This window comes from Phycisphaeraceae bacterium (assembly GCA_019454185.1).
In the GTDB taxonomy this organism is placed as follows: Bacteria; Planctomycetota; Phycisphaerae; order Phycisphaerales; family UBA1924; genus JAHBWV01.
The window spans coordinates 2,071,736-2,129,048 of record CP075368.1 but is presented as its reverse complement, the minus strand read 5'-3'; the positions used below and the strand labels follow the sequence as shown (position 1 = coordinate 2,129,048).

Sequence of the window (57,313 nt, the reverse complement as noted above, 5' to 3'; positions counted from 1 at the left end):
GAGTCCCCGATGCTCGACATCGCCTTCGGCCTCTTCTGCGCGAACCTCGATCGTGCGGCCGAAGGAATCAGGCGTCTCGAGGCTGTCATCGACCGTCCCGATGTCGGCGACAGGCCGCGAGCCAGCGCGCTCTTCCGGCTGGCCGCGCTCTACGACAAGGCCAAGCGATACGACGATGCATGGGCCGCGTACACACGCGCCAACGCCTCGTCCCCCAAACGCTTCAACGCGCCCATGACCAAGGCCGCCACCGAGCGGACGCTCGAGACCTGGACGCCCGACGCCGTCGCCCGTGCGCCGCGCGCGAAACGATCCGGCTCTCGCCTCGCCTTCATCGTCGGCATGTCACGCTCCGGAACCTCGCTCACCGAGCAGATCATCGCCAGCCACCCCAAGGCATTCGGCGCGGGCGAGCTGCTCGACATGATCATGATCGCCCACGATATGCGCCTCTCGGACTTCCCCCTCTCCGGACAGGTCCACTCCCCCGAACGCCTGAGCCAGCTCGCCGTCGATGAAGCCGCACGCCGCTACCACGACATGGCGAACGCTCGCGCGCCCGGCGCAGAGAAGTTCACCGACAAAAACCCCTTCAACTACCAGCACGTCGGCCTCATCCAGCTCCTCTTCCCGGGCTCGCGCGTTGTCTGGTGCCGGCGCAACCCGATCGATGTCTGCGTCTCGAACTACTTCCAGGACTTCGAGGACACCATCCCGTGGGCCTCGGACCTCTCCAGCATCGCCCTCATGTACCGCCTACACGAGGACCTCATGCGCCACTGGCAACGACTCTTCCCCGGCGCGATCATGGAACTGCACTACGACGATCTCGTCGATCGCCAGGAAGAGAAAACGCGCGAGCTGCTCTCGTTCGTCGGACTCCCCTGGGACGAGCGCTGTCTCAAGTTCTATGAGTCCGACCGGATCACGATGACCGCATCAAACGACCAGGTCAGGAAGCCCCTGTACAAGTCCACGGGCCGGTACAAGCCCTACGAGAAGCACCTCGTCCAGCTGCGCAAGGATCTCGGCCTCCCTCCCGCGCAGTAGCATCTCCGACTTCTTCACTTCTTGACGAACGTGTGACGCTGGCGGTCCTTGGCCACGCCTGGGAACCCGAGCGCACGCCCGTGCGCCACGCAGTACACGCCCGGCTCCAGCACGCCGACCGCAAAGATCGACTCCGTCAGGTTCTGCAGCGCATCCGAGCGCGTCATCTCGAATGGACGCATCGCGCCCGTCAGCACGATCGGCACGCGCGGACGCACGATCCGCTCGTGCAGCCACTGCCCCGTGACCTCAAGCGTGTCTGTCCCGTGGAGAATCACGATCCCATCGGTCTCGAGGGTCGATCCCGCCTCGCCCCCGAACGTGCGCACCGCGTCCACGATCCGCGCCCTGTCCTCGTCGGTCAGTTCGAGTGAGTCCTTGCTCATCAACTCCACGATGTTGATCGAGGTCTCTTCGAGGCGCAGCCGCCGGAGCATCCTTCGCACCAGCGAACGCCGGTTGGCCAGTCCGCCCGTCTGCTCGTCATAGGTCTTCTCGATGGTGCCGCCCGTGGTGATGAGCGTGACGTGTCGCATGTGGCGCTCGCGGTGTGGGCTCGGCCCCGGGGTGTCATACAGCGAAACGCGATGGATGACGCAGGGGTGGGGGAAGAAGCAGAGGAATGATGCAAAAAGCTCTGCAGGGACGGAAGACCCGGCCCGCACTACCTGATCCTACCCGCCGATCCGAACTCGGATCCCGGCCCGCTGCTGTCGGACATCGCTGCCCCCACGGCGATCGAACTCGGCGACTTCTCGCTCGCCGCGCGTGCCGACATCATGATCCCGCGCTCTCCGAGGTAGCGTCTGGTCTGGGCGTCGAGCGTCGCATCACGGAGCCCCTTGGCCGCGCCGAACTGCCCGGGGTGGATATCCTGGTCGGTCAACTCCGCCAGTTGTCGGATCGACAACTGCAGCGAATCAACCGCGTAACGTGAATCGACAAGCCGCTTGATCTCCCGCAACTGCGCCAGCCCCGAGAGCGACGTCATCGCGGCCTTCAGCTTCCTGTGCCTGCGCAGGAGACGCGACTGCAACCGGATGTTGTCCGACGCCCGGACACCCAGGTTCGCGAGCAACTCCTGCGTCGAGTCCGCGATCGGCTCGTGCTCCTGCACCATGTCGAGCAGCGCGTACATCTCATCAAGATGGAACTCGCGCCGGCCACCCTGCCACACCCACACCGCGTGGTCGATGTCGTGCAGCATCGCCCACGCCATCCGCTGCGCCTCGTCCGCCATCTTCGCACGCTCGATCAGCCAGTCCACCAGCGCGACGGTCAGCGCAAGCCCCACGATCTCGGCCGCGAGGTTCGGCAGCAGCTCAACCAGAGCACTCCGCCCCTGGATGAGCACCGAAACAACCGTCGTGATCAGCGCGATCACCCCGAGTATGCCCGCCAGTATCCACCGATTCATCGATGCACTCCAGAACGCCGCACGCTCATGCGCACACCGAAACAAGCACGCCACAAGAGCCGTGCCCGCACGCGCACCGGGCACCATCGTACCGTCTTCTGTCGCACAAGCGACAAAAGAGTCTGCTTCAAGTCGCCGAACTTCCGCTTGTACTCACCCCCCGCGATCCCATAACGTGGTCCCATGTCGCGCCAACTCCCCGATGTCCACCCCGATATCACCCTCGCCCAGACCCTCCCCGGCTGGATCTATGGAGACCCAGAGCTCCACGCCCGCATCCTCTCCACCGTCTTCAGTCGCTCCTGGCAGCCGATCTCCGACCTCGACGCCCTCCGCGTCCCCGGCACGGCCCTCCCCGTCACGCTCCTCGAGGGCTCGCTCGACGAGCCGCTCCTCATCACGCGCGACCACGACGACCGGCTCCACGTCCTCTCGAACGCCTGCACGCACCGTGGCAATCTCGTCGCCGAGCACGGCGCAGTCTGCTCAACCCTCCGCTGCCGCTACCACGGACGACGATTCGATCTCGACGGACGGTTCAAGCACATGCCCGAGTTCGAAGGGTGCAAAGACTTCCCCTCCGAGCGCGACAACCTCCCCAGGGTCCCCTTCGCGGACTTCGCCAAGCTCATCTGGTGCTCCCTCGACCCCATCTGCACCTTCGACGAGGCCATCGCGCCCATCCGGCAACGCCTCTCGTTCATCGACACCGCGTCACTCACGCTCGAACCGACCCGCTGCCGCGACTATCTCGTCAACGCCAACTGGGCCCTCTACTGCGACAACTACCTCGAAGGGCTCCACATTCCCTTCGTGCACGACTCACTGAACGATGCCCTCGACTACGGCGCATACGAAACCGATCTCCACCGCTGGTGCAATCTCCAGATCGGCACCGCCGCAAAGAACAGCGCGGACCCCTGCTTTGAAACCCCCGCTGAACATCCCGACCACGGCAAGCGAATCGCGGCATACTACTACTGGCTCTTCCCCAACATCATGCTCAACTTCTACCCCTGGGGACTCTCAGTCAACATCGTCCGCCCCCTATCTCCGACACTCACCAAGGTCTCGTTCCTGACATACATCGGCGATCGATCCAAGATGGACCGCGGCGCGGGCAGCGGGCTCGACCGCGTCGAACGCGAGGACGAGGCCGTCGTCGAAGCCACGCAGAAGGGCGTCCGCTCCACTCTCTACACACAGGGCCGCTACTCGCCGTCGCGCGAGCAGTGCGTCCACCATTTCCACCGCCTCCTGCTGGAGTCTCTCAGCGCGTGAGCATCTCGTCACCGGCCGACGCCTCCATGAGCCGCCCATCGTTGGCACACGCCCGGCACGCCTGTTATGCTGCGCGCCGGGAGTGTCGCATGCGGACTCTCTTCTGTGCGAAAGCTCTCCACGTCCCACCACTCGCGGAGCCGACACATGAGCGACCTGCAGACAAACACCCTCCTGATGGTCATCATCGCGATTCTCCTCCCACCTCTGGCGGTCTTCCTAAAGAAGGGCCTCGGCATGCCCCTCATATCAGCATCATCCTGACACTCCTCTTTTCCGTTCCAGGTCTGATCCACGCCCTGTACGTCATCCTGAAGACCTGACCAGAGCGAATACCCACAGGCCTAAAGCATGACCGGCCCACCCAACGCGCCCCGCCGCATCATCCCGTGCGGCGTGCTCGGACCGCCCGAATCCCCCGCGCCACCGCAGGGCCGATTCCGCACCCGCACCATCCCGCTCAGAGGACCGTTCGGGCACGACACACCGGGCTCAGACGGATACCCGATCCCCCCCGTCGAACTCTGGCGCGGCTACGGGCTGACTCCCGCCGAGTACCTCCGGCTCGCTCAGCGTCACGTCGATTCCATGCTCGGTACGATCGAGCCGCATGCTCAAGGGCTCGGCGCGACACCTCGCGTGCTCGACTTCGGCTGCGCCGCCGGCCCCATGCTCCGCACCCTCCGTGCCTCGCGCCCGGGGTGGGACCTCTGGGGGTGCGATATCGATCCGATCGCCGTGGACTGGTGCCGCCGCAACCTGTGCGACACACTCAAGGTCTTCACCAACACCACTTCGCCCCACCTCCCGCTCCCCGACGCGACGCTCGATCTGGTCTACGCAGGTTCCGTCTTCACGCACATCGAGCATCTCGCCGACGCATGGCTGCTCGAACTCGCCCGCGTGCTCCGCCCTGGCGCACTGCTCTACGTGACAATCCACGATCGCGCGTTCATCCGCAGCACGATCGCCCACGCGCCACACTGGCGGCTTACAACCAACATCATCGCCCACTTCTCCGAACAAGCCGCCGAAGGCGACTGGTCCTGCCGCACGCTCGGCACCGGCCCCAACGCCAACATCTTCTACGATCGTGATTTCTTCCTTCGCATGGCCTCGCCCGCATTCGATCTGATCGCTGCGATCGAACGCGCATACGGCGACCAGACCGCCCTCCTGCTGAGGCGACGTATCTGAACCACGGCGCTTCCCCCGGCCCGATACGGTGCGACAATCTGGCATGCAACAGAGTGCCGCAAAGCCAAGCGTCTACGCCCTCGTCACCGGCACGCTCGACGCCGTCGCCACCGGGCCGCACGCCGAAGCACGCGACCTCGCCCGTTCGCTCGCCTCGCTCTGCGAATCGCACGGCGCGCCCGGCACAAAGGGCGATCCGCTCGCCGAGGCGGGACGCCTCATCTCCGGCCACTCGACCGAAGAGATCCTCGCCGTCATCCGCTACCTCACCGTCCGCTTCCATCTCCTCAACAACGCCGAGAAAGCCACCATCGTTCGAGTCAATCGCCAGCGTGAGTGCGCAGAAACCTTCGAGCATCCCCGATCCGAGTCCATCGCAGAGGGCATCCACGCTGTCGCCCGCGCCGGGCTCTCCGCGAGCCAGACCGCCGACCTCCTCCGCCGCCTCGACATCCAGCCGACCCTCACCGCACACCCCACGGAATCGCGCCGCCGAAGTCTCCAGCTCATGCTCCGAGAGGTCTCGGAACTGATCGACCGACGCGACCGCAGCGACGCCACACCCTCGCGCATCCGCCGGGCCGACTCTCGCCTCCGCCAACTCTCCACCATGCTCCTCCTCACCGACGAGGTCCGGGCCAGACGCCTCAGCGTCCTCGACGAGGTCAGGAACGGTCTCCACTTTCTCACCGGAACCATCTGGGACTCTCTCCCCCGACTCGCACGCGACATCGCCGACGCGATCGAGGGCGTCCACGGCTCACACTCTCCCGTCTCCATCGCGGACATCCCCCCCGTGCTCCGATACCGCACATGGATCGGCGGCGACCGTGACGGCAACCCCCGAGTGACCAGCCAGACAACCCGAACCACCATCGCCATGCTCGGGCAGGCCGCTCGCGCCAAGGTCGCCGAGGCCCTCGAACGCCTCCGCCAGGAACTCAGCGTCTCCGATCGCCTCGCGCCCTGCCCTAGCGACCTTCTCGCCGCCATCGAGAGAGACCGCGCCTTCGACACCCAGGACCACGACGCGCTCGCCCACGCCCAGCACGAGCCCTTCCGCCTCCGCATCATGCAGCTCAGGGCCCGCCTCGCCCACGACCAGGGCTACACCTCGTCGCTCCTGCTCACCGATCTCGAAGAGATCGCCCGAGCCCTCCGCGCGGTCGGTCTCGGCGACTGCGCCGATGCCGGCCCGCTCGCCGACCTGATCTTCCGCGTCCGCACCTTCGGCCTTCACATGGCCACGCTCGACATCCGCCAGCACTCGCGTGTGCACGAGTCCGCTGTCGCCGAACTCCTCCGACTCAGCGCGGTCCACGCCGACTACGCCTCCCTCCCCGAGCCCGAGCGGATGAGCATCCTCCGCCGCGAACTCGCCAACCCTCGTCCGCTCCTCCCACCCGGCGCACCCCTCTCCCCCGAGACGCGCGAAACCATCGACGTCCTCCGCGTCGTCGCCGAGGCCCACGCCCACGAGCCGCAGAGCGTCCAGGCGTACATCGTCTCCATGACCCACGCCCCCAGCGATCTGCTCGCGGTCCTCCTGCTCATGAAAGAAGTCGGGCTGTACCGCGCCCAAGACGGGCGAGTGACAAGCTCGCTCGACGTCGTCCCCCTCCTCGAAACCATCGACGATCTCCGACACGGACCCGAACTCCTCGACACACTCTTCAACGAGCCCGCGTTCCTCGCCCACCTCCACGCCCGAGGCGCGACCGAATCCCACGACCAAGCCCCCTTCATCGAGGTCATGCTCGGCTACTCAGACTCCAACAAAGACGGCGGCTTCCTCATGGCCAACGTCGCCCTCAGAGAAGCACAAGAGCGAATCGGATCCCTCTGCGCCGCACGCGGCATCCAACTCCGGCTCTTCCACGGCCGGGGCGGCACCGTCGGCCGAGGCGGCGGCCGAGCCAATCGCGCCATCCTCTCCATGCCCCAGCCCGCCCACAACGGCCGCATCCGCTTCACCGAACAAGGCGAGGTCATCTCCTTCCGTTACGGCGTCCCCGCCATCGCACGCCGCCACCTCGAACAGATCATCAGCGCGATGATCGTCTCCGCGCACCAGGGAGGCGTGATCAACACCCCCGCCGCACGCGCAACGCCCCCCGACGCGTCGAGCATGCTCCAGCGCATGGCCGATCGCTCTATGCTCGCGTACCGCCGCCTGATCGAAGATCCTCGATTCTGGCCCTGGTTCACCGCCGTCAGCCCCGTCGGCCACATCGGCGGCCTCCCCATCGCGTCGCGCCCCGTCGCGCGAACCGGCGGCGATCTCACGTTCGACGCCCTCCGCGCCATCCCCTGGGTCTTCTCATGGATCCAGATGCGCTATCTCGCCCCCTCCTGGTACGGGCTCGGCGCGGCCCTCTCCGAACTCTCACCCCAGGAGCTCGACTGGTCCCGCAACGCCTACACCAACTGGACCTTCTTCCAGACCGTGATCGACAACGCCAAGCGCGAGATGGCCCGCGCCCGCCTCTGCACCGCCCGCTTCTACGCCGACGAACACGAGCACGGCCAGGCCATCCACGGGATGATCGAGCGCGACTTCAACGCCGCCCGGGACGCGATCCTCAGCATCACAGGCGACCCCGACCTGCTCCACAACGAGCCCGTCATCGCCCGCGCGATCGAAGCCCGAAACCCCTGGACCGACGTGCTCAATCTCGCGCAGGTCGAACTCCTCCGCCGCGCGCGCACCGAATCCGATCCCGATCGGCTCGAGCGACTCCGACAAGCGATCTACGCCAGCATCAACGCCATCGCCGCCGCCATGCAATCCACCGGCTGAGCCGCACAGGCACACCCCCCGCATGGCGCGACGCGCCCATCACCGGGCGCGGTACACTCCGCGCCATGCCCATCCAACTCATCCTCGCCGCTCTCGCGCTCACACCCCCGCCCGCTCCCGTCGGCGCCTTTCCGACCGAGGCGCAGATCCGCTGGCACGAGCGCGAGTTCTACGGGTTTATCCACTTCACCACCAACACCTTCACCGACAAAGAGTGGGGATACGGCGACGAATCCCCCGACATCTTCAATCCCTCCGCACTCGACACAAACCAGTGGGCACGCGTCGCACGTGACGCCGGTATGACCGGCCTCATCCTCACCGCCAAGCACCACGACGGCTTCTGCCTCTGGCCCACCGCTCACACCTCACACTCCGTCGAGTCCTCCGCCTGGCGAGGCGGCACAGGCGATGTCGTCGGCGATCTCGCAAAGTCCTGCCGCGCTCTCGGGCTCGGATTCGGCGTCTATCTCTCCCCCTGGGACCGCAACCACCCGACCTACGCCACGCCCGCATACGTCGATGTCTATCGCGCGCAACTCGCCGAACTCATCGAGACCTACGGACCCGTCTTCGAGGTCTGGCACGACGGCGCAAACGGCGGCGATGGCTACTACGGCGGCGCCCGCGAAACCCGCACCATCGACAAAGCAACCTACTACGACTGGCCCGACACATGGGCCATGATCCAGCGCCTCGCGCCCGGTGCCATCGTCTTCAGCGATGTCGGCCCCGGTTGCCGCTGGGTCGGCAACGAGCACGGTTTCAGCGCGGAGACCTCGTGGCAGACGATCTCCCCCGGCAACCTCATGCCCGGCATGGATATCAACGGCCTCGATACCGGCGACCCCGATGGAACCCACTGGATCGGCGTCGAGGCCGACGTCTCCATCCGCCCCGGCTGGTTCTATCACGCCTCAGAAGACGACAAGGTCAAGACCCCGGAGCAGCTCCTCGAGATCTGGTACGGCTCCATCGGGCGAGGCGCGAACCTCCTGCTCAACATCCCGCCCGATCGCCGAGGCCTCATCCACGAGAACGACATCGCCTCCCTCACCGAGTTCCGCCGCATCCTCGACGCGACCTTCGACGAGGATCTCCTCCGTGGCTCCTTCATCGGCTCCCAATCCGTCCGCTCTGCCGACGATGCACGCTTCGCGCCCGCCAACCTCCTCGACAACGACCCCGAGACCTACTGGGCAACACCCGACGGCATCACCGCCGCCGCCGTCGAAGTCACGCTCCCCGAACGCCGCACGATCGACGTCATCAAACTCCGCGAGCACATCCGTCTCGGCCAGCGCATCGAGTCCTTCGCCGTCGATTACTGGGCGGGCGGCCAGTGGATCGAGTTCGCGCAGGGCACAACCATCGGCCCGCGCCGCATCCTCCGCACCGAACGCATCACCACCGATCGACTCCGCATCCGCATCACGGGCTGCCGTGGCGATGCCATCGTCCTCGCAGACTTCAGCGCCTATCGCCGCCCCTGAAACACGCGAAGGCCGCCGCCGCGTTCACCAGCCCCCGCTCATCCCATCTTCCGGGCCAGCATCGCGCCCATACTGAATCCGCCCCGCATCTTTCCCGACGGCTCAACGATCAGCCAATCCTCAACGTCCGCAAACGCGATCGAGGCCGGGTCCCCCTCCTTGATGTTCTTCACCACCGACGGCACGTTCCCCACCGCGCCCCTCACTCCCTGCTCGTTCGCGTCCTCAACCGTCAACCACATGTGCTCGGTATTCCGCCCGTCATGAAAGGGGCCCTTCACGGAGAAGTGCTCGTCGGGCTCGCGATTGTGCCACGCGATCAGAAACTCCTGCCAGCGATCCTGCGCCTCCCGCTTGGCCGCCTCTATCGCCGCGTCATCCACGTCGATCGCAACCTCCGTGCCTTCCGCGCCGAAGACCATCATCGGTGCCGGACCGCGCAGCATGTCGCGCGTCATCTCATTGATCTTCGCAATCCGCTGATGCCTCACGTCATAAAGAAGCATCGCCTCTTCGTCGATCAGCTCCGCCGCCACCCGCCCGATGATCGCGTCGATCTCCGCAGCTTCCGCGCCGCCGCGCATGTGATCCACCGAGATCCACGCCTTATGCTCCGTCAACCCCCGCACCACGATCTCATCCTCCACCGAGGCACGAACCTCATCGTGCATCGATGGATCAACATACGGCCGTGGCACACAGATCACCCCGAACGCAAGATCCCCGCGCATGAACGCGAACAGACTCGCGACATCGTCCCGGGGCGGCACCGGCAGCATCACGATCTCCGGCACATCGCCGAGCGCACGCTCCACCAACGCCCTCAGACGCTCCTCCGTCAACACCGGAGCCGATCGCCGGAGAATCGCGATCGAACGGAACGCCTGCCCCCGCGCCCGTCGCCGCTTCCATGCAACGAACGCGAGCACCCCCAGACCGATCGCCGTTATCGCAGACATCATCAGCAGCGGATTCATCCGCGCAGCATACTCAGACAAGACCGCTCGCCGCAAGATCCGCGAACGGCTCGTCGAACGAGCACGATCCGTACGACAACGCGAACGTCTCCCGCACCTTCGCCAGCGACGCCGTGTCGATCGACAAGTCACGCCACGACGCCCGGTCCTCCGTGAACACGAACGCCCGCGCATCCTCCTCCGTCAGCACCCGCAGCAGCACGCCCCGATCCAGGCGATGCGCCCGCGCCAACGCCGCCCCGAGAAACACGTTCACGAATCCATGCATCACCGCACGCGGCGCCGACGCCTCATACGTCAGACTCTGAACCGCTCGCCACGGATGATGCAGGCCCGCCGTCGCCTTGAAGGGAACATCCGCCGCCACCAGAGCGCACAGCGCATCCCCCACATGCTCCGGCGCAGGAATCAACTCCGGCTTCACGCCCCCGCACCGCAACTTCGCCCCCGCACCCCCCGACTCCGCGTTCCCCGCAAGCGCCGCGACAAACCCGCGGCAATCCTGCGAAAGATCAAACTCAAAGAACGGGAACAGATCGTCGGGCAACTCATCCAGCGCCTCGTCGATCGCGCTCGGACGCGTCACCTTCAACTCGATCGTGTCGATCCGCGCCAACCCGTTCGCCTCCTCAGCATGGTGCGCGTTGAACGCATCGATCGCATCAAGCGATTGCTCGAACGCATCCGGCAGCGGCCAGTCAAGAATCGCCGAGACCGCCCACGCCCGCGTGCTCTCCGCGTACTCCCGGTACCCGCTGGTTGCGAAAGTCCCCGGCATCAGCACCGCCGCCGCGCGTGAGAACTCCTCCAGCCGCGACACCGGGCAGATGAACCGCCCGAGCGCAAACTCGTGCTCGCCACGCAGATGACGCGCAAACGCCTCCGCGGCAGGCCCCATCTCCAGCTTCGCCGGAGGAAAGAGCCCCGCATAGTCGATCAGCCCCGCGAGCAACGTCCGAAGCGATTGAATCATGTCAGAGAATAGCCGCCCGCGAAGCCCTCACGGAGCCCGCTCGCCCCGCCCCAGAATCGGCTCCCACCGCAGCATCGACTCCATCGGCTCCGCCGCCGGGTCCAGGAAGTCCGTCACACACCGGTCGAACAGCGCGTGGCGCCTCGCGTTGCGGATCCCACCGTCAAAGTGCCCGTAAGGCGTCACGAACCTCCACTTGCACCCCGGCGCGGAATACATCGCGTTGAAGACCGCCGCCGCCGCCGGCGCGGGCACAACCTCATCGCGGACCGCCAGCTTGCACAACACCGGGCACCTCACCCTCTGGGCGTGGATCGCCGTGTCGCACACGCGCAGCCGCTCGCTCAGATCCTCCGCCCGCGACGCCTCACGCGTCAGCAACTCAACGATCTCGCGCTGCGTCCCGCCCCCGCGCCTCGCCCGGTCGCTCGTCAGACGCCACCGCCAGTCACCCATCGTCGGCAGCCCGATCTGCAATCGATCAATCCCATACCCAAGCTCAGGATGCTGCGCCGCAAGCGCCGCCGCGATCACCGCGAACGCCGCCCCGAAAGACTCGCCCCGCACATACAACGGCACACCCGCCCCGAGCCACGCACGCATCACGCGGCACGCATTCACCGCGTCCGCAACCCCCTGCGCCATCGACCACGCCATCATGTCAGAGTGCGTCGTGTCCGTCCCATCCGGCCCCACGCCGCTCACCGGCACATCCAGCCCACGCGTGATCCACGAGTGCGAGGTCCAGTCCCCCGTGTCCACCATCGACCCAGGAAACCCGCGCACACGGATCGCCAGCGTCGCAACCCCGCGTGCCGCCAACTCAGCCCACTGCTCATCCTCCTGCGACAGCGGAATCGGAGCACCGTACCCATGGAAACTCACAAGCCCCGCGCGAACCACACCATCAACAGGCCGAACCAGGCGGCACCCGATCCGCACATGCCGGTAACTCGCAAACTCATGCGTCGCCGTTCCGTCCGCGGGGTCCGGCAACGGCCCCGTCACCGCTCGCAACACCGGCCGATCCGCCTCCACGGCACGCACCCAAGACTTCCAGAACGGCACATGGTGACGGCTCGGCGTCGGATCGGCCACGTGCGCGAGCGTCGCCGCGGCTGACATCCCAAAATCGTCCGGTTCGAACATGCGCCCCGCTCCGGCTGCCAACTCCGCAACTCGCCGACTCAGTTCGAGACCGGCGCACCATCATCCGGCATCATCAGCTTCTGTTCAAGCGGTGCCGCACGAAACCTCGCAACCCACAACTGCGTCGAACCCGCACCCGTCTCCCCCGGAAGCTGCCGCCGACTCGTCCACATCATCCACTCACCCGTCGCATCAAACGCCGGAAGCACATCCGCACCCGGCGTCCGCGTCACCGGAACCCTCACGCGGCTCTTGACCGACGCCTCAGGATCCGTGTCGATCGCAAAGATCTCGTAGTTGTCATGCCCCAGCTCGCTCGTCGCGTACAGCAGAAAACGCCCGCTCGGATGCCAGTAAGGACACCAGTTCACCGCTTCATTCGCCGTCAGCGCGATCTCCCTCTTGATCCCCGTGATCGCGCCCCCGCCGTCATACGCCAACTCCGCGATATAGATCTGCAGATGGTCGTCCCGCGCCCGGTCCGATCGATAGCAGATCCACCTCCCATCCGCCGAAAAAAACGGCCCCCCGTCATACCCCGGCTCCGCAACAAGAGCCACATGCTCCTGCGTCAGCGTGTCATAGATCCAGATATCCGCATCCGGCGGCGGCAACACCCCGTTCTCATCCGCCTCCGCCGGCTCCACTCGCGCGTACAGCACATGCCGCCCATCAGGCGACCACGTGCACTCCGCGTCATACCCCTCTCGCGTGAACAACGCCCGCGGCTCATTCCAATCCCCCGGCGCATCTTCGCCCGGCCACCCCCCGTGCGCCCGGATCCACAACTCCGGCACCGTCCACGTACACACCTCCATGTCGGACGGAAACGCCCACACATAGCGGCTCTGACCCACCTTGAACCCCGGCGCCTCATCAACCCTCGGAGGCCGAAGCGTCGAGCCGAACATCACCCGCGCGGGATCCGTCGGGTGGAACCACCCGCACGTGTTCGCCGAACCCGGAGGGCTGATCCGCACCGGCTCCGCCAGCCCCACAATCTCACCCGTCTCCCCACGAACCAGTTCCGCCAGATACATCGAGTAAGGAGCGTTCGACGGCTCGCCCACCTCGACCGCCTGAAAGATGATCCGCTTACCATCCGGGCTGAAATACGCCTCCCCCGCCTTCGAGAACCGCGCCGGATCCGTCAGCCGGACATGACCCGTCAGAATCGGACCCTCAAGCGCATCCCACGGCCCGCCAAGCCCCGAGGCAAACAGGCAGACGCCGCCCAGCGAGGCCGCCGCACACACACTCCGGATCACATCGAATCCACTCATGTCGCTTGCCCCTCAGAATGCCGGCAACTGGCGTCGAAGCCGGAGGATGCGTAGATTGAGCGCGTCAAAGTGAAGGTTAGCGCGACCCCGGCCCCGGGTCAGACCACGACACCCACCACATGGCCACCCAACCGCCAACTCCTCCACCGACGCAACCACCCACGCCTCCGGCCACACCCGCGCCCATCAGCGGCGAACTCAAACTCATCCTCATCTCAAAGCGATTCGTCGTCGTCGACAAGCCCGCAGGGCTGCTCTCCGTCCCCGGTAAGGGCGAGCACAATCAGGACTGCGTCGCACGCCGCGCAAAGGCCCTGGTCCCGCAGGCCAGCGGCCCATTCGTCGTCCATCGGCTCGACATGGAGACCAGCGGCCTCATGGTCCTCGCCCGCGACCCCGACGCCCACCGCCACCTCTCGCGCCAGTTCGAGGCCCGCGCCGTCACCAAGGCCTACGAAGCCGTCCTCATGGGCGAAGTGGTGGGGGACTCCGGCACCATCTCCCTCCCCATGCGCCCCGACATCGACCGCCGCCCCTGGCAGATGGTCGATTGGGAACACGGACGCGAGGCCGTCACGCGCTGGCGAGTCCTCAAACGCGAGCCCGCACACCCCGCCACAGACACCACACCCGCCATCGGACCGCGCACACGCGTCCACTTCGAGCCCATCACCGGACGCACCCACCAACTTCGCGTCCACGCCGCCTACGCCACCGCCCCCGGCGGCAAAGGCGGCCTCGGCTGCCCCATCGTCGGCGACACCCTCTACGGCGACGGCTTCGCCTCCTCCCCCCGCATGCTCCTCCACGCCAAAGTCCTCGCCTTCATCGATCCCGAGAATCGCCGCCCCGAACGCTGCGAGAGCAAGGTGCCGTTCTGAACAGCTTGGAACGCGTGCGATCTGACATGTGTAAAGAGCAGCGCGCACGAAACAGATCGGCCGGCAGGCTTGGTGATGCAGGTAATACGAGCGGGCGTCATCAATGGAAAAGAGACAGACCAAGAAGTCCAATCTGGCGTGACAGCCGTAGCCCTGTGTAACAAGTCGCTAATCGAACTTTGTCTTTGAGTCTAATCCAAAGAGGTTGCAATGTCGCTGGTCACGATAGACACGACCACGCGGCGATGGAACAATCGTGACATCCCTGAAATCATTTGTAAGAGCAACATCATTCGTAACGAGTACACGGGCTCCTGAGACACGGGCGAGAGCCAATATATGTGGATCGTCAGATTTGATAGGCAACTGCTCTACAACTACCTGCTCCTTATCCACTTTCTCTGCGGGCACACGTCTCACACGACCCGCGCGCTCAAGTTCAAGTAGACGTCCCCACGCGATAGATGTCTTTTCAAGCTCTTGAACAAGATAGCCACCAATGCAGATTTTTGCTCGGGCGGGTCGGCTAACAAGTGCAAATAGGACCGGCTTGTGCGATGCATGTGGTTCATCACCCAGTACAAGGGTAATGCTATTGGCGTCGATGATCGTTAACACCATCGTCGCACCTCAATAAAACAGACCAAACTGTTCATCGAGAAAAAACTCTCGATAATTGGGCGGTGCGTCGGTTATATTTCCATGCGAGTCTACTTCGATTGGATGTATTGTAGAAACGATCCCATTCATCTCGACGTAGCCAATCGAGACTTCAGACACCGGGATGTCACCGCGCTTAATGTGTTGTCGAACGCGATCAATCAAATAATCACTATGCGTTTCTATTACAAAGGATTTTTTCTCAGATTGCGAGAGTCGCACAAACAGAGATCCAAGCGCGGCCTGCGCGCGGGGGTGCAGATGCACTTCGGGCTGCTGCACGATAAGCATCTGCTTTGGGGGGGCTATCAAGCACTGCACGGCGATCGGAAGTGCTTGGCTCACACCGTATCCGACATCGGCGAGATTGGCAGGCCGTCCATTCGTGGTTACGAGTAACTGAAATGGATCATTGGCGCTGTCGCCCAATGCACGAGGTTTAAGGTCCTTAAATAATCCGGATTCTGATCCAAACGCGATGAGCTGCTCTCGGATGGTCGAAGCTTCATCAGAAAGTCTCTTCGGTCCAAGCAAGCGAGCCAAAATAATGGGGATATGGTCGCCCTCGGGTGTCGGAGCATCGCTGAGTCTATTGTAAGTCCTCTCTGGTTTAGTGCGAATGGGAGCTAAAGCGAGGACCGTTGGCACGTGTCGTAAAGGATTAACAAGTCTTTGTCCATCTGCCGTTGTCAGCAGCATTTCAGCGAGCTTGCCTGGGGCGCCCTTGTCATCCGTGAATAGCTTTCTGACGCACAGGTCGAGTATTGAAATAGATTCACGACTTGCCTGAGACGCATCAAATGACAGTGACTTACTAATGCCATTGAGCGAAATATCTGCCTTAAGAGACGAGCCACTATCAACTCTTACCGACAGGCTTCCGGTCGGCGATCTAATTGTAATGTGTGATGGATAAGGAATGCCGTCTACATCTCGGAACTCGCAAATCCACTGGTGCTCTTGTTTGTTCAATGCGAGATTGAACCCGATTGAGAATGAGGGAGACCTGCCAAACTTCCCTCCCTTATATGTCGCTATGGAAGAGTAGCCACCCATCTCAAAGGGAGGGTTATTGAACGTGAACTGGAATGGTATTGTGCGCTGACGTAAAGCCGCAAAGAGTGCTGCTAGAAGAGATGTTTTCCCAGAACTGTTCTCGCCAACAAGAATTGTTATCGGCCGTACGGCTAGGGATTGCCGTTGATCGAATCGTCTTAAATGCTCGACATGGAAAGTGAACAAGGGCCAGCCTCCGGGCGACGGTCCAGCAAGACGTCAGACCATTGTACAGTGCTTAATGCCGTTTGGAAACAGCAATAGCGCAGTCGTCACGTGTCCGTCAAGACTGTTCCCGTCAAGGCGTCTCCGAACTCAGGTCCAACGCCAGCTTACCTCTTCTCCATCGGCACATACGGCGCATCGTGCGGCCCGACATACTTCGCCGCTGGCCGGTACAGACGGTTGTCGCTCAACTGCTCGATGCAGTGCCCCGCCCACCCGCTCACGCGCGACATCGCGAACATCGGCGTGAACAGGTCCAGCTTCAGCCCGATCGAGTGGTACGTCGTCGCCGAGTAGAAATCGACGTTCGGGTAGATCCCCTTCGCACCGACCTCGCGGGCCATGATCTGCTCGATCTTTGTGGACATCTCGTAGAGCTTCTGATTGCCGGTGTCGCTGGCGATCTGCTTGGCGAAGGTCTTGAGGAACGTCGCCCGCGGGTCGATCGTCTTGTAGACGCGGTGCCCGAAGCCCATGATCCGTTCCTTCTTCGCGAGCTTGCCCATGATGTAGGGCTCAACCGCGTCGATCGACGGGATCTCGCCCAGCATCTCCATCACTTCCTCGTTCGCCCCGCCGTGCAGCGGGCCGCGCAAGGAACCGATCGCCGCCGTGATCGCCGAGTACATGTCGCTCAGCGTCGAGGTCACCACCCGCGCCGTGAACGTCGAGTTGTTCAGCCCGTGGTCCGCGTGCAGGATCATGCAGATGTCGAACCCCCGCGCCATCGCCTCCGTCGGCTCCTTCCCGTTCAGCATGTACAGGAAGTTCTGCGCGAACGTCAGGTCCGTCCGCGGCTCCACGATCTCCAGCCCGCGCCGAAACCGATCAAACGCCGCGATGATCGTCGGGATCTGCGCCAGGATGTTCAGCGCCTTCTCCTGCGCCGAAGGAATGTCCGTCGCGTTGGGGTTCGGATCAAACAGCGACAAGGCCGACACCGCCGTCCGCAGCACGTGCATCGGCTGAGCGTCCTTCGGCATCCCCTTGATGATGTCGATCAACTTCGGGGGAAGCTTCGTCCTGCTCCGGATCTGCTTGCTCAGCCCATCCAGTTCCGCCTTGTTCGGCAGACGCGTGTTCCACAGAAGGAACACCGTCTCCTCAAACGTCGAGTTCCGCGCGAGCGAATCGATCGGGATGCCCACGTACTCGAGGATGCCCTTCTCGCCGTCGATGAAAGACATCCGCGTTTCCGCGGCAACAACGCCCTCCAGGCCCTTCGCGAAGGTGCTCATGCTCGCCAGTCCTCGATCGTGATTCAATCCCGCCCCAGACCGGCCGCACATCGGACCGCCACACCTGGCGCAAGGAGCCGACTATAGGAAAGTGACCCGTCACGAGCCACCTTCCGCACGAATCGAAACCCGCACACATCCGGATTCGCACCCCTCCCCCTCAACCCACACCCACAACACCCCGACAACCCACCCCGCCCGCGAATAACATCGACCGTGCTCATCCCGCTCGGCTCAGATGTCCACCTCCGACGCCCACCCCTCGTGACACACGTCATGCTGGGGATCTCCATCGCCGCCGCCGCCGCACAACTCGTCTACGGAGCCCTCTCCGACGGCGGCTCAGAACGTGTCAGCAGGGCGTTCGCGCTCCAGCCGGGTGTCAGCCCCTGGTGGACATGGATCACCTACGCCTTCATGCACGGCGGCTTCCTCCACCTCACCGGCAACTGCCTCTTCCTCTTCGTCTTCGGCCCCCCGGTCGAAGACCGCCTCGGACGCATCGGCTACACCGCCCTCTACCTCGCAGGCGCGATCTTCGCCGGGCTCGCCGAGTGGGGCCTCCGAGGCCCGCACCCGATGGTCGGCGCATCCGGCGCGATCTCCGCCGTCGCAGGCGCGTTCCTCGTCATGTTCCCGCGCAGCGGCGTGCGCATCTTCGTCTTCTTCATCCTGATCGGCGTCCTCACCTTCCCGGCCTGGATGTTCATCCTCTTCCACATCACCTGGGACTTCCTCAAACTGGGGACCGGCGCGGGAAGAACCGCCGTCGGTGCCCACCTCGGTGGGTACTTCTTCGGATTCGTCGTCGCCTCGATCTGCATGGCCAGCGGCCTCGTGAAGCGTGAGGGGCTCGACCTCTTCTCGCTCGGCAAGCAGGCCTCGCGCCGGCGCGCCATCAAAGAGGCCTCATTCCGTGCCGCGAAACACACCCGCATCGAAGCCGCCCGCCCCCCAGATCCCCAGTCCGAGGCCATCGCCCTCGCCCGCGCCGATGTGCTCGGCAAACTCTCAGAGGGCGACCACGCCGGAGCGATCACCGCCTACCGCTCGCTCCTCGGCACCTTCGGCCACCTCTCGCACGCCGTCACACTCCCGCGCGAGCGCCAATACGAGATCGCCAATCGCCTCTTCGAGCAGGGCGAGCACGCCACCGCCTCGATCGCCTACCAGCGCTTCCTCGACGCCTACAACGCCGACGGCGAAGCCCCGACAGTCCGCCTCATGCTCGGCCTCGTCAGCGCTCGCTACCTGAACGATCCCGTCGCCGCCAAACGCCTCATCGCCGACGCACTCCCCAACCTCCGCGACGAGTCACAAGCCGCACTCGCCCGCCAACTCCTCGCCGAACTCGGCTGATTTCCCGTCGGTTGCCTTATGCCTCAGTTTGCCATTTGACCATTTTCCATTGCTCTTTTGAGGTCCCCATGCCCCGCACACGAATCAAAATCTGCGGCATCCGCGACATCGATTCCGCCATCGCCTGCGCCAACGCCGGCGCCGACGCGATCGGCTTCGTCTTCGTGAAGGCCAGCCCCCGCGCCATCACCCCCGACGAGGCCTTCGAGATCCAGGCCTCCCTCCCGCCATTCCTCTCCACCGTCGGACTCTTCAAGAACGCCTCGCTCGACTTCTTCTGCGATGCCGAAGAGACCTGCCCGACCACCATGGTCCAGCTCCACGGCGACGAATCCGACCAACTGATCCAGCAGTGCGGCCCGAACCTCATCAAAGCCATCAAGTTCGACGCCGCGACCATCGCCAAAGACCTCGCCCGCCTCTCCAAGATCAACGAAGTCGATGCCATCCTCGTCGACGGCTCCTCAGGAGGCCAGGGCACCTCCTTCGACTGGTCCGCCCTCAAGCCACACGCCGACGCCCTCGACCTCCCCCTCATCGTCAGCGGAGGCCTCACCCCCGATAACGTCGCCGACGCTATCCGCATCCTCCGCCCCTTCGCCGTCGATGTTTCCAGCGGCGTCGAATCCGCCCCCGGCGTCAAAGACCCCGCCCTCATCCACGCCTTCTGCGATGCCGTCCGCAAAGCCGACGCCCAGGTGTAATCATGCCTTTGGTTCAGTCCGCACTCCGCGCCGTTTCTTCCTCGGTTGCCACTGGTTCCCGGTCGGCTCTGCGGCCGGAACCAGTGCTCTTGCCCCTCTTCCTTATCCCTTCCTACCACCAAGTCCATTTCTTCTCTGTGTCCTCTGTGCCTCTGTGGTGAGTTCCCTCTTCTCTTCCTATCCTTTCAGGAATCATTGAAACCGGTGCGAGCACGGAGCCGCCCATGACCAACTCAAAGCCCGTCGTCTACACCCCGCCCCCCGAGCACCCTCACCTCGCCGCCACCGACGCCGGCCTGCTCGCTGCCGTCGCGCAGGGCCACGCCCGCCTCACCCCCGACCAGGGCCTGGACCTCCTGCGCGCCGCACCCCTCCACACGCTCGGCCGCTGGGCCGACGCCCGCGCCCGCACCCTCCACGGCGACACCTTCCGCACCTACATCATCGATCGCAACATCAACTACACCAACGTCTGCACCGCCAAGTGCACCTTCTGCGCCTTCCGCCGCGATGCCGACGACCACGACGCCTACACGCTCCCCACCGAAACCATCCACCAGAAAATCGCCGAGCTCTCCGACATCGGCGGCACGCAGATCCTCATGCAAGGCGGCATGAACCCCGACCTCCCCCTCGACTACTACCTCAACCTCCTCCACTCCATCAAGTCCCGCTTCCCACACATCCACATCCACGCCTTCAGCCCCCCCGAGTTCGTCGAGTTCGTCCACTTCTTCAATCCCCCCGGCTCAACCTTCGAGGCCAAAGTCCGCTGGATGATGACCAAGCTCAAGGAAGCAGGCCTCGACTCGCTGCCGGGTGGTGGGGGAGAGATCTTCGCCACGCCCGTCCGCCGCAAGATCGGCCTGGGCAAGTGCGACGCAGAGTCCTGGCTCACCTGCATGTACGTCGCCCACTCCCTCGGCATGTTCACGAGCGCAACCATGATGTTCGGCCACATCGAGGGACACGCCGACCGCATCCACCACATGAAGCTCGTCCGCGAGTGGCAGGACCGCGCCATCCTCGAGTTCGGCGCGGGCGTTGAGGATCCCGCCACAGGCCGCGTCACCCCCGGCGGCCACTACAAGGCCTTCATCTCCTGGCCCTTCCAGCGCGAGAACACACCCCTGGGCCGGGTGAAAGACTGGGGTTCCAATCCCGGCGAACTCGATGCCGAGTTCCCCGGTGACATTGTCGCGCGTGCGTTCAACTGGGGCCGGGCCGCAGATGGAAAGGGTGGGGATGAAGTCGACTACCGCGACCTCGGCCCCGGCGCTGCCGAGTTCGGCCGGCGTGTCCGCATGGCCGGCGCGACCGAGTACCTCCGCACGCAGGCCGCCAGCCGCCTGATGCTCGACAACATCTACTCGATCGGCTCCTCGTGGGTGACCATGGGCCCGCACGTCGGACAGGTCGGCCTGATGTACGGCGCGAGCGACATGGGCTCGGTGATGATGGAAGAGAACGTGGTCTCATCCGCGGGCACGACGTACTGCCTGAACGAGGCCGTCCTCTGCCGCCTGATCCGCGACGCGGGCTTCACCCCCGCCCAGCGGAACAACACCTACGACATCCTCCGCGCCCACACCGGCGCGGACAGCCCCGACCTCCAGGTCACCGACTGGTCCAAACACCGCGCCAAGAAACTCCACATCGAAGCGCCGAAGCAGCCGAAGGGTGCGCAGGTGACGGTGAGTGTGGAGAGGTAAGGCGACGTCCTGCGGAACACTGGTCCAGGTCGTGCGCCATGATTCTAAAAACAACTAAGTATGACTACCGATTCCTCACTCTGTAGTCTTTCACCGCACCGTCTTGGGTCATCTCGAGAACGAGGTGGCTTGACCAAACACCATCGCGTGCGACAGCGTCAAAAAGGTTCGCCAGTGCCCGCACGGATACTTGGTACAGGTTCTTATTTCGCTCGAAGTCGGAGCTGAAGAGAATGAAGCTCAAGCCATTGCGGGAGTTGAATCCGCACACGAACACATAGCTGTGAATCATCTGGTTACACAGGAAGCCCACTTGACGAGGTTGCGATTGTCCTTTCTCAAAGTTATACAACTGGTCGACCTTGTGCCAGTTCATCAGCGTGACTGGCTTGCCCGTCGTGGGGTAAATCACAAGTGGAACGGGACGCTTCACAACTCGATCCGTGAGTAACTTCGCCTCCACTAGCTTACGGATGCAATAGCACCCGATCATGATGCATTGTTCAACACGGACAAGTGCCGGTTCGGACCATCTCCGTTCATGCTGTTGCTTTCGGAGCCAAGTCGCCCGACGCTTAAGATCGGCTTTCCACGGGTAGGAATCAGAAACCATGGGTACAACAGTAGCACCAAGTGTCTCACCCTTTCGGCGTGTGGGACCGGCATTCCTCCGCGGCAGTAGCCCCAACACTGCCTTGCCCGTGCCACCGCATTGGCCGCTCTGGCCCAATCTCGGTGCTCTTCAATCCCCCTACACGCACACTGCCTCGCTCTTGAGGCCCAACGGGCCGCTCTAGCCAGAGCCCGGGGCAAGCGAAGTCGCGCAGCGACGAGCATCGCCCGGGTCCACTCCTGCCGCGCCGCGGCGTTCCTTTGAACGTCTTGGAGTCGCCGAAGGCGACTGAATGTGTTCCTCCGTTCAGTCCCGGGCGCACGCTCCCTAACCTCCTTCCATGTCCACGCCCAACGATGCGGACCTTCTTCTCGCTCTGGTTGCGGAGCGGACTCGTGCGTTGATCCAGATGGACATCCCCGCATTGGCCGCGATCCTGCACGAGCGGTACCGCTATGTCGATTCGTTGGGGCGCGACTTGTCCCGGGATGCGTATCTCCACAGCCGAGCCCAAGGCGAGGTTCGCATTGAATCCCAACTGATCGAATCCCAGGCAATCGACCATCTCGCCGCAGGCGTGGCCATGGTCACGTTGCGGACATCCGAGCAGTTCAGTTACCGGGGAGAGCGGTTCGAGGCGCGCTACCAGGTCGTTCACATCTGCGTCCGCGGCGAACGCGGCTGGCTCTTCCTTTTCGGACAGAGCACCGCGATCGGGAGCGAATCAGTCGGCGCGCGATAGAGCGTGGGTCAGTGCTCGAACCACAGACTTCGCCTCCATTCGTCTCACTCGCCTCTCCTTGCTCCCTTCATCTTGTCCGTGCGGCCCAACGGGCCGACGGAATGTGGCCACGGGCGAGGCCGCCTCGAAGGGCAACGCTGCCCGTGGAAAGCTCGCCGCGCCGCGGCATCCTTTGAACGCGGGGAGTCGCCAAGGGCGACGCTTCTTCTCAGTGCTTCTCTTCGGCCTCTCTGCTCCTCTTCATGCGAGGCCCAACGGGCCGTCCCAGCCACAGCCCAGGGCAAGCGAGTGCCGAAGGCACGAGCGGCGCCCTGGGTCCAAACCCGCCGCGCAGCGGCTTCCTTGGTGGAGCGGCCCGCACGGGCCCGGCTCAAAACTCCCAAGCGGGCCGGTTCATCCGGCCCGCGCCGCATCCTCTCCCTCTCGCATCCGCCCGCATCCTCGCGACCACGCCCCCTCCATGTGCGGACCCGCCGCCTCTACCATGCCCTCTCGCGCGGCACGCCGCGCCCGGGGAACACATGGCCCTCTACAACACCATCGGCCACGCCTACGCCCGCCACCGTCGCCCCGACCCGCGCATCGCCCAGGCGATCAACGCCGCGCTCGGCAATGCCACGAGCGTCGTAAACGTCGGCGCGGGCACGGGCTCGTACGAACCTCCGAGCAAACATCAGGACAGAACCGTCCTCGCCGTCGAACCCTCCGACGTCATGATCCGCCAGCGACCCGCGCCCCCGCTCGCCGCCCCCTGCGTGCAGGGTTCCGCCGACTCACTCCCCCTCGAAGACAACTCCTTCGACGCCGCCATGGCGATCCTCACCATCCACCACTGGCCCGACCCCGCACAGGGCCTGCGCCAGATGGCCCGCGTCGCGCGCCATCGCGTCGTCATCCTCACCTGGATCCCCGACGCGCCGGACGCCTCACCCTTCTGGCTCACCCGCGACTACTTCCCCGAGATCCTCGCCCACGACCGCACCATCTTCCCCACCACCGCCGCGCTCACCACACTCCTCGAACGCACCATCGGCCCCCCGCACATCACGCCCGTCCCCATCCCTCACGACTGCATCGACGGCTTCCTCTGCGCCTACTGGCGCAGGCCCGAGTGCTACCTTGATCCCGAGAAGCGTGCCTGCATCTCCAGCTTCGCACGCATCGACCCGGAGCCCGGCCTCGCCGCGCTCCGCGCCGACCTCTCCCCCGATCACTCAACGGGTCGCTGGGCCGACCGCAACCGCCACCTCCTGACCCTCGATGCCCTCGACCTGGGCTACCGCCTCATCCGCTGCGAACGACGCCCACGCGCACGCTGATCAACACGCGGGCGCCCCCCCCGACACCTCCTTCATCGCACTGACTCAAAGGGGGCCCCGAGCGCACGCCCGGGTTCTTCGTTGCGGCCGGTGACCCCAATCCCCTTCTCCGTCCCTCTGGAACCATCGAACATCGCCGATCCCCGGGGCGCCCCATCCCACATTCGCAAAAATCTGCTCCTCTCACTGACATACGTCTGTCAGTGAGAGCCCACTTTCGGCCCACCACCCCCTTGCATCGCCTCCGCCGCCGCGTACCTTCGACGCATGCCCGCGGCCACCGCGACACCTCGCCCCGATCACGCCAGCCCCGCCGGCAGCCCTCCCGGTGGCACCGCTCTCCAGAGCGGTGTCTCTCTGACTTCTCCGCCCTCTGCCCCTTTGCCCCTTCGTTCCTCCGCCCCTTCTCCCTCTTCCTCTCCGCGTTCCTCTGATTCCTCCGCGTCCTCTGCGTTCTCCTCGCATGCCGACGCAATCCTCTCCGCCCTCGCCGATCCCGAATGCTCCCTCAACTCCGTCGCGCGACAGTTCAACCTCTCCCTCGCCGCGCTCACGCTCTGGCTCGCGCGCCCGGAGATCCAGGCCCGCGTCCGCGAGATGGAGACCGGCGCAAGCACGCACACGCGCCTCGCCTCATCCCTCAACCTCTCCTCCGCCGTGCGCGTGCTTGTCCGCATCCTCGACGACTTCCACGCCCTCGCGCGCTCCAAGCCCGATCCCGCAACCCACCTGAGCGATCTCGACTACATCCGCGCTTCCGAGCGCGCCCGCAAAGCCGCGTACCACCTCTACCGCCTCTCACGCATCGTCCCCATCGACGCCGCTCACCTCGCCCTCGCGCGCGTCCACTCCGTTCGGGTGCCACTGGTTCCCGGTCAGCACAGCGAACCGGAACCAGTGCTCGATGAATCGCGCTCGCCTTCCCGAACCACGAACACACGTGAGCGGACCTCCTCTACGCCCGGTTCCCAACTCCCAAACCAGCCGGTTCACCCGGCGGGCGCTCTCCATGACCTCCCCACCGCATCGTCCCTCAAGGACGATGCGGACTCCCGCGTAGAGACCTCCTCCTCTCCCCCTGCCCCTTTGCCCCTCCGTCCCTCTGACCCTTCTCCCTCCCCTCCGCGTTCCTCTGATCCCTCCGCGTCCTCTGCGGCCCTCCGCGTTGAGAACGCTTTCTCTTCTCCCTCTTCCCTCGACGACCTGAACGCCCACCTCGAACAACTCGCCGCCTCACGCGGCATCGACCTCTCCGACGTTGACGCAGACGCACCGCTCCCGCCGGAGTTCATGGCACTCTTCCCGCCCGAAGTCGCTGCGTTCCTTGAAGTTCCGCCGGAACCGACCGAATCACCACCCGCTCCATGCACGTCCTAAACCTGCCCGCTCGCAGCGAGCCATTTCCGTGGCCCTCCCGTGGCCTTCCGTGGTGAACGCCTTTGTTGCGTGTGTGCTGCCAGCGACGCCCTCGCTCGCGAGCATTTTGCGCCATGTGTTCCAAGTGTTTCCATTGTGGAGACTTGCGCGATCTGATGGCTCATGCCATGCTCGGTCCCACTGGTGGAGCTGCCAGACAGGAGACCGAGCATGGACAACGCGAGTTGGAGGGTGTTGGCGGCGAGCGTGCGGAAGCTGGATCGGAGCCCGCGTGGCGGTCGCTTCACCTTCACCGATGCGGACATCGTGCTGACCTTTCTCTGGGCCGTCTTGCACCGACGACCCACCTCCTGGGCGTGCCGACGCGATGCATGGCCGTTGTGGCGGCGTGGTCGATTGCCCTCGCCAAGCAGGATGAGCCGGCGGCTGAGAACCACCAGCGTCCAGGCGTTACTTGCCGCGGCGGAGGCGGAGAATCTGGTCTCTGCATCGGGAGCGTTGGTGCTGGCTCTTGACGGCAAGGCCCTGCGCGTCGCCTCGCACTCCGGAGACCGGACCGCGACCTTCGGCGCATGGGGACTGCGCGGCTACAAGCTCCATGCGATCTGCGATCTCGCGGGCTCGATCGTCTCCTGGCGTCTCACGCCCATGCACTGCCATGAAGCAGTGATGGCCAAGCGGATGATGCGAGACATGGAGTTGAACGGGTATGTGCTGGCCGACTCGAACTACGACAGCGTGAAGCTCTATGAACTCTGCGCGTGCAAGGGCGGACAACTGGTGGTTCCGCGGAAGGACTGCCGCGTGGGTCGCGGCGTGCGGCGGTCCGGAACGCATCCGGACCGCCGTCGAGCCATCGACATGCTGGAGCAGAGCATGACGGGCTTCGGCAGGGGCCTGCTGTCACTCCGGCGCGTGATCGAGCGTGTGTTTGCACGCCTGGAAATGACCCACCATGTGGGGCTTATCCCGCCGCACGTGCGCGGCATCGAGCGGGTCCGTCGATGGATCCAAGCCATCATCATCCTTGATCGACACACACAGGCAATGAAGCGATGACGCAAAAAGCTCTCGCGCTCTGGCCTCATTCACATTCCCCTTTTGCCCTCTTCTCCGCGTCCTCAGTGGCCCCCCGCCCATGCGGGTCTGCGATCCGTGGTGAATCCTCTTTCTCGCGATCTTCGTGCCCTCCGCAGCCCTCCGCGTTGAACTTTCTATTGCTTCCTATCGAGTCGCCTCTTCGCGTACATCGCGTTCAAGCTTCTCCGCTCACCCCATCAATTCGTCGTACATCGCACCCATCGCCATCTCGCGGAGGTGCCCGAAGCCGCGTTCCTCCTGGCCCGGAACGGTCATCGCCACCACCTCTTCCCGCGGCTTCTTCTGGCGGATCTGCTTCTGCACAAAGTCCATCGATTTCTCGAAGAACTCGATCATCCCGTCGATCCCCTTCACGTCGGTCACCTCGCCGTGACCGGGAACCACGATCGTCTTCGGTTTGCAGAGACGCTTGGCGTACTTCAACGTCTTGATCCAGTCGCGCACGTTCGCGCCGGAGTCGCGATCGATGAACGGATAGAGATTGTGAAAGAGCAGATCGCCCATGTGGACGATGTCGAGCTGCGGCGCGTGGACGATCACGTCGTTATCCGTGTGCGCGGCCCCGACCTGGTGAAGATCGATCGGCATCGCGCCGAGATTCGCAGAACTGATCCGCCCGCTGAACGTCTGTGTCGGAGCCCATCGGTCCGCGGCGATCGTGTCCGCCGCGGCGGCGAGGGCCTCGGCGTCCTTCAACGCCTGCTCCTTGTTGATGCCATCGCTGTTGCTGACGGTTCGGACGCCGCTCTTGAGAAACTGGCGGAGCCGTTCCAGTTGCGGCGCGACCCGCGGCTTTGCGTTCGCGTGCGCGACGATCCGGGTGTCGGCGGAGAACGCCAGGTTCCCGCCGATGTGATCGAGGTGGTGGTGGGTGTTGATCACGGTCTCGATCTTGCCGCCGCGTTGCTCGGCCTCTCGCCTGAGGGTCGTGGCGACGTACGGCATCTTGGCATCGACGAGCGCGCACGCGCCGCCCCGGGGCGCGAGCAGGAGCAGCGCGTTGCCGCCATCGCCGGGCGCGAAGAGGACGCGATCCGAGAGCGCGGCCCAGGCGAAGTACCCCGGCGGAACGGGTGTCGGCTCGCTCGGTGCGGGATCGGTCGAATCGCGGCCCGGGCGCGTCCGGGGGGGCTGCTCGACATGGGCACTCGCGACGTTGCTCCCGGCTGCCAGCCACAGACCCATGGCGCACGCCGATGCGATGAACGCCCGTCGATCCACGCCGGTCATCTCACCCTGACGATTGGTTCCGTCGCGCATGTGTCGCCTCCTGCTTCCGGCGGTCAACCTGGACTGATGCCAGCATCTCAGCGTACCACCGCGCATCGCCGGGGGTGCATCGCCTACACTCTCCTCCTACCGGTCGGGGGCACTTGCCCTGACTGTTTCCGAACATGCAAGCGATTCGAGGGAAGTTGCGATGAAGGTCAGCGAGATGCGCCCGGGTATCGGTTTCAACATGGATGGCAAGCTCTGCGTGGTGGTCGGGATCGAGCATCGGACGCCGGGCAACCTTCGCGCGTTCGTTCAGTTGACATACCGCGAGGTTCTCTCGGGCAAGCAGCTCGACAAGCGGATGCAGCCCACCGAGGACCTGCAGGTCGTTGAGCTCGACCGGCGTCCGATGGAGTTCCTCTTCACGGATAACACCGGCTCTACCTTCATGGATCTCGAGAACTACGACCAGCACGTCCTCAACAAGGCACTGGTCGGCGATGCGATCTACTACCTCCGACCCAATACCGAGGTGGTCGTCCTCTGCAACGACGGGAACCCGATCCGCGTCGAGCTTCCCGCCTCGGTCGAACTCACGATCACCGATACGCCCCCGGGCATCAAGAACGCGACCGCGACCAACCAACTGAAGGAAGCGACCTGCGAGACCGGGCTCAAGACCCGCGTCCCGCCCTTCATCGAGACCGGCGAGAAGATCAAGGTCTCGACTGCCGACGGCTCGTACCTCTCTCGCGCGTGAGTCTTGCGGTGGCTCCGCTCTCCAGAGCAGAGTCAGGTACACTCGGTCGGATGGCGGCGGAACTCACGATCATTCTGATCGGACTGCGCGGCAGCGGCAAGAGCACCCTCGGAAGGGCCCTCGCCCTCGAAAACGCCCGCGCCTTCGTCGATCTCGACGAACTCACACCTCGAATCCTCTCACGCGCTTCCGTCGCAGAGGCATGGGAGAAAGACGGCGAAGAGGCCTTCCGCAAGGGCGAGACCCTCGCGCTCGCAAAGGCCCTCGCGACGCCCGGCGCCGTGCTCGCGCTCGGCGGCGGCACCCCGACCGCACCCGGCGCAAAGGAGATGCTCGTCGAACAGCAGCGAGCGGCACGCGCCATCGTCGTCTATCTCCGCGCATCCGCGCCGACGCTCCGCCAACGCCTCTCCGGCGCGGACAACGCCAGCCGCCCGTCTCTGACCGGCTCGGGCGTGCTCGACGAGCTCGAGGGGATCCTCGCGCGGCGCGATCCGCTCTACCTTGCCCTTGCGGATGAGGTTGTAGAGGTCGATGGACTCTCGCAGTCCGAGGCCCTTGTCATGCTGCGCACGGCCATCGGCCAGTGACGAGCGTGCGCGGGCGACCGCGTGGTCTAGTCATCCCCTCGGGTGGTACTTCTGGTGGACGCTCCGCAGGCGTGTCTTGTCCACGTGCGTGTAGATCTGGGTCGTGGCGATGTCGGCGTGCCCGAGCAGCTCCTGCACGACACGCAGGTCCGCGCCCCCCATCAGCAGGTGCGTCGCGAAGGAGTGGCGGAGCATGTGCGGGTGGACCTCGCGCAGCCCCGCGGCGTTGGCGTGCTTGCGGACGAGCTGCCAGATCGCAACCCGCTCCAGCGGCAGGCCCCTGACCGAGAGCAGCAGCCGGCCCTTGTCCTTCGCGCCCGGCTTGGCGAGGCGCGGGCGGCAGTGTTCGAGGTAGTGTTCGGTCGCGATGATGGCGTGCTCGCCGACGGGGACGATCCGTTCTTTCTCGCCCTTGCCGCGCACGCGGATGATGCCGAGCGTCGGCACCCAGTCGGTGAGGAGAAGGTCTGCGGTCTCGCTGGCCCGCAGGCCGCAGGCGTACATCAGCTCGAGCATGGCCCGGTCGCGCATCCAGAGTTCCGGCAATGTGCGGAGGGCGCGGGGCGTCTGCTCGGTATCGGGCTTGGGGGCAGGGGGGCTCGGCGCCTCGACGAGGGCCCGCATCTGCTTCGGCGAGAGGACGTTCGGGAGCTTCTTCCAGCGCGTGGGCCGTTCGAGGAGCGAGGTGGGATCCTCTGCGATGACGGAGCGGGCGTGAAGGAAGCGGAAGAAGACGCGGAGCGTGGCGAGGTGGCGGGCGACGCTGGAGGGCTCCATGTTGTGGATGGCGTGGAGCGAGGCGAGGTGCTCGGAGAGCATGCGCCCGTTGACGGAGCTCCATGAGCCCACGCCTCGGGAGACGAGGTCGCGGGCGAGCGTCAGGATGTCGTGTCCGTATGCGGCGACCGTGTTGGGCCTGAAGCCGCACTCGACTCTTATGTAGGTGAAGAAGAGATCGATCTCCGCGGCGAGGGCGCGGGGCAGGTCGTCGTGTGGCGCGGGGCGCTTCTTGCGTGGGGGCGGCGGGGTGGTTCGAGCCGGTGGCATGGGGTGATGTAGAGATCGGATCGATGGGCGCGAAGGGGTGCAAAAGCGAAAGGCCCCGGAGCGTGTGCTCCGGGGCCGTGGGATCGGGGGGTTACCTCAGCCGGTCGTCCCGGCGTTCGCTTTAGCCGAGGAGCTGCAGGACGGCCTGCGGCTGGCTGTTGGCGATGGCGAGGATGTTCGTCGAGGCCGAGACCAGGATCTGGTTGCGGGTCAGAGAGGCGGTCTCGGTGGCGAAGTCGGTGTCGCGGATCACGCTCTCGGCCGCCGAGGTGTTCTCGACCGCGATGTTGAGCGAGCGGATGGTCGCACCGACGACGTTGCGCTGGAAGGCACCGAGGCGGCCACGCATGCCGGAGATCTGCTCGATGGCCGAGTCCACGATCTTCTGGGCGTTGGTCATGTCGCCGTCAACGACGTTGTTGGAGCGTCCTGAGCCGAGGTCGCTGAGGAAGCCCGAGCCGGACGAGGCACCCAGCTTGCGGGTGGTCACGTCGCGGATGCCGAGGGAGACCTTGCCCGCGATGTCGACCGCACCGGCGAGCTGGAAGTCAGCACCGCCGCCGGTGATCGAGAAGGCATCGACCGTGGCGAGAGACTGAGCGGAGCCGGTGTCGAGTGTGAGCTCGACATCGAGGAAGTCTGAGTTGACGCGGAGGGTCTTGCCCGTTGAGGTGGCGACCAGGCCGTTGATGGTGCCCTGGACGTTCTGGCCTGCGTCGCGGATGCCATTGGTGGCGGCGGCGAAGGTGCTGTTGATGGTGGTGTTCAGGCTGTTGGCGTCGTTGTTCTCGAACTTGTAGAGGCCGACGCCCGAGCCGGTGACGTCCGCGGCGTCAACGACCTTGACGGAGACGAACTGTGCCTTGCCGAACTCGTTGGAGAGGAGGGTGATGCCGCTGGACGACGCGGAGGCCGTGACGCCGGTGACATCGCTGTAGGTGTTGATGGCGGACTCGATGTCGGCGAGCGAGGTGCCCGAGGAGAACTGGAGCTCGCGGGAGCCGAGAGCGCCGGAGACCTCGATGGTGAACTGCCTGCCGGAGCCGTTGAGGTCGATGTTGCCGCCGCCGAAGGACATGTAGAGCTGTCCCTGCTGTGCGGACTGTGTGACGAGGACATCGACGTCGAGGGTGCCGCCGGCGGTGAGCTTGGCGGCGTTGACGGTGTAGTTGCTGACGCCGCTGTCGACGCCGGAGACCTGGTAGTCGAAGTTGCCGTTGAGGAGCTTGAAGCCCTGGAAGGAGGTGGAGGAGGAGATGCGATCGATGGTCTGGAGGATCGAATCGATCTGGAGCTGGTTCGCCTTCTTCTCCTCGTCGGAGAGACCGGCGGTCGATGCGGTGGTGGTGAGGAGGCCCTGGAGCTCGGTCAGAAGACCGGAGATCTCCTGGAGGCCACCCTCGGCGATGTTGACGACCTGATCGGCGCGCTCGGCGTTGCCGATGGCGGCGTTGAGGCCGCGGAGATCGGAGCGGAGATTCTCCGACGCGATGAGGCCAGCGGGATCATCCTTGCCTCGGTTGATCCGAAGGCCGGTGCTGAGGCGCTGGAGCGAGTTGTTGAGGGAGGCGTTGTTGCCGCCCAGGACCCGCTGACCAACAAGAGAAGCGACGTTCGTATTGATGCGACTCATGACATCCTCCGTGACTGGTTCGGCCCGTTGATTGCCGACCGCCCCGCGTGGCGATTGGGCCGAACCCTCCGGCCCTGACCACTGTGTTGCCGAGGTGATCTCGGCCGTGGAACCCCGGTATCCATGCCGGGGCTTGCTGACCCTTGGTCCGGCACCGCGCCGGGGGTCGTGAGTGGAGATCGACGGCCGGAAGGTGCGGGTTGAGCGGAGGATGACGGGATTTATGCGAAAGATGTCGAGCGCATGCGGAAGGGGCCCTGCCGAGACGCTCGGCAAGGCCCCTGAACGGGTGCTTGGGTTGTTATCCGGACCGCCCTGGCGGGCTTCTGTATCAGCCGAGCAACTGGAGGACCTGCTGCGACTGCTGGTTTGCGAGTGCCAGGACGGATGTTCCGGCGGAGACGAGGATCTGAGACCTTGTCAGCTTGCTGGTTTCGGAGGCGAAGTCTGCATCGCGGATGCGTGACTGGCTCGAGGAGAGGTTCTCGAACGCTGCCTGGAGGGAGCGCACGTTGGGTTGGATGACGTTGCGTTCGAAGGCACCGAGCTGGCCTCGGAGGATCGAGATCTCGTCGATGGCGGCTTCGAGGATGTCCGAGGCGGCGGAGAAGTCCTTGCGTTGGTTGGACTCGGAGAGGGAGTTGGTTTCGCCGGTGCGGAGTGATGAGAGGTATTGGAGTCTGCCGTTGACGAGTGTTCCGCCGAGGAGGGAGGCGGCAACGGTGGGGATGCCGATGTTCGCCTGTTGCTGGCTGGTGACCTGCGGCCCGAGCTGGAAGAGTGCGCCGCCGCCTGTGATGTTGAATCGCGTGGTGGCGATGCTGGGATCTGTCGCGAAGTTCTGTGAGAGGAGGAGATCGATGGAGAGGGATGGCGAGTTGACGGAGACGCTGAGACCCTTGCCGGTCGCGAGCGAGCCGTTGATGAGTGCGACGACGTCCTTGCCCTCATCGCGGTTGTCGGCTGTGAGTGTGGTGCCGATCTCTGACCAGGGGAAGGGGGTTCCGGGGACGGTGCCGTTGTCGGTGATGGAATAGGTGGCGAAGGAGTCCTGGGATGAGTCGCTCGGTCGGTTGGTGCGCTCGACGGAGACGAACTGCGAGGAACCGAAGCCCTCTGAGCGGAAGGCGAGCCCTGAGAGCGCGTTGTCGTTGATGAGTCCGGCCTGGACGCCGGTGAGTCCGGAGACCTTGTTGATGGCGGCGGCGACGGAGCCGAGCGCGGTTCCTGTAGCGAACTGGAGCTCGACGACGCCTCGCGGGCCGGCGATTCGCAGGTTCATGCTGGAGAGGATGGTGCCGTTCTCGGGTGCGCCGGGCGTCGGGAGATCGCCTCGCATGAAGAGCGCGGCGGTCTGTGCGGAGGCGACGACGTCGACTTCGACTTCGAGAGAGGACTGCCCGATGAAGGACGCTCCGAGGACTCTTGCCTTGGAGATGGTGTCCGTGGCGAGGCCGGAGAGGGTGTAGTCGAGGGAGCCGTTGAGGAGTTTGAGCCCGCCGAAGGAGGCGGTGTTTGAGATTCGTGTGATGGACTCGATGGCGGAGTCGATCTGTCGCTGGTTGGCCTCGATCTCGGCGTCTGAGAAGGCACCGGTGTTGGCGGCTTCAACGAGGAGCGACTTGATCGAGTTGAGCAGGTCGTTGACCTCTGCGAGCGACGCCTCGGTCGTAGCGATGACCGATGAGGCGCGTTCGGAGTTGCGGACGCCCTGCTCGTTGCCCTGGATCTCTGAGCGGAGTCGCTCGGAGATGATGAGGCCTGCGGGGTCGTCTGCGCCTCGGTTGATGCGGAGCCCCGTGGAGAGGCGCTGGAGGCGGATCTCGAGTTCCTGGTTGGTCTTGCTCAGGTTCGCTTGCGCGATGACGCTCGGGATGTTGCTGTTGATGCGTGTCATGGGCATCCTCCGTGATGGTCCCGTGAGTGTGTCGTGTGTCTCATGATCCGGTTGCGGCTCTTGGCGGGAGTGTGTCGTTGCGGCTGTTGGGGTTTCCCGCGCTGAGTGCCGAGACCCGCGTCCGCGCGGGGCCGGGTGAGATCGGCCGTGGGATGGAACCGAGCTGGTCCTGGGCGATGCGAGATGCCTGCTGGTTCTCTCGCTTGATCGCCTCGTAGACCTCTTTGCGGTGTACGGCGATCCTTGTGGGCGCCGTGATGCCGAGGCGAACCTTGTCCCCTCGGATGTCGACCACCGTGATCTCGATCTCGTCGCCGATCATGATGGTTTCGTCTCGCTGTCTTGAGAGCACGAGCATCCGTGTGCTCCTTTGTCTTTCGCGTCCGTGCGATATGCCCCCGACACGCCGATGCGTGCGGGACGTCCCGACCCTCTTCCGCGATGCCTGGGCCGTGGGGCTCAGGCGGTCGCACGCGCCGCCGGCTGGCCGACCCGCATGAGCGGATGGCGAGTCGTCCAGCGCTTCTCCGCGAGGACCATCTGTTCTCCGGTCCTCGTGAGCGTGTTGACGACGAGCGGCCCCTGGAGGTTTCCGGTGAGCTGTCCGTCGACCTTGTTGACGATCACGAAGACCTGGGCGTCTTCGAGGCGAGCCAGCGTGAGCGATTCCATCTGCTCGGCGCGGATCGGCACGGAGTACTCGGGGACGAAGAGCGAGGGGTCGGTGACGACGAAGGCCAGGCCCGGGTCATCGAGTGACTGGAGCCAGAAGAAGCACGCGTCCTCGCCCGGCTCGAGCAGGCAGAAGCGTGTGCGGCCGGCGAAGCCGAGGAGTCCCGCGGGGAAGGTGATCACCCGATCGTCCTGGATCTGGATGACACCGAACCGAGTCGTTCGCACGTCCATTGTGCGCTCCATTCCCACGGCCTTGTTGGCGACCGGCTCCCACCCTCCAACGGTGGGCCGCGGTCGCGTTCCTCATCGACGGGGCCGGGCCGGCGTGAGGTTCAGTCCTTGAAACGACTCTGCCGGGCGTCAGCCCAGAAAGTCCAAGAGGGTTCTGCTGGTCGCGGCGACGGTTGACTGGAGTCCCGCGTTGAGCTGTGTCTGGAGGAGGGTCATGCGTGTCACTGCCTCTGCGTAGTCCGTGTCGAGGAGTTGGCTGCGTGTGGTCTGGTCCACGGTGCGGCGTCCTTCTTCGTAGACAGTCTCGAGGTCTATCCGACGTGCGTATCCGCCGACGACGGCGCGCTCCTGCGCGACGCGATCGACGAACCGCTGGAGGTTCTCTCCCGCAATCGCTATGCCAGACGTGCTGTTGGTTGCGAGGGCCTCTCGGAGATCGATGAGAGCTGTGAAGAGACTGTCGACCCTGACGGCGGCGACATCGCGTCCGAGGGTGGATGAGCCATCGGTCGCGATAGTGGTATTGAGGAGGCCGAGGTCTTCGAGCGCGTTGGAGTTGTTGGTGCGTTCCAGACTGATGGGGGATGGGAAGACACCGGTGCGTTCGATGACGATTCCGTTGGCGGTGGGGCTGAGGGACGCGCGGATCGTGCCCGGGGTGTGCCCTGCGGCGGTTGCTCCGGCGTCGAGTTGCGCGTTGATTCGCGCAAGAACGGCATCGATGGTGGTGAGGTCTTCGGGTCGGAGGTCGATGTCGATGAGCGTTCCGTCGGCATCGCCGAGTCCGATCCTGAAATCGACATCAAGGGAGCTATCGGGGAGACCTGTGATCGGGTCGGTGCGATTGTGGACGATGCGGACGCCTCTTCCGTCGTTCAGTTGAGAGGCGAGAGTCGCGCCGGAGAAGGTCCGGATGCCGAGGCGGAGGGCCGACTGATTGGTGGCGTCGGTGTCTGTGATCGAGAGAGCTCCGGCCCGCGAGCCGGAGACCTCGTTGTGGATGTCGATACCGGTGCCGCTCTGGTTGATGGCGACGCGTATGCCCAGCCCGGCGGTTTCGAGGAGGTTCTTGATGTCCTGGAGGGTCTCGGCGTCGGCGAGGTTGATCTCGGCGGTGCGTCCGGCGTTTGAGACGCGGATCGATCCGAGCGTGCCGCTGCCTGCGATGTCGAGGCCTGCGAGGGCGGAGAGTGGCGTGGACCAGGTGACCCTGGGGCTGACCGATGCGCCATCGGGTGAGCCGGCATCGAATGTGATGGGTGCGGTGTCGGATGCGAGCCCGAGGTCGCGGGCTGTGATGCCGGAGCCGATATCGGAGAAGGTCAGGATGGGATCGGTTGTGCCTCCGACGATGTCGAACGAGAGGGATTCGCCGGAGAAAGAGACGCCGCCCGGTCCGAGGATTGTGGTGCTGTTGTCGGATTCATACTGGCGGATGGCTGCGGTGATTGTGTGGGCGACGTCGGCGAAGGTCTCTGCGTGTGAGAGGTCGATGGTTACGGCCGGTCCGCCGTCGAATCGCATGCTGATCGCGCCGGTGGAGATGCCGAGTCCGCGTGCGCCGTCCGCATCGCGGAGGCGGGTTGAGCCGGTGAGGGTGGGCGCGAGATCGACGAAGCCGTTGTGCCGCGCGGATGTGGCGCCGATGGCTCCGGGGTTTCCGAGTGTGAGTGGGGCGGTGGAGCCGAGCCGGATGTCTGTGACGAGCCCGGGGCCCGACCCTGTGTAGCGGTACGCGCCGAAGAACTCCGTGACCGGGGAGGAGCCGGGGGTTGAGCCGGCGAAGATGTGTCCCTGGACTCCGGAGCGATTCGAGAGGGTGAAGAGTTGTCTCAAGAGTGAGTCGACGATGGTTGCCTGGGCGGCCCGCTCTTCGGGGCTGGAGGTGCTGTTGACCTGCTCGGAGGCGATCTGCATGGCTTCGTTGACGAGGTCGGAGGCCTCGGAGAGGGCGGTGTCGATGGTGGCGAGCGAGGCGGCGGCGTGCTGCATGTTGCGAAGGAGCTGGGAGGAACGCTCGAGGCGAGCGTCGAGGACGGAGAGCGTTGCGGCGGCGACGGGATCTTCGCCGGGCCTTGAGATTCGTTGTCCGGTGGAGATCTGCTGCTGGACTCTGTAGAGGCCGACGCTGGTGCGATTGATGGTGCTCAGAGCGTTCCGGCTCATCAGCAGGTTTGGGGCGCGGGAGAGTCCTGGGGGGATGCTGGTCATGGGTGGCGTCCGGAACTCAGACGATGCTCAGGAGTGACTCCATCAGTTGTCGAGCGACTTCGATGACGCGTGCGCCGGCCTGGTATTGCTGCTGAAAGTTGAGGAGGTTGATGGCCTCTTCGTCGAGGGAGACGCCGCTGACGGCGGCGCGTTGGCTGTCGAGGGATTCTCTGACGACGGTCGCGGCGGCGGCTTCTGTTTGAGCCGCGGAAGCGGCGGAGGCGGTGACGGTGACGTGGTCTCGCCATGCGGCGAGGAGTGTGCGTCCGCCGAGTGCGGGGATCTGCTTTGCGTTGAGTCCGGCGAGTGCGAGGGCGGCGCCGTTTTCGACGAGGCCTCCCGGGCCCCATGTGCCGACGCCGAGCATGCCGGGGTTGGCGTCGAGGGTTGAGGAGATGTTGATGTCTGAGGCGTTTGTGCCGGTGAAGTAGGCGTTGATACCGAGGACGGCGAGGACGCCTGAGGTGTCGTCGGAGAATGAGTACTCGAAGCCGGCGTTTGCGGCGATGCTGAGCGAGCCGTCGGGAGTGAAGGCGGCGTTGAGGCCGGGGATGGCGTGCAGCGCGCTGCGGATATCTTCGGCGGAGGTGTCGTTGGATGTGCCGGGGGTGGCTGCGGCGGTGAGGCCGTCGAGATCGACGCCAACTCGCACGGTTGTGATCGCGCCGGTCGCGGTGTTGCGGATGTTGACATTGAAGCCGCCGTTGGTCGGCGCGAAGGGTAGAGAGCGCAGGGTGGCGTTTGCGGGATCGTTCAGTGCGAGCGAGCGGTCGGCAACCGGGATGCGGAGTGATGCGGCGGAGGACTGCAACCAGGCGTCGCCGATCGAGGTGGAGTGGAGTTTGTTGACCTCGTGGATGAGGTTCGAGGCGAGGGAGTCGAGGGCGTTGATGGATCGGTCGACGGCTCCGGTGCGTTCTGCGAGGAGCGAGCCGATGGCACCGGACTTCGGGGAGAGGAGCGTGCCGTCGTCGCGGGTGGCGAGGCGGATCTCTCCGTTCGCGCTCCGCTGCATGGTGAGGCCTCGGCTGATGCCGTCGAGGACGACGGGCGTGGAGCCGATGAGGATGTCGGTGGAGCCGCCTCGTTCGATGACTGAGACATCGACCATCGTGGCGAGTTCTTCGATGAGCGCGTCGCGCTGGTCTCTGAGTGAGTTCGCGGTTGTGGAGGCGACTTCGGACTGGGCGATTGCGGTGTTGAGGCCGGCGATGCGGTCGATGAGGTCGCTGGCTCGGAGGGAGGCCTGTCCGAGTTCCTGGTCGAGCTGCGTGCGTTGAGAGGTGAGTTCACCCCGGAGGCGCTGGATGAATGAGGAGAGGGAGCGGCCTTCCTGCACGACGACCGCGCTGGATTGGACGAGATTGGCGCGTTCCGACCATGCGTTGAAGAAGGAAGAGAGCTGGGAGGAGAGGTCATTGTCGCCGAGTTCGCCGAGGGCGGTTTCGATGGCACCGAGGATGTTTTGTCTTGCGTAAGAGGCGTGCTCGTCGGAGAGTGCGCCGCGTGTGCGGTTCTCAAGCGAGATGGAGACCTGGCGGCGGATGTCGGCGACGGCAACACCGAGGCCGACGGAGCCAGCGAGCCCGCGGCCCGCGCCCTTTGAGGGGGTGAGGGTTGCGAGCTGGCGTCTGTAGCCGGGCGTCGCGGCGTTTGCCATGTTGTTGCCGGTCGTGGCGATGCCAAGCTGGCTTGCGCTGAGCGCGGTGCGACCGATCTGCATGGCTGCGGAGAGACTCATGTGGAGAGATCCAGTGCGGCGCACGCGGGCGTTGTGCTCTGGACTTTGCCGGCTCGTCCGTATGTGCCTGCGTGGCTGAGGGCTGCTCCGACCTGGGCCATGAGCCCTTGTGTGTGTGAGAGGAGCGAGCGTGTGGCGGATCTGACGACGGCCTGCTTTGAGCGGAGTTCGCCGATGAGCGTTCGGAGGTCCGAGGCGAGGGTGATGATTCGGGAGCGGTCGGGCTCCGGGAGATCTGCGGCGAGTTCGGTGATGGTGCGTGGCTGGCCGTTGCCGACGAGGGCGGCGCGGGCGCGTTCGAGATCGGCGATCTGTGTGAGGGCCTCGGTCTGCTCATCGATGGCGATGCGGATGCCTTCGCTGTGGGCGAGTGAGATTGCGACGCGATGAGCTTCGACGGCTTCGCCGAGGCGGTGGTGTGCCGCGATGAGTGCGTGGAGGAGCGATTCGAGCTGCGAGCCGAGCGTCGAGTTGGTGTTCTCTTCGTGTGCTCGGCGTTGGGACATCCGTGCGGCTCCGGCGGTGTGCGTCCGGCGTGGGAGGGCGGGCGCGGGGCTTGGTCAGACTCTCCGCATATCTCGTGCCAGTCGGTCGACGAGCGGGAGGCGTGCGGCGGAGGTGATCTCGCGCGCGACCTGTGCGTCGAGGAGCGCGCCGAACTGTTTCTCGGCCTGTGAGGGTGCGAAGGGCTCTGCGGCCCAGGTGGTTTCGCGTGCCTGTGCGAGGATGGGCTGGACGAGGGCGACGGAGACAAAGGTCTCGGCGATTTCGCGCGGATTCGGCGCGGTGGCGAGGGGGCCTCTGTCGGCGATGGACATGACTTCGGCGAAGGAGCGTTGGCTCCGGATCGCGCTGCCCGGGGCCATGTGGGTGGCGTGGGGGGGGAGCTGGGTGCGGGAGAGCAAGGAGTTGGTGATGGTGTTGTCTGGGGGCATGTGCGGTGTCTTGTCAGTCGATGACGAGGCGTGCGTGGAGACGCCCGGACTTGTGGAGTGTCTGGAGGATCTCGATCTGGTCCTGGGAGGGGATGTCGAGGCGGTCGAGGGCGCGGAGGAGGTCTGAGAGGCGTGCCTGTTCGACGGGACGGGCGTCGGTTTCGAGCCCGGCCCAGCGGGAGCGCTCGATGAGCGGGTCGGCGGGGGAGGGGACAGGGGCAGGGACGGTGGTCGTGATCGTGAGGTCTTTGTGGGTGATCGCGACGGGTCCGATGCGGACGTCCTTGGTGACGATGATCGCGCCGGTGCGTGAGTTGACAACGACCATGGCGGGGAGGCGCAGGAGTTCGGGGTTGAGGGGCGTGCTCATGACGTCCGCGACAAAGGGGCCGGGGTTGTCGAGCTCGGGGTCGGGGATCTGGATGCGGATGACTCGATCGTCAACCTGAACGGCGACGGGGGGGCCTCGGTGGATGGGGGAGGCGAAGTAGCCGTCGTTGATGGCGATGGCGATCTGGGATGCCGCGGACCAGCCGGAGAATGTGGGTTCGAGGATGAGGTCGAAGGTGCGTGAGATCGTGCCTGTGGGGATGTCTCTTACGAGACGTGCGCCGAGGCGTACTCGGCCGGTTGTGGGGACGGAGGGGTCTTCGATCTCGACGGCCCCTTCTGCGATGGCGAAGACGGCCTGTCCCGGGATGGGTCCGGAGAGAGGGGAGAGGAAGAGGCGGCCGCCCTTGATCGACTTGGCGGAGTTGAGGGTCGCGATGTGGACATCGAGTCGGTCGTCGGTGAGTGCGCCGCTTGCGGGAACGGTGCAGGTGACCATCACGAGGGCGACGGACTTGCTCTTCTGGAGTTCCTTCAGGTCGGGGACGGGGACGCCGGCGTTCTGGAGGACCTGGGCGAGGGGGCGCGCGGAGACGAGTTCTTTGCCGGAGTCGCCGGTGCCTGGGAGTCCCATGACGAGGCCGACGCCTCTGAGAACGGACTCACCCTCGCCTTTGACGCGGGCGAGGTCTTTGACGGTGATGGACTGCGCGTGGGCGTTGTTGGTGAGGGATGCGGCGGCGATTGCGCAGAGCGCAAGGACGACGCGTGGAAAGAGGTATGTGCTGCGCATCGCGTGCTCCGGGCGAGGTGTCGGGAGGGGAGACGCGAATGGAGTGCCAGGTAAGAGGGCGATGGGTATAAGCAGGAGAGAGAGGCAATCGGTACAACGCTCAGGGAGTGGAAGTGGGGACGCGGATGAGCGCGCACTCTCGCCGGTCGACGGCCAGGACACCGGCGGCACCGGATGACGCTCGCTTATGGCTGCTGCGGTCAAGCCCTGACCAGGTTCACGGGACACCCGTGCACCGGGCCCGGCCGTCGACCGGCGGGAGTGGGCTGATGGTACGCATGGCGGTGCATCGCGTACACTCCGCTTGCGTGCGGAAGTCCAGCCCATCCTTTGAGACGGTTGCCGAGGTGCAGCAGCGTGCGCGCAACACGGTGGTGAACTTCGTGCGTCTGGCGTTCGTGGTGGTCTTCACGATCGCGTCGTTCCTGTATCTGACGGAGCTTGCCGACGACCCGGCGACGGGGGAGGCGCGGCTTCGGAATGTGCCGTGGACGATCGCGATCGTGCTGATGATCGGCGCGCTGGTGGTCTTCGCGGACATCCTGACGCCACGCAAGCGGATCTCGACGCTGGTGGGGATCCTTGTGGGGCTGGCGGCGGGGATGCTGGCGACGTGGGCGTTCGGGCAGTTGATCGATCTTCTGGCGGTGTTGTACGGGTTCGAGGGGGCAAAGCACAAGACGATCGTGCAGGCGGTGAAGCTGCTGCTGGGCGTCTGCTTTGTGTACCTGGCGATCACGACGGTCTTGCAGACTCAGGACGACTTCCGGCTGGTGATTCCGTATGTGGAGTTCGCGAAGGAGATCCGCGGGACTCGTCCCATGCTGCTGGACTCGTCGGCGTTGATCGACGCGAGGTTCGCGGATCTGGCGGAGACGGGGGTGATCCAGTCGCCGATCGTGATACCGTCGTTCGTCGTGGCGGAGTTGCAGCTGCTCGCGGACCAGTCTGAGAAGACGAAGCGGGCGAGGGGGCGGCGGGGTCTGGACATCGTGGGCAAGTTGCAGCGATCGGCGGACCTGGATGTCTCGATCGATGAGACGATCGTGCCGGGCAAGGGTGTCGACCAGTTGCTGATCGAGTTGGCGCGTCGGATGAACGCGTACATCGTCACCACGGATTCGGGCCTGTCGCGCGTGGCGGGGATCAAGGGTGTGGGTGTGGTGAACATCCACGAGCTAGCGGCTTCGTTGAAGCCGTCGGTTTCGGTGGGCGATGCGCTGGTGACGCGGATCGTGAAACCGGGAGAGCAGGCGGGGCAGGGCGTCGGCTATCTCGAGGATGGCACGATGGTGGTGGTGGACGATGCACGCGATCGCATCGGAACGAACCTGACGGTGCAGGTGACTTCGACGCTGCAGACCGCGGCGGGCCGGCTTGTCTTCGCGAGGATCCAAGATGCGGAGGAGGAGCGGCCGGAGAGCGAGGGGGCCGATTCATCGGAGCCGCGGCCTGAGGTGAGCGAGGATACGGGCACCACGGCCGAGGGGTCCGAGAAGGGCGGCACGGGGAACGTGCAAGGCGGGAAGCCGCTTTTCAGGCGCGGCAAGAGTCCTAGAAACCCCCGGCGATAGCCCGCGTATGTTCAATTGAGGCAAGAGTTTCGGGTGGCGCGGGACGGCCTCACGTCTGAGTCTGGGCAAATCCGTGTGACCGCTGGCCTTTCTCCGGCCATCGGGCATCTTGTCCATATCGCCGACGCGAAGGAGCCCCAAAGGCCCCGGAGCACAAGCGAAGCACAAAAGGAGAATGGAGATGAAGCGCACGAATCTGTGGGCCGGGATGTCGCTCTGTCTGATCTCGAACGTTGCACTTGCTGATGTGATCTGGACAAGCGGCGCGGGCACAGTCGTTGCGCCTCCGATGTCGATGGAAGTCGGTGCACTTGAGGGCGCGACGACGATCTACGCGATCAATGAGCGTCAGGATATCGCGCTTCCTTATGACCTCGCGGTTGATTGGGCGGGTCACGGGATGCTTGAGGGAACGGCGTCGCTGCGGGGCCATGTGATCCCTGCGGGAACGAGGATCTCGAGCCATCTCATCCACATGGACACTGACACCAATATCAAGATGCTGGTCGAGGCTTCTTTCGGGTTCGACGGACCGATCCTCGGCATCATCGTGACGCGGAACCGCCTGGTCGCGACGGATGTTGATCTCGGGCTTGCGACGACGCTCTACAGTCTCAGCCCGTATCGCGGCGTGGAGATCGATGCGTTCGACCGTGTCGCGGTTGATATGGAGACGAACTCGGTGTGGGTCCGCTTGCAGCAGTCCACCGAGATCGATGAGATCCGCGTGATCACGGGCGTGGTTCCCGCCCCCGGTTCGCTCGCACTGCTCGGCATGACGGGCATCCTTGCCGGCCGCCGGCGTCGCTGAGGTCTCTGATCGGCACACCCCCGCGTCGTCGCGAGCACGTGCGACGTTCCGCGTGAAAGACCCCATTCCGTTCCCTTCGTGCGGCATGGACCCCGGCATCGGCTGGGGTTCATGCTTTTTTGGCAAAGGGGCAAAGGGGCGAAGGGGCAGAGGGGCGGGGGGGAAAAATTGCAGATAGCAAATAGCAAAGGGGCAGACTGCGGGGTGGTGGGAGGAGGACCGGTAGATGACGGAGCGGGGGCGGAGGGCCGGTGTAGTCGTATGTTTCTGGGGCGGAGGTGGGGTGGTTGACTGAAGTGGGGGCGGTTCGGGGACGATAACGCGTGGGTGCATGTGCCGCGTGGATCGGGTGGATTGGCGGCGGGCACCTAGACGAGGGCGGCACCATGTCGGCGATTTCAAGACGGCCGGGCGCGAGTGTGTGCTTTGAGTGCAAGCCGGGTTGCGAGCGGAGTCCATACAGCGAGAGGTTGGTGTTTGAGCGTCGGGGTGCGACACGTTCGCCTGTTGAGGGTCGTGCGATGGCGGCGTTCACGGATCCTTCGGGCGCGGTCTCGATCGCGTATGTGGATCTGATCGATGAGAGCGCGGAGGGGCTTGGGATCGCGTGCGAGATCGATGTGGCGGTGGGTTCGGCGGTGACGTTGTATAACCTGCCCCGGAGCACGAGCGAGAAGGGGACGGTGGTGCGTTCGCAGCGTGGGGCGGGCGTGAGCAGGATCGGCTGCCGCGTGAGTTACTCGCGGGTTGCGGCGTGAGGCGTCGGTGAGCGAATCCTCACGATGATCCAGCAGGGTTACACGCGAAGGCACACCGCTCTGGAGAGCGGTGCCACCAAGAACTGAACTATCCGAGAGTAAGATCTATCGGTGTCAGCGGCACATCGCCAGCGACATCACGTTTCAATCTCTTTCCGATCATCGTCGCGAACTCGAACGCCGGGACGCCTGTTCCCGGGCGTTTGACCGTCAGGTCGCGTGCGGACAGCACGTGGCCCGCCGGCAATGAGCGCGTGGTCACGACCGATTGACGCGAGAGCTTTCGCACATCCTCCTCGATCGCGATCACACGCTTGACGGGCTCAATGCCTTCGAACTGGGATTTGCGATTGTCGGTTGCCGCGGCCAGTGCGGCGTCGCGGGCAAGCTCCACATAGCGGGCAAAGTCTCGTGGCTCGAGCGACGCCGCGTGGTCGGGCCCCGGGGCGTTCGTGTCATACGTGAAGTGCTTCTCGAGGATGCGGGCGCCCAGCCCGACGGCGATCGCGCCGGTGCCGACGCCCTGCGTGTGGTCGCTGTAGCCGATGGGACCGTCGAAGATCTCGCCGAGGGCGAGAATGCCGCCGAGTTCGGCGTGTTCGATCGCGGTCGGATAGCTGCTGACGCACTGGAGCAGGGCCGTGCGGCTTGGTACGGCGGCATCGCGAGCGGTCAACCAACTGAGCGCGCGGGAGACCTCGTCGATCGTACTCGCGCCGGTGCTGATGATGAGGGGCTTGCCTGTCGCGACCAAGCGTTCAAGCAGAGGACGATGCACGATGTCGGGGGATGCGGTCTTGTAGGCGTCCCACGGCAGCGATTCGGCGGCGTCGACGAGTTCGGTGGAGAAGACGGTGACGATCGCGTGGATGGATCGTGCGTGGGCGAGCTCGACGATGCGGGCCATGTCGGGTATGGAGAGTTCCAGGCGACGGAGCATGTCGACGGGGTCGCTCTCTCCCGCGGCTTTCTGGTAGGCGGCGAGTTTGGCGGCGGCGGACATCAGGCGATCGGCTTCGAACAACTGGAGTTTGATGGCGTCCGCTCCGGCGTCGGCAGCGGCGTCGGTCAGTTCGAGCGCGCGATCGACCGAACCATCGTGGTTCACGCCGATTTCGGCGATGATGTAGGGTGGATTGGCGGCGGAGATGTCGCGCGTACCGATCTGCATATGAGCGTGTGAATGGTAGTGGGGCGGCGGGAGATGCAGGTGTACGAACGAGCATCAGTTCCGGCTCGCACCGCTCGCCGGGAACTGATGGCACCCCCTCCGAGCCCTTCAGCTTTCAACAGCTCCGTCGTTGCTCGTTGCGAGGCGTTTGAGCAAGGGGTGCTTGGCGGCTTTTTTCTGGCGGAGCATCTCGACGACGAGTGGGGGGACCATGCTGGCGAGGGGGGTGAGGTCGCGGCCCATCGCTGCGATCTGCTTGATGAGACTCGACGAGGTGTACGCGAAGGTCTGGCCTGCGACGACGAAGGCGGTTTCGAGTCCGGCGACTTCGCGGTTGGTGACGGCCTGTTGGACCTCGTACTGGAGGTCGGAGAGGTTGCGCACGCCGCGGAGGAGGGCGGTCGCGCCGACCTCTCGGGCGAAGTCGACGGTGAGCCCGCTGAAGGCCTTGATGCGGACGGGTGCGGCGTCGGGTTCGGTGGCGACCATCTCTGTAAGGAGGCGTTCGAGCATGTCGACGCGTTCGTCGGCGGAGAAGAGTGAGTCTTTGCCGGGATTGCGTCCGACGGCGACGATGAGTTCGTCGAAGAGGCGTCTGCCGCGTCGGATGACGTCGAGGTGCCCGTATGTTGCGGGATCGAAGGAGCCGGGGAATACAACCACGTGCTTTGTAGGCATGGTGGAATGGTAGTGTGGCTTGGCTTGGCCGAGTCACAGGGCTGGACTGGTGCTAGGCCGCACGGCCCTTTCCGGGGCGCTTGGATGCTTTCGGCTTTGTCGCGCCGGGTTTGGAAGCGCGTTTCGAGGCACCATGCTTCTGGTTCAGATGCTTTACGTATGCGTTCAGGTCGTGGCCAAAGCGGGCGAGCAGATCTTGGCGCACCTTACGGACTTCATCAATGATCGGATCGCGTGCCATTCGAGGCCTCACATGAGCTCTTGCGGTGTGCAGATGAGCGGGGGTGATAGACCACTTTCGACGCACACAGATTGTATTCCTGGGCGGTGGACGGCGTTTGCGATGTGCGAGCAGTTCCATGTCAGCAGGTATTGAACGTTATTCGCAGCGGCGATTGCGATGTGAAGTGCGTCGATTGCGGCTCGCCGTGGAAGGGAGAGCCGCGCGACCAGGGCTTGAGCGAGGGAGGCGTCTGCGTCGGTCGGTCGCAAGACACGTAAGCCACTGAGAAACTTCAGGCGACGAGCGGCGGCATCTGGATCGCCTGCGGATGCTTCGTCTGAGATGACGAGTTCGAAGTCACTTCGGCGGGTATTCCACCATTCGTGAGTCAGTTGCTGCTGTGCCGCAACGACGATGTCTCGGCTTGGCCGTGCGGCCACATAGCTCACGACAGACGTTTCGAGGTAGACGGTTGGCTTCACGTCTCAGATGGTACAGATTCGGGCTCCGGTTTGTCTTTCTGGCCGGGGCTGAGGCCGTTACCATTCTCTCCGCATGCCCAACCAGCCCACAGACCCTTCGATGGGGCCGTCGTCGCTTCCCGCCCCGTGGCGTTTGGATTATCTCGAGCGTCTGGACAAGGAGGAGAAGCAGGGGAAGGTGCCCCAGCCCGGGAGCGGGAGCTTTCTCTTGGATTACTGGCTGGCCCCTGAGCGTGACGTTCAGAATCATGTGATTGTGCGGACGGATCAGGGGATGATCCTGCTGAACGCGTATCCGTATGCCGCGGGGCATGTGCTTGTGGCTCTGGGTGATCCGCGCCCGTCGCTTCTGGATTATGGCCCCGACCAGCGTCGGGCGTTGTGGGAGTTGGTTGTTGCGGCGACGGCGATGGTTGAGCGGACGCTGGAACCTCAGGGGATCAACACGGGTATCAACCAGGGTCGGGCCGCGGGTGCGGGTATTCCGCAGCATCTGCACGTCCACCTCGTTCCTCGTTGGGGCGGGGATACGAATTTCATCACCACAATCGGACAGGTTCGGGTCATTCCGGCGTCTTTGGATGCCATGGCGGCACGTTACAGGGCCGTGTGGCAGCGGATGATCGCCTCGGGCTTTACAATCTGATTCGTCGGGTCGTCTCGGTTCATTCCAGATTTCAATTCCCTCCATCTTCGGAGCCCATGCATGCACCGTTCACGAATCGTTTCTCTGATCGCCGGGCTTTCGCTCGCGTTGCCCGTGTTTGCCCAGAATGAGAAGCCGGAGTTTCCGCCGTTCAACGATGTTGCCAAGGAGTACAAGAAGGTTGCGCCCCCGCCGGGTGTTTCGCCTTTCTGGACGATCTGGACGCGGGAGAAGGACGGGCAGATGCTGGCGGAGTTGAACAACTGGGGCGACCAGCAGCGGTTCTACATCGCGCCGACGGTTGCTTCGGGGGATCCTGAGGCGGGGGTGCTGCCGATCTATACGCGGTGGGGGATGCCGGGCGATCGGTATGTGTACTGGCGTCGGTACGACAAGCAACTGGCTTTGATTGAGCCGCAGCTGGAGATCAGGTCGACGGGCGACAACGAGTCGAAGGCGGCCGTGGCGAGGTCTTACACGGACCGGGTGTTGCTGACGGTGCCGATCGTTGCGATGGGTCCGGGTGGGAACCCTGTGATCGATCTGGACGCGTTTCTTCTGGGGAATGCGAGGTTCTTCTTCGGAGCGTTTGTGAATGGGGCGAGGAACGATCTGGCGACGATCAAGAGCGTGAAGACATTCGCGAACAACGCGGAGATCGCGGTCGAGGTGCCGGTGATCGGCGGTCGGATGGCGACGTTGCATTACTCGATGAGTTCGTTCGCGGAGAACCCGGATTACACGCCGCGCGAGGCGGATCGTCGGGTGGGCTTTTTCTATTCGGTGTTCTCGGATCTCTCGAAGAATCAGGCGGATTCTGAGGCGGTGCGGTATGTGAACCGCTGGCACATCGAGAAGGCGGATCCGAAGCTGCGTCTGAGCCCTCCGAAGCGTCCGATCGTGTTCTACATCGAGCACACGACGCCGATCAGGTATCGGCGTTGGGTGCGGGAGGGGCTTCTCGCGTGGAACAAGGCGTTCGAGCAGGTCGGGATCGTGGATGCGATCCAGGTGCATCAGCAGGATGCATCGACGGGCGCGCACATGGATAAGGACCCGGAGGATGTGAACTACAACTTCATCCGGTGGACGAACGCGCGGATCGGGTATGCGATCGGGCCGTGCCGCGTGGTGCCTGAGACGGGCGAGATCCGCGATGCGGACATCGTGATGGATGAGGGTTTCATTTCGGGTTGGGTGCGTGAGTGGAAGGACATGGTTCCTGAGGCGGCGTTGGCGGGGATGGACAAGGAGTCGTTGGAGTGGATCGAGCGTCATCCTGAGTGGGATCCTCGGGTGGCGTTGCGTCGCGCCGGGTTCGGTCCGGCGACGGCGGCACGCGGCACAGTGGCGCGGATCGCTATGGCGGGGGCGGTTGTGCCCGAGGAGTTGGGGATCGCACCCGAGGATGTCTCGGAGCTCTCGAAGGTGAGCGGGATGCAGCATCGGTTCTGCGCGTGCGCGAAGGGGAAGACGATGTCGGTCGCGTTGGCGCGGCTGGCGCACAATCTCGGCATGCTCGGGTTCGACGATGAGGTCGGGGACAAGGCCGGCAAGGGTGGCGATGAGCCGGACGGCCTGATCGACGGCGTTCCTGAGGAGTACATCGGGCCGCTGGTGCGCGATGTGATCATGCATGAGGTCGGGCACACGCTCGGGCTGATGCACAACTACCGCGCGTCGAGCATCTATTCGCTCGATCAGATCAACTCGCCGGAGTGGAAGGCGAGCGGGAAGCAGATCTCGGGCTCGGTGATGGATTATCACCCGACGAATCTTGTTTACGGTCCGGGCGAGTTCCGCGGGCACTACGGGATGACGGACATCGGGACGTATGACAAGTGGGCGATCCAGTGGGGGTATACGTTCGAGGATCCCGAGCCGATCGCGAAGCGCGGGACCGAGCCGGAGTTGGCGTTCACGGCGGACGAGGGCGCGTGGGGGCCGGATCCGCGGACGCGGACGTGGGACCTCGGCGATGACCCGTTCATGTGGGCGCAGCGGAATGTGGAGTTGGCGGCGAAGCTGCGTGCGAGGTTGATCGACCGGGCCGTCAAGGACGGGCAGTCGTGGCAGCGGCTGCGCGAGGGGTTCCAGATGGTGATGTGGCAGCACTTCTCGGGGGTGTGGAACGCGACCGGGCAGATCGGCGGCGTTCACATCTCGAGGGCTCGTCGGGGCGATCCCGGCGATGAGCTGCCTAACGTGCCTGTGCCCGCTGCGGACCAGCGCAAGGCGCTGAAGTTCGTGCTGGAGAACGGGCTGCGTGACGCATCTGTCGGGCTTACGCCGGAGTTGCTGGCCCGGATGGGTGCGGACGAGTGGTGGGAGGACTGGGGCGCGTCGCCGGATTATCCCGCGGTTGACACGGTCGTGGCGATGCAGACCTCGACGCTGACGCGTCTGATGAGTCCGACGCTGTTCAGGCGTGTGCTCGATAATGAGGCACGCGTTCCGGCCGGGCAGGATGCTGTCACGGTGCCGGAGGTGCTGGAGTCCATCCGGAAGGAGATCTGGAGCGAGGTTGCGAATCCCTCGAATGCGCGTCCGACGGCGCGTGAGCCGATGGTGTCGGCATCGCGAAGGGCTCTGCAGCGCGAGCATGTCTCTCGTCTGATCGCGCTCTCGACGGGCAGGACATGGGGCGGAGCGAGCGGTCGCATGATGGCGACGCTGGCACGCGAGGAGCTTCGCGCGGTTCAGGAGATCGTGTCGAAGGCACCGAACGGCGATCCCTATACAAGGGCGCATCTGTCTGAGTCAAAGGAGCGGATCGCGCGTGCGCTTGAGGCGGCGTATATCCGCGCCGACTGATTGCTGCCGAGTATGTAAGCGAGCAGAAGGGCTGCCAATGTGGCAGCCCTTCTTGTTGCGCGGATGTGTGTCGGGTGTGGAGCTCTGTTCAGCGGGTTTCGGTGGAGACAAGGAAGTAGGGGCCGTCTTGATCCCCCTCCGGGCAGGCATCGACGGCGATCCAGGAGATCTCGTCGATTGCGCCGGCATCGCATGGGTACTCGAAGCCGATGGAGAGAAAGCCGGGTTGCGCGACTTCCATCACCTGGCTCTCTTCTTCGGGGTCGAAGGTCTTGAGTTCGGGCGTCTGTGGGACGTGCATCTCGCCGTACTCGTCGCGCCATTCCTCGGAGAAGACGACCAACCATGGGCCTTTCGCGCCTCGGGCGCGGGCGATGATGATGCCCGCTTCGCGGGGCTCGTCGTCCTCTTCCTCATTCTCGTCTTCGCTGAAGTAGGTGGCGATGTCGAGGTGGTCTTTGCCGTTGATCACGATGTCGAAGACGGTGAAGGTGGGCTCGCCGTGGCCGCAGAACTCGCCGGTGATGAGGATTCTGGACGCGTCGGATGCTGCGGGTGATCGCGTGTATCCGGCGAGGAAGCCGGGGGGTGGGGCGTTGGCGATGGGGGCACGATATTTGGTCTTGAAGCGTGAGAGGGAGCCGGTTTGTCCGGGGTCGAGGAATGTGTGGTCGCCGAGTGTGAAGGGAGCTTGCATTGTTTGATGGTAGAGGGGCGTGAGGGTTGCGGGGGCAGACAGGTGGCGCGAGTACGATGCATGATGAAGCAGAAGCAGGGCTGGCTCGATCTCGTGCGTGTGTGTGCCGCGGTGCTGAGTTGCGCGGTGCTGTCTCCGCTTGGAAGTTGCGCGATGGTTGAAGTGAGAGGGCCGGGCGATCCACCTTCTGGTGCTGTTGGAACGGCACCCGGGGGTGAGAGGGGTCACGCGGCATTGACGCTTGAGGAACTGGTATCGCAAGTGGTGCTGTTTGTGACCCCGGTGCATGGCGATGTTGATGTGAGGTTCTGCGGGCTGAGGCGGGTGATCACGGGGAATCGGAACGAGGCGATCGTGCGAGGGGAGGCGTCGGCGGCACGCGGGTGGGCCGAGTGGTGCATGTCGGAGCGGTCGCAGATCGAGGATTGGCTTGGTTCGAGCCCGGATCTTGCGTCGCGCGTGCGGATCTGGGTGAGGCAACCGGCCGGAGACCACAATGATGTCTCGGAAGGGGATATGCCGGCGGACACGATCCGACACCATCTCGATGCGTACCCGGCGAGCCGTTTGTTCGAGGGGATGGGGGATGCGTACAGGCGTCATCTGCTGGAGCCGCCGGGCCGTCCCGCGCTTGCGCGGGCGTGGTTCTACGTCGGGTCACCTGACAACGATGCCCGCCCCTCGTATCCGAGGCCGCACTTTGCGGGGTTGTCGCCTGAGGAGACGCTTGCAAGATTCGAGCGCGACTTTGTGGTGCCGATGAATGCGGGTGAGCGTCTGTTGATTGAATCGGGGGCGGAGTCGGGTTCGATCGTGAGTCTGGGGCTGGACAAGTCGGTGCCTCACGATGAGAAGTCCGGGACGTTCCTGATCGCGCAGACGTATGGTGCGGAGCTGATGTACGAGCCGCTCGGGAAGCGTGGGAACCCGTGGGTTTCGCGTTCTGAGTGGATCGGCCTGGTATTGGAGGACACGTTCTGGGATCGGCTGGGGCCTCGGTCGGATACGGCGCAACCGTCGGAGGTTCGTGGACCGATCGCGAGGTTCATCTCTCGTCCGATGAACTTCACGCCTCAGGAGAAGTGGCATCGGTTCTGCGCGATGCTGCAGGGCCGGGCGTACACCGGATCGGGGCTGGGCGGTCGGTCTGTATCGGACGAGGGGGATTCCCGGGTCTACTTCCCGGTCGTGCAGATCGCGTACATCCAGGATGGGCAGGCGGGATTGCTTCGCGGGTATAACGACTGGCGAGCTTCGCGTGGGATGGGGCCTGTGGGGCGAGATGCGTTCGCGACGGCGTCGGGTCTTCTGGCGGCCGTGAACGAGTTCGACGGGCCGTATGAGGAGCAGGCGGGGCGTGTCGGCGTGAGTCGCCGTGAGATGCGGGCGAGGGGGCGTGACGCGGAGTAGGCAGAAGGGCATGAGTCTCCGGAGCGGGTTCAACTTCCTTCGAGCGGTCGTGCGCGGGATTGTCGAGCACGACATTCTGTCGCTTGCGGCGGCGGTGGCGTTCTACACGCTGCTGTCGTTTGCGCCGCTGGTGCTGCTGGTGGTGACGGTGGGGGGATTCATCGGCGAGGTGGCCAAGAGCGAGCTGGTGCAGAGTTTCTACTCGCAGTTGGGTCCGGACGCGGCGCAGGTCGGGCAGGCGGTGATCGCGCAGGCGGAGCGTGCGGGGCCACCTCGGGAGGCGTGGCGGTGGATCCTGAGTTCGGGGATGCTGCTCGTGTCGGCGAGCATGGTGTTCAACCAGCTGCAGAAGTCGTTGAACAGGATCTGGGGGATGCGTGCCTCGCCTCGGTCGGGGGTGTTCGCGTGGATCTGGAAGCGGTTGGTCTCGATGGGGATGATCTTTGCGATCATGTTCATTCTGCTGGTGGCAATGGTGGTCTCGACCGTGATCGAGGCGTTGCTTCCTCGGACAAATGAGGTGGTCGGGAGAGTGGCTCTCTCGGGCGTCTCGATGCTGGTGAGCGCGTTGTTGTTCGCATCGATCTTCAAGGTGCTACCGGATGCGAGGATCGCGTGGCGCGAGGTGTGGCTGGGTGCGATCACGACGGCGGTGCTGTTCTCCGGAGGGAAGGCGGCGATCTCGTGGTATCTGAAGCACGGCGGCGTGGTTGAGAGTTACGGGAGCGCGGCGGGCGCGCTGATCGCGCTTGTGGTGTGGGTGTATTACTCGTGCATCATCCTGTTCGTCGGGGCGGAGATGACGGCGCAGTACGATCAGCAGCGAGCGGCAAAGCGAAGGGCGAGGGAGGCGAGTGCGATCGCGGAGGCGGCGGCACGGATCGCTTCGGCTGCGAACGTTGAGGCGGCCCGGGCAGGGGAGTTGGCGAGTCATCCGCTGTCTCCGTCGCCTGCGCGGAGCGGGGAGCGTGGCGCCGGTGAAGCGGCGGGCGAGCCGGTTCGATCAGAGGTCTGATTTCAGGGGCGGCTCTTGGTTGAAGGGTGGGCGGGCGGATCGCTCGACCTCGGCGAGGAGCGCGTCGAGTTCGGCACGCTGGATGAGTCGGCCTCTGAGCATGACCGCTTGGATACGGCGTGTTGAGCGGATGTCGACGGTCGGATCGGCGTCGAGGAGAACAAGGTCGGCGCGTTTGCCGGGTGCGATGGAGCCGAAGTCGGGTGGGACTCCGGTTGCGGAGCCACGGTTCGGGAGCGAGTCCATGTAGCGTGCCGGATTTGAGGTCGCGCAGGCGAGGGCACGCTCGGCGCCGAGGCCGCATGCGGCGAGGGACGCGAGCTCGTCGTGAAGGGAGAAGCCGACGACCTTGAAGAATTGTGGTGAGTCGGATCCTGCCATGAGGCCGACGCCAGCATCGGCGAGCGCGAGGGTGATCTGCTTTCGGAGAGCGGCGACGCGTTCGCCGTAGTCCACGCCCCAGAGTGCTGGGAACTTGGTCGCGTTGCGTTGTTCGGCCCATTGCCCGACGGCTTGGGGGACGATGTAGCGCATCTCGGGTCGGGCCATCAGCTCGGCGGTGGGGCTCTTCTGATCGAGGATGGTCTCGAAGAGTGAGAGCGTTGGGACGGACCAGATGCCCGCTGCGGCGAGTTTCTTCGCGAGCTCGGGAAGCCGGTTCGTGTCGATGGCGTCGAGCACGGGGCCGGGGGGGATCTGTCCGAACTGGGATGCGGCGGCCGGATTGGCGATCAAAGCGGCCGGGATTGCGTCCAGGTGTTCCTGTTGCTGCGGGTACTCCGCCGCGACGGTGATGCCGACTTCGTTGTCTACATGTCCGGTGACCGGGATACCGAGTTCACCGGCGGTGGTCTGGAGCGCGCGGTAGACCTTCTCCTGAACGACGCGGTGAGATTTGATGAAGTCGAAGCCGGTCTCCGAATGAAGGCGAACTGCTGCCTAGGCCTCTTCCGGAGTCTTGGCGATTCCCTGGTGAATGGGCGGTCCTGCGATGTGGAGTGTGGGGCCGAGCAGGGAGCCGTCTGCGATGGCCTGTCTGAGGCGGGGGTGGGATGGATGGCCGACCATGCCGCGTGCGGTGGTGATGCCGTTTGCAAGAAGGAGTGCGCATGCGCGGAAGGCGGCGGCTTCATGTTGGGCGTTGCCGGGTTCGTATGGCGGCAGGTGGACGTGCATGTCCGCGAGGCCGGGGATGAGCCAGGCGTTGCCGTCTCCTTCGATGATTGTGAGGTTCTGGAGCGCGTCGCCGGGGTTGACGGCGTCGATCGGGCCGACCTGCGCGATGCGGCCTCCGACGACGAGGACAGACCAGCCGGACTTTACGCCGGGCTCGGTCATGGTGAGCACATTGACGTTGCGGAAGAGTGTTGGCGCATCGCTCAGCGGCGGGAGCGGATCAGAGCCGTGGGATGGGAGCGTTGGGAGGAGAGCCGTGATCGCGATCGAGGCGATGGCGGCGAGGCGCGCGGCCTTGGGGCGACGCGCACGTGTATGGTGGTGCATCGTTTGGCTTCCGTGTGTTCCGCGGCATGTTGTAGATGGGTGGGGCGGTTGGGGTTGCAGAGGTTTCATCGCGGGGGCGGGCGGATGTCGGTACACTGGGCTGACGCGGCGGGCTGCCGCGCACGAACTGGAGGCCGATCATGTTTGAACGCCGCACGGGGTTGTCGATTTGCGCGATGGTGCTGCTTGTCTGCGGACATGCGGTCGGGAGCGGACTGACGGAGATTGAGCAGCCGGAGCGTCAGCGCGGCGCGCGAAGCGGTGAGGCACGCGGGGTCGGACAGGGGTGGAATGCGGAGACGGCGTTGCCCGTTGATCCGACTCTGGTGACTGGTCGGCTTGAGAACGGGTTGCGGTACATCATCAAGCAGCACGCGGTGCCGCCGGGCCGTGCGGTGATGTGGATCCACATCGGGACGGGATCTCTGAATGAGACGGACCGTCAGCGTGGGATCGCTCACTACCTGGAGCACATGGCGTTCAACGGTTCGGAGAATTTCGCGCCGGGTTCGCTTGTGCCGTTCTTCCAATCGCTGGGCATGACGTTCGGGCGCGACCAGAATGCGTTTACGAGTTTCGACCAGACGGTGTACCAGTTGTCGCTGCCGGACGCGAAGCCGGAGACGCTGGGCGACGGGATGCGTTTCTTTGCGGATGTTGTGGGGAGGTTGTCGCTGCTGCCCGAGGAGATCGAGGAGGAGCGCCAGATCATTCAGGAAGAGCGTCGGCGCGGGCTTTCGGGGCGTCAGCGGACGCAGTATGAGATGCTTGAGAAGATGGCTCCCGGCTCGCTATTCGGCGTGCGTCTGCCGATCGGCACCGAGGAGACGATCAACAGCGTGATGGTGGAGGACTTCCGGGCGTACTACGACGCGTGGTACGGGGCGTCGAACTCGACGCTGATGGTGGTCGCGGATGCTGATCCGGAGGTTGTGAAGGGTGTGATCGAGGCGCACTTCGGCGGATTGCCGGCGCGTCCTGTGCCTGTGTCCCAGGATGTGGGCGTGCGTGCATACGAGAAGAGCTTCGCGATCGTGACGCATGATCCGGAGGTTCGGACGGAATCGGTGCAGATCGTTCGGCTGGAGCCGGCGCGGCGTCCGGTGACGACGGTTGGGGGCATGCGTGAGGATCTTGTCGATTCGCTTGGGCAGTTCGCGATGAACCGTCGGCTGTCGAACAAGGTTGCAGCGGGCGGGACGAGCTATATGAGCGCGAGTGCGAGCAGCGGCACGCAGTCTCGCGCGATCCATACGGCGGAGATCAGCGGGCGCGCGAAGCCGGGCATGTGGAGAGCGGCTCTGGAGGAGATCGCGCTCGAGTTGCAACGGGCCAGAGCGTTTGGTTTTTCGGCGCGGGAGATCGAGGAGGCGAGGAGAGAGATCGTGTCCGGCGCGGAGCGTGCCGTGGAGACGGAGGCGACGAGGCCTGCGCAGATGATCATCGGTCGGCTGAACAGCGATGTGGCCGCGGGAAGGCCGACGATGTCCGCGAAGCAGCGGCTGGATCTGATCAACGCGCTTCTGCCGACGATCACGGATGAGGAGGTGTCTTCGCGTTTCAGGACAGAGTTTGACACTTCGGCGGTCTCGTTCGGCGTGACGCTTCCCTCGGGTCCGACGGTGCCGACGGAGCAGGAGCTGCTCGACATCGGCGTTGCCGCGCTGGCGGTGAAGCCGACGCCTGAGGCCGAGAGCGAGGGCGCGGTTGCGTTGATGACCGAGTTGCCGGAGCCGGGGAAGGTGTCTGAGGGCGCGATGCACGAGGCGAGCCGCGTGTGGTCCGGCTGGCTCTCGAACGGCGTGAGGGTCCACTTCAGGGAGATGAAGGAGCGTGAGAACCAGGTCACGGTGAGCATCGACCTGATCGGCGGCGAGCTGCTGGAGACGGCGCAGAACCGCGGGATCACGGGCGCGGCAACGCTCGCTTGGTCGCGACCGGCGACGATGGGGCTGTCTTCGAGCGAGATTCGCTCGCTGATGACCGGGAAGAAGGTATCTGTCCGAGGCGGGGGATTCGGCGGCGGGCGAGGCGGCGGCGGCGGGGGAAGCAACACCGACTCGATCTCGCTGAGCATCTCCGGAAGTCCGGAGGATCTTGAGCCGGGCTTCCAGCTTGCGCATCTTCTTCTGACTGAGCCGCGCATCGAGCCGTCGGCGTTTGAGCAGTTCGTGACGGCCTCACGGGAGTCGATTCTTGAGTCGGAGACGAACCCACTGCGGTACGGGACGCGTGTTGCTTCTGCGGCGATGTATCCGGCGGATGTGGCGAGGGTGCAGCCGCTGACGGTTGCGCAGGTTGATCGTTTGAAACTCGATGAGGCGCAGACGTGGCTCGATGCGATTGTGCGCGGCTCGCCGATCGAGGTGACGATTGTCGGGGATATTGATCGCGGGAGGTTGATGCCACTCGTCGAGCGGTATATCGGTTCGTTGCCAGCGCGTGAGCGGGTTGGTGCGACGCTGTTCTCTTCCGAGCGATCATTGAAGCGGCCGGTGGGGCCGCGTGTGGTGACGGAGGTGATCAAGACGCCGACGCAGCAGGCGTTTGTGATGTCGGGCTTCTACGGGGCCGACCAGTTGGATCGTGACGATGCTCGGGCGATGGCGCTTGCGTCTCGCATCATGTCGACACGGATGGTGACCGAGGTGAGGGAGAAGGAGCAACTGGTCTACAGCATCGGCGCGGGATCGAGGCCGGGGACGACGTACCCGGGGTTCGGGATGTTCTCGGCGGCAGCGCCAACGGAGCCGGCGAAGGCGGATGCGCTTGTGGCGAAGCTTGGGGCGATGTACGACGCCTTCGCGAAGGAGGGCCCGAGCGAGGAGGAGCTTGATGTCGCCAGAAAGCAGATTGCCAACACGTT

Annotated in this window: 51 protein-coding genes and 1 other RNA gene (2 of these 52 cut by a window edge); 24 read left to right on the top strand and 28 right to left on the bottom strand. The window is 64.7% G+C overall.

The window, feature by feature from the left end:
* On the top strand, nt 1-1,050 hold the 3' portion of the coding sequence (locus KF838_09080) for a sulfotransferase (GenBank protein ID QYK46937.1). It extends 414 nt beyond the left edge of the window; the window shows 1,050 of its 1,464 coding nt (coding positions 415-1,464); its start codon lies beyond the left edge, outside the window; its stop codon occupies nt 1,048-1,050.
* A 14-nt stretch (nt 1,051-1,064) separates the two neighbouring features.
* Here KF838_09080 and KF838_09075 read toward each other — a convergent pair whose 3' ends face one another.
* Both KF838_09075 and KF838_09070 read right to left on the bottom strand, forming a co-directional pair.
* Nucleotides 1,065-1,586, bottom strand: coding sequence for an asparaginase (locus tag KF838_09075; GenBank protein QYK46936.1), 522 nt, complete (start codon nt 1,584-1,586; stop codon nt 1,065-1,067).
* Nucleotides 1,587-1,714: 128 nt separating this feature from the next.
* The gene (locus KF838_09070; protein ID QYK46935.1) at nt 1,715-2,467 is read right to left on the bottom strand and encodes a hypothetical protein; all 753 of its coding nucleotides are present in this window, start codon (nt 2,465-2,467) and stop codon (nt 1,715-1,717) included.
* Nucleotides 2,468-2,650: 183 nt separating this feature from the next.
* On the opposite strand from KF838_09070, the gene KF838_09065 reads away from it, so the two are divergent.
* From KF838_09065 to KF838_09045, 5 genes are all read left to right on the top strand, one after another.
* The gene (locus KF838_09065) at nt 2,651-3,748 is read left to right on the top strand and encodes an aromatic ring-hydroxylating dioxygenase subunit alpha (GenBank protein ID QYK46934.1); all 1,098 of its coding nucleotides are present in this window, start codon (nt 2,651-2,653) and stop codon (nt 3,746-3,748) included.
* A gap of 89 nt (nt 3,749-3,837) precedes the next feature.
* On the top strand, nt 3,838-4,071 hold the full coding sequence (locus KF838_09060; GenBank protein ID QYK46933.1) for a YqaE/Pmp3 family membrane protein: 234 nt from the start codon (nt 3,838-3,840) through the stop codon (nt 4,069-4,071).
* 28 nt (nt 4,072-4,099) lie between these two features.
* Nucleotides 4,100-4,945 carry a class I SAM-dependent methyltransferase gene (locus KF838_09055; GenBank protein QYK46932.1) on the top strand — a complete coding sequence of 282 codons (846 nt, stop codon included), beginning with the start codon at nt 4,100-4,102 and terminating at the stop codon, nt 4,943-4,945.
* 43 nt (nt 4,946-4,988) lie between these two features.
* Nucleotides 4,989-7,745 carry a phosphoenolpyruvate carboxylase gene (locus tag KF838_09050; GenBank protein QYK46931.1) on the top strand — a complete coding sequence of 919 codons (2,757 nt, stop codon included), beginning with the start codon at nt 4,989-4,991 and terminating at the stop codon, nt 7,743-7,745.
* A gap of 65 nt (nt 7,746-7,810) precedes the next feature.
* Nucleotides 7,811-9,238 (top strand): alpha-L-fucosidase, encoded by a 1,428-nt coding sequence (locus tag KF838_09045; protein QYK46930.1) that lies wholly within the window; start codon nt 7,811-7,813, stop codon nt 9,236-9,238.
* Nucleotides 9,239-9,276: 38 nt separating this feature from the next.
* Here KF838_09045 and KF838_09040 read toward each other — a convergent pair whose 3' ends face one another.
* From KF838_09040 to KF838_09025, 4 genes are read right to left on the bottom strand one after another with little or no spacing between them, the layout of a single operon-like run.
* On the bottom strand, nt 9,277-10,215 hold the full coding sequence (locus KF838_09040; GenBank protein ID QYK46929.1) for a DUF2314 domain-containing protein: 939 nt from the start codon (nt 10,213-10,215) through the stop codon (nt 9,277-9,279).
* A 13-nt stretch (nt 10,216-10,228) separates the two neighbouring features.
* A complete protein-coding gene (locus KF838_09035) occupies nt 10,229-11,188 on the bottom strand; it encodes a hypothetical protein (GenBank protein ID QYK46928.1) in 960 nt (319 codons plus the stop codon).
* A 27-nt stretch (nt 11,189-11,215) separates the two neighbouring features.
* Nucleotides 11,216-12,337, bottom strand: a complete 1,122-nt coding sequence (locus KF838_09030; GenBank protein ID QYK46927.1) for an acetylxylan esterase — start codon at nt 12,335-12,337, stop codon at nt 11,216-11,218.
* A 38-nt stretch (nt 12,338-12,375) separates the two neighbouring features.
* Nucleotides 12,376-13,620 (bottom strand): PD40 domain-containing protein, encoded by a 1,245-nt coding sequence (locus tag KF838_09025; protein QYK46926.1) that lies wholly within the window; start codon nt 13,618-13,620, stop codon nt 12,376-12,378.
* A gap of 119 nt (nt 13,621-13,739) precedes the next feature.
* Here KF838_09025 and KF838_09020 point away from each other — a divergent pair, with 119 nt between their 5' ends.
* Nucleotides 13,740-14,501: an RluA family pseudouridine synthase gene (locus KF838_09020; protein QYK46925.1), complete on the top strand. Its 762-nt coding sequence runs from the start codon at nt 13,740-13,742 to the stop codon at nt 14,499-14,501.
* Between the two features lie 630 nt (nt 14,502-15,131).
* Here the strand turns inward: KF838_09020 and KF838_09015 are convergent.
* A complete protein-coding gene (locus KF838_09015; GenBank protein ID QYK46924.1) occupies nt 15,132-16,403 on the bottom strand; it encodes an AAA family ATPase in 1,272 nt (423 codons plus the stop codon).
* Nucleotides 16,404-16,549: 146 nt separating this feature from the next.
* Nucleotides 16,550-17,680 (bottom strand): citrate synthase, encoded by a 1,131-nt coding sequence (locus tag KF838_09010; protein QYK46923.1) that lies wholly within the window; start codon nt 17,678-17,680, stop codon nt 16,550-16,552.
* Nucleotides 17,681-17,896: 216 nt separating this feature from the next.
* Here KF838_09010 and KF838_09005 point away from each other — a divergent pair, with 216 nt between their 5' ends.
* The 3 genes from KF838_09005 to KF838_08995 all read left to right on the top strand — a co-directional run bounded on the left by KF838_09005 (nt 17,897) and on the right by KF838_08995 (nt 21,455).
* The gene (locus tag KF838_09005; protein QYK46922.1) at nt 17,897-19,039 is read left to right on the top strand and encodes a rhomboid family intramembrane serine protease; all 1,143 of its coding nucleotides are present in this window, start codon (nt 17,897-17,899) and stop codon (nt 19,037-19,039) included.
* A gap of 68 nt (nt 19,040-19,107) precedes the next feature.
* Complete coding sequence (locus KF838_09000) at nt 19,108-19,743, top strand: phosphoribosylanthranilate isomerase (GenBank protein ID QYK46921.1); 636 nt, start codon at nt 19,108-19,110, stop codon at nt 19,741-19,743.
* A 224-nt stretch (nt 19,744-19,967) separates the two neighbouring features.
* A complete protein-coding gene (locus KF838_08995; GenBank protein QYK46920.1) occupies nt 19,968-21,455 on the top strand; it encodes a radical SAM protein in 1,488 nt (495 codons plus the stop codon).
* 64 nt (nt 21,456-21,519) lie between these two features.
* On the opposite strand, the gene KF838_08990 is transcribed toward KF838_08995, so the two are convergent.
* Nucleotides 21,520-21,888 (bottom strand): hypothetical protein, encoded by a 369-nt coding sequence (locus KF838_08990; protein QYK46919.1) that lies wholly within the window; start codon nt 21,886-21,888, stop codon nt 21,520-21,522.
* 520 nt (nt 21,889-22,408) lie between these two features.
* Here KF838_08990 and KF838_08985 point away from each other — a divergent pair.
* The 4 genes from KF838_08985 (at nt 22,409) to KF838_08970 (ending at nt 26,565) form a co-directional block, all read left to right on the top strand.
* Complete coding sequence (locus tag KF838_08985) at nt 22,409-22,810, top strand: nuclear transport factor 2 family protein (GenBank protein QYK46918.1); 402 nt, start codon at nt 22,409-22,411, stop codon at nt 22,808-22,810.
* Between the two features lie 521 nt (nt 22,811-23,331).
* On the top strand, nt 23,332-24,129 hold the full coding sequence (locus tag KF838_08980; GenBank protein QYK46917.1) for a class I SAM-dependent methyltransferase: 798 nt from the start codon (nt 23,332-23,334) through the stop codon (nt 24,127-24,129).
* A gap of 267 nt (nt 24,130-24,396) precedes the next feature.
* Nucleotides 24,397-25,506: a hypothetical protein gene (locus KF838_08975; GenBank protein QYK46916.1), complete on the top strand. Its 1,110-nt coding sequence runs from the start codon at nt 24,397-24,399 to the stop codon at nt 25,504-25,506.
* 210 nt (nt 25,507-25,716) lie between these two features.
* Entirely contained in the window at nt 25,717-26,565 is an 849-nt protein-coding gene (locus tag KF838_08970; protein ID QYK46915.1) for a transposase, read from the top strand.
* A 210-nt stretch (nt 26,566-26,775) separates the two neighbouring features.
* Here KF838_08970 and KF838_08965 read toward each other — a convergent pair whose 3' ends face one another.
* Nucleotides 26,776-27,867 (bottom strand): MBL fold metallo-hydrolase, encoded by a 1,092-nt coding sequence (locus KF838_08965; protein ID QYK46914.1) that lies wholly within the window; start codon nt 27,865-27,867, stop codon nt 26,776-26,778.
* 160 nt (nt 27,868-28,027) lie between these two features.
* Here KF838_08965 and efp point away from each other — a divergent pair, with 160 nt between their 5' ends.
* On the top strand, nt 28,028-28,582 hold the full coding sequence (gene efp, locus KF838_08960) for an elongation factor P (protein ID QYK46913.1): 555 nt from the start codon (nt 28,028-28,030) through the stop codon (nt 28,580-28,582).
* Between the two features lie 50 nt (nt 28,583-28,632).
* The gene (locus tag KF838_08955) at nt 28,633-29,172 is read left to right on the top strand and encodes a shikimate kinase (protein QYK46912.1); all 540 of its coding nucleotides are present in this window, start codon (nt 28,633-28,635) and stop codon (nt 29,170-29,172) included.
* 30 nt (nt 29,173-29,202) lie between these two features.
* Here KF838_08955 and KF838_08950 read toward each other — a convergent pair whose 3' ends face one another.
* The 11 genes from KF838_08950 to ffs form a co-directional block, all read right to left on the bottom strand.
* Nucleotides 29,203-30,219, bottom strand: a complete 1,017-nt coding sequence (locus KF838_08950; GenBank protein QYK46911.1) for a tyrosine recombinase — start codon at nt 30,217-30,219, stop codon at nt 29,203-29,205.
* 121 nt (nt 30,220-30,340) lie between these two features.
* Entirely contained in the window at nt 30,341-31,852 is a 1,512-nt protein-coding gene (locus KF838_08945) for a flagellin (GenBank protein QYK46910.1), read from the bottom strand.
* Nucleotides 31,853-32,183: 331 nt separating this feature from the next.
* Entirely contained in the window at nt 32,184-33,749 is a 1,566-nt protein-coding gene (locus KF838_08940; protein QYK46909.1) for a flagellin, read from the bottom strand.
* 40 nt (nt 33,750-33,789) lie between these two features.
* Nucleotides 33,790-34,107: a carbon storage regulator CsrA gene (csrA, locus tag KF838_08935; protein ID QYK46908.1), complete on the bottom strand. Its 318-nt coding sequence runs from the start codon at nt 34,105-34,107 to the stop codon at nt 33,790-33,792.
* A 101-nt stretch (nt 34,108-34,208) separates the two neighbouring features.
* Nucleotides 34,209-34,655 (bottom strand): flagellar assembly protein FliW, encoded by a 447-nt coding sequence (locus tag KF838_08930; GenBank protein ID QYK46907.1) that lies wholly within the window; start codon nt 34,653-34,655, stop codon nt 34,209-34,211.
* A 129-nt stretch (nt 34,656-34,784) separates the two neighbouring features.
* On the bottom strand, nt 34,785-36,866 hold the full coding sequence (locus tag KF838_08925) for a hypothetical protein (GenBank protein ID QYK46906.1): 2,082 nt from the start codon (nt 36,864-36,866) through the stop codon (nt 34,785-34,787).
* A 16-nt stretch (nt 36,867-36,882) separates the two neighbouring features.
* Complete coding sequence (gene flgK, locus KF838_08920; GenBank protein QYK46905.1) at nt 36,883-38,607, bottom strand: flagellar hook-associated protein FlgK; 1,725 nt, start codon at nt 38,605-38,607, stop codon at nt 36,883-36,885.
* Entirely contained in the window at nt 38,604-39,113 is a 510-nt protein-coding gene (locus KF838_08915; GenBank protein ID QYK46904.1) for a flagellar protein FlgN, read from the bottom strand. The genes flgK and KF838_08915 overlap by 4 nt, the downstream gene beginning before the upstream one ends.
* A 54-nt stretch (nt 39,114-39,167) precedes the next feature.
* Nucleotides 39,168-39,542, bottom strand: coding sequence for a hypothetical protein (locus tag KF838_08910; protein QYK46903.1), 375 nt, complete (start codon nt 39,540-39,542; stop codon nt 39,168-39,170).
* A gap of 13 nt (nt 39,543-39,555) precedes the next feature.
* Nucleotides 39,556-40,665: a flagellar basal body P-ring protein FlgI gene (locus KF838_08905; GenBank protein ID QYK46902.1), complete on the bottom strand. Its 1,110-nt coding sequence runs from the start codon at nt 40,663-40,665 to the stop codon at nt 39,556-39,558.
* Nucleotides 40,666-40,813: 148 nt separating this feature from the next.
* Nucleotides 40,814-40,912, bottom strand: an RNA gene (gene ffs, locus KF838_08900) — signal recognition particle sRNA small type.
* 61 nt (nt 40,913-40,973) lie between these two features.
* On the opposite strand from ffs, the gene KF838_08895 reads away from it, so the two are divergent.
* The 3 genes from KF838_08895 (at nt 40,974) to KF838_08885 (ending at nt 43,808) form a co-directional block, all read left to right on the top strand.
* Entirely contained in the window at nt 40,974-42,239 is a 1,266-nt protein-coding gene (locus tag KF838_08895) for a hypothetical protein (protein ID QYK46901.1), read from the top strand.
* A gap of 181 nt (nt 42,240-42,420) precedes the next feature.
* Nucleotides 42,421-43,050, top strand: a complete 630-nt coding sequence (locus KF838_08890) for a hypothetical protein (GenBank protein ID QYK46900.1) — start codon at nt 42,421-42,423, stop codon at nt 43,048-43,050.
* 386 nt (nt 43,051-43,436) lie between these two features.
* Nucleotides 43,437-43,808, top strand: a complete 372-nt coding sequence (locus KF838_08885) for a hypothetical protein (protein ID QYK46899.1) — start codon at nt 43,437-43,439, stop codon at nt 43,806-43,808.
* 88 nt (nt 43,809-43,896) lie between these two features.
* Here the strand turns inward: KF838_08885 and KF838_08880 are convergent, their stop codons facing one another.
* The 4 genes from KF838_08880 to KF838_08865 all read right to left on the bottom strand — a co-directional run bounded on the left by KF838_08880 (nt 43,897) and on the right by KF838_08865 (nt 46,362).
* Nucleotides 43,897-44,979 (bottom strand): N-acetylneuraminate synthase family protein, encoded by a 1,083-nt coding sequence (locus KF838_08880; GenBank protein ID QYK46898.1) that lies wholly within the window; start codon nt 44,977-44,979, stop codon nt 43,897-43,899.
* A 108-nt stretch (nt 44,980-45,087) separates the two neighbouring features.
* The gene (gene coaD, locus KF838_08875) at nt 45,088-45,657 is read right to left on the bottom strand and encodes a pantetheine-phosphate adenylyltransferase (protein ID QYK46897.1); all 570 of its coding nucleotides are present in this window, start codon (nt 45,655-45,657) and stop codon (nt 45,088-45,090) included.
* Between the two features lie 52 nt (nt 45,658-45,709).
* Nucleotides 45,710-45,898: a hypothetical protein gene (locus tag KF838_08870; GenBank protein ID QYK46896.1), complete on the bottom strand. Its 189-nt coding sequence runs from the start codon at nt 45,896-45,898 to the stop codon at nt 45,710-45,712.
* A gap of 8 nt (nt 45,899-45,906) precedes the next feature.
* Nucleotides 45,907-46,362: a type II toxin-antitoxin system VapC family toxin gene (locus KF838_08865; protein QYK46895.1), complete on the bottom strand. Its 456-nt coding sequence runs from the start codon at nt 46,360-46,362 to the stop codon at nt 45,907-45,909.
* A 73-nt stretch (nt 46,363-46,435) separates the two neighbouring features.
* Between KF838_08865 and KF838_08860 the strand changes: the two genes are divergently transcribed.
* Together KF838_08860 and KF838_08855 are read left to right on the top strand one after the other, a co-directional pair.
* Nucleotides 46,436-47,008: an HIT domain-containing protein gene (locus tag KF838_08860; protein QYK46894.1), complete on the top strand. Its 573-nt coding sequence runs from the start codon at nt 46,436-46,438 to the stop codon at nt 47,006-47,008.
* A gap of 60 nt (nt 47,009-47,068) precedes the next feature.
* Entirely contained in the window at nt 47,069-49,822 is a 2,754-nt protein-coding gene (locus tag KF838_08855) for a zinc-dependent metalloprotease (protein QYK46893.1), read from the top strand.
* An 88-nt stretch (nt 49,823-49,910) separates the two neighbouring features.
* On the opposite strand, the gene KF838_08850 is transcribed toward KF838_08855, so the two are convergent.
* Nucleotides 49,911-50,519, bottom strand: a complete 609-nt coding sequence (locus KF838_08850) for a hypothetical protein (protein ID QYK46892.1) — start codon at nt 50,517-50,519, stop codon at nt 49,911-49,913.
* 63 nt (nt 50,520-50,582) lie between these two features.
* Between KF838_08850 and KF838_08845 the strand changes: the two genes are divergently transcribed.
* Together KF838_08845 and KF838_08840 are read left to right on the top strand one after the other, a co-directional pair.
* Nucleotides 50,583-51,929: a hypothetical protein gene (locus KF838_08845; protein QYK46891.1), complete on the top strand. Its 1,347-nt coding sequence runs from the start codon at nt 50,583-50,585 to the stop codon at nt 51,927-51,929.
* Between the two features lie 10 nt (nt 51,930-51,939).
* Nucleotides 51,940-52,944, top strand: a complete 1,005-nt coding sequence (locus tag KF838_08840) for a YihY/virulence factor BrkB family protein (GenBank protein ID QYK46890.1) — start codon at nt 51,940-51,942, stop codon at nt 52,942-52,944.
* On the opposite strand, the gene KF838_08835 is transcribed toward KF838_08840, so the two are convergent.
* Both KF838_08835 and KF838_08830 read right to left on the bottom strand, forming a co-directional pair.
* On the bottom strand, nt 52,933-53,844 hold the full coding sequence (locus KF838_08835; GenBank protein QYK49828.1) for an amidohydrolase family protein: 912 nt from the start codon (nt 53,842-53,844) through the stop codon (nt 52,933-52,935). The two genes, KF838_08840 and KF838_08835, sit on opposite strands and share 12 nt — an antisense overlap.
* Nucleotides 53,845-53,883: 39 nt before the next feature.
* Nucleotides 53,884-54,447 carry an amidohydrolase family protein gene (locus KF838_08830; protein QYK46889.1) on the bottom strand — a complete coding sequence of 188 codons (564 nt, stop codon included), beginning with the start codon at nt 54,445-54,447 and terminating at the stop codon, nt 53,884-53,886.
* Between the two features lie 140 nt (nt 54,448-54,587).
* Between KF838_08830 and KF838_08825 the strand changes: the two genes are divergently transcribed.
* A protein-coding gene (locus KF838_08825) for an insulinase family protein (protein QYK46888.1) crosses the window boundary here: on the top strand, nt 54,588-57,313 show its 5' portion. It continues 217 nt past the right edge of the window; the window shows 2,726 of its 2,943 coding nt (coding positions 1-2,726); its start codon is at nt 54,588-54,590; its stop codon lies off the right edge, out of view.

Excerpts from the sequence above, each read along its gene's own strand:
- KF838_08850 (QYK46892.1), bottom strand. The coding sequence starts at position 50,519 with ATGCAAGCTCCCTTCACACTCGGCGACCACACATTCCTCGACCCCGGA.
- KF838_09060 (QYK46933.1), top strand. The coding sequence starts at position 3,838 with ATGCGGACTCTCTTCTGTGCGAAAGCTCTCCACGTCCCACCACTCGCG.
- KF838_08970 (QYK46915.1), top strand. The coding sequence starts at position 25,717 with ATGGACAACGCGAGTTGGAGGGTGTTGGCGGCGAGCGTGCGGAAGCTG.
- KF838_09055 (QYK46932.1), top strand. The coding sequence starts at position 4,100 with ATGACCGGCCCACCCAACGCGCCCCGCCGCATCATCCCGTGCGGCGTG.
- KF838_09030 (QYK46927.1), bottom strand. The coding sequence starts at position 12,337 with ATGTTCGAACCGGACGATTTTGGGATGTCAGCCGCGGCGACGCTCGCG.
- KF838_08860 (QYK46894.1), top strand. The coding sequence starts at position 46,436 with ATGCCCAACCAGCCCACAGACCCTTCGATGGGGCCGTCGTCGCTTCCC.
- KF838_08855 (QYK46893.1), top strand. The coding sequence starts at position 47,069 with ATGCACCGTTCACGAATCGTTTCTCTGATCGCCGGGCTTTCGCTCGCG.
- KF838_08975 (QYK46916.1), top strand. The coding sequence starts at position 24,397 with ATGCCCGCGGCCACCGCGACACCTCGCCCCGATCACGCCAGCCCCGCC.
- KF838_08885 (QYK46899.1), top strand. The coding sequence starts at position 43,437 with ATGTCGGCGATTTCAAGACGGCCGGGCGCGAGTGTGTGCTTTGAGTGC.
- KF838_09065 (QYK46934.1), top strand. The coding sequence starts at position 2,651 with ATGTCGCGCCAACTCCCCGATGTCCACCCCGATATCACCCTCGCCCAG.
- flgK (QYK46905.1), bottom strand. The coding sequence starts at position 38,607 with ATGAGTCTCTCCGCAGCCATGCAGATCGGTCGCACCGCGCTCAGCGCA.
- KF838_09025 (QYK46926.1), bottom strand. The coding sequence starts at position 13,620 with ATGAGTGGATTCGATGTGATCCGGAGTGTGTGTGCGGCGGCCTCGCTG.
- KF838_09020 (QYK46925.1), top strand. The coding sequence starts at position 13,740 with ATGGCCACCCAACCGCCAACTCCTCCACCGACGCAACCACCCACGCCT.
- KF838_08915 (QYK46904.1), bottom strand. The coding sequence starts at position 39,113 with ATGTCCCAACGCCGAGCACACGAAGAGAACACCAACTCGACGCTCGGC.
- KF838_09045 (QYK46930.1), top strand. The coding sequence starts at position 7,811 with ATGCCCATCCAACTCATCCTCGCCGCTCTCGCGCTCACACCCCCGCCC.
- KF838_08940 (QYK46909.1), bottom strand. The coding sequence starts at position 33,749 with ATGACACGCATCAACAGCAACATCCCGAGCGTCATCGCGCAAGCGAAC.
- KF838_08870 (QYK46896.1), bottom strand. The coding sequence starts at position 45,898 with ATGGCACGCGATCCGATCATTGATGAAGTCCGTAAGGTGCGCCAAGAT.
- KF838_08845 (QYK46891.1), top strand. The coding sequence starts at position 50,583 with ATGAAGCAGAAGCAGGGCTGGCTCGATCTCGTGCGTGTGTGTGCCGCG.
- KF838_08830 (QYK46889.1), bottom strand. The coding sequence starts at position 54,447 with ATGCACCACCATACACGTGCGCGTCGCCCCAAGGCCGCGCGCCTCGCC.
- KF838_08890 (QYK46900.1), top strand. The coding sequence starts at position 42,421 with ATGAAGCGCACGAATCTGTGGGCCGGGATGTCGCTCTGTCTGATCTCG.
- KF838_08965 (QYK46914.1), bottom strand. The coding sequence starts at position 27,867 with ATGCGCGACGGAACCAATCGTCAGGGTGAGATGACCGGCGTGGATCGA.
- KF838_09035 (QYK46928.1), bottom strand. The coding sequence starts at position 11,188 with ATGATTCAATCGCTTCGGACGTTGCTCGCGGGGCTGATCGACTATGCG.
- KF838_09000 (QYK46921.1), top strand. The coding sequence starts at position 19,108 with ATGCCCCGCACACGAATCAAAATCTGCGGCATCCGCGACATCGATTCC.
- KF838_09070 (QYK46935.1), bottom strand. The coding sequence starts at position 2,467 with ATGAATCGGTGGATACTGGCGGGCATACTCGGGGTGATCGCGCTGATC.
- KF838_08985 (QYK46918.1), top strand. The coding sequence starts at position 22,409 with ATGTCCACGCCCAACGATGCGGACCTTCTTCTCGCTCTGGTTGCGGAG.
- KF838_08995 (QYK46920.1), top strand. The coding sequence starts at position 19,968 with ATGACCAACTCAAAGCCCGTCGTCTACACCCCGCCCCCCGAGCACCCT.
- KF838_08880 (QYK46898.1), bottom strand. The coding sequence starts at position 44,979 with ATGCAGATCGGTACGCGCGACATCTCCGCCGCCAATCCACCCTACATC.
- KF838_08955 (QYK46912.1), top strand. The coding sequence starts at position 28,633 with ATGGCGGCGGAACTCACGATCATTCTGATCGGACTGCGCGGCAGCGGC.
- KF838_08950 (QYK46911.1), bottom strand. The coding sequence starts at position 30,219 with ATGCCACCGGCTCGAACCACCCCGCCGCCCCCACGCAAGAAGCGCCCC.
- csrA (QYK46908.1), bottom strand. The coding sequence starts at position 34,107 with ATGCTCGTGCTCTCAAGACAGCGAGACGAAACCATCATGATCGGCGAC.
- KF838_09050 (QYK46931.1), top strand. The coding sequence starts at position 4,989 with ATGCAACAGAGTGCCGCAAAGCCAAGCGTCTACGCCCTCGTCACCGGC.
- KF838_08840 (QYK46890.1), top strand. The coding sequence starts at position 51,940 with ATGAGTCTCCGGAGCGGGTTCAACTTCCTTCGAGCGGTCGTGCGCGGG.
- KF838_09040 (QYK46929.1), bottom strand. The coding sequence starts at position 10,215 with ATGAATCCGCTGCTGATGATGTCTGCGATAACGGCGATCGGTCTGGGG.
- efp (QYK46913.1), top strand. The coding sequence starts at position 28,028 with ATGAAGGTCAGCGAGATGCGCCCGGGTATCGGTTTCAACATGGATGGC.
- coaD (QYK46897.1), bottom strand. The coding sequence starts at position 45,657 with ATGCCTACAAAGCACGTGGTTGTATTCCCCGGCTCCTTCGATCCCGCA.
- KF838_08930 (QYK46907.1), bottom strand. The coding sequence starts at position 34,655 with ATGGACGTGCGAACGACTCGGTTCGGTGTCATCCAGATCCAGGACGAT.
- KF838_08925 (QYK46906.1), bottom strand. The coding sequence starts at position 36,866 with ATGACCAGCATCCCCCCAGGACTCTCCCGCGCCCCAAACCTGCTGATG.
- KF838_09010 (QYK46923.1), bottom strand. The coding sequence starts at position 17,680 with ATGAGCACCTTCGCGAAGGGCCTGGAGGGCGTTGTTGCCGCGGAAACG.
- KF838_08980 (QYK46917.1), top strand. The coding sequence starts at position 23,332 with ATGGCCCTCTACAACACCATCGGCCACGCCTACGCCCGCCACCGTCGC.
- KF838_09075 (QYK46936.1), bottom strand. The coding sequence starts at position 1,586 with ATGCGACACGTCACGCTCATCACCACGGGCGGCACCATCGAGAAGACC.
- KF838_08945 (QYK46910.1), bottom strand. The coding sequence starts at position 31,852 with ATGAGTCGCATCAATACGAACGTCGCTTCTCTTGTTGGTCAGCGGGTC.
- KF838_08910 (QYK46903.1), bottom strand. The coding sequence starts at position 39,542 with ATGCCCCCAGACAACACCATCACCAACTCCTTGCTCTCCCGCACCCAG.
- KF838_08905 (QYK46902.1), bottom strand. The coding sequence starts at position 40,665 with ATGCGCAGCACATACCTCTTTCCACGCGTCGTCCTTGCGCTCTGCGCA.